34 protein-coding genes and 4 tRNA genes are annotated in these 42,351 nt (G+C 69.5%); 9 read left to right on the forward strand and 29 right to left on the reverse strand.

Features of this window, described 5'->3' with window-relative positions; translation table 11 throughout:
• The coding region (locus ALA01S_RS19045) for a type II toxin-antitoxin system HipA family toxin (RefSeq protein WP_066339608.1) at nucleotides 1-1,251 on the reverse strand (1,251 nt) is incomplete at its 3' end.
• Nucleotides 1,241-1,522 (reverse strand): helix-turn-helix domain-containing protein, encoded by a 282-nt coding sequence (locus ALA01S_RS19050; protein WP_066339610.1) that lies wholly within the window; start codon nucleotides 1,520-1,522, stop codon nucleotides 1,241-1,243. The genes ALA01S_RS19045 and ALA01S_RS19050, both read right to left, overlap by 11 nt.
• A gap of 238 nt (nucleotides 1,523-1,760) precedes the next feature.
• On the opposite strand from ALA01S_RS19050, the gene ALA01S_RS19055 reads away from it, so the two are divergent.
• On the forward strand, nucleotides 1,761-2,621 hold the full coding sequence (locus ALA01S_RS19055; RefSeq protein ID WP_218011498.1) for an alpha/beta fold hydrolase: 861 nt from the start codon (nucleotides 1,761-1,763) through the stop codon (nucleotides 2,619-2,621).
• Between the two features lie 30 nt (nucleotides 2,622-2,651).
• On the opposite strand, the gene ALA01S_RS19060 is transcribed toward ALA01S_RS19055, so the two are convergent.
• From ALA01S_RS19060 to hemN, 12 genes are all read right to left on the reverse strand, one after another.
• Nucleotides 2,652-6,434, reverse strand: coding sequence for an Eco57I restriction-modification methylase domain-containing protein (locus ALA01S_RS19060; RefSeq protein WP_066339612.1), 3,783 nt, complete (start codon nucleotides 6,432-6,434; stop codon nucleotides 2,652-2,654).
• A complete protein-coding gene (locus tag ALA01S_RS19065) occupies nucleotides 6,431-9,316 on the reverse strand; it encodes a DUF8741 domain-containing protein (protein WP_066339613.1) in 2,886 nt (961 codons plus the stop codon). The genes ALA01S_RS19060 and ALA01S_RS19065 overlap by 4 nt, the downstream gene beginning before the upstream one ends.
• Nucleotides 9,313-10,560 (reverse strand): hypothetical protein, encoded by a 1,248-nt coding sequence (locus ALA01S_RS19070; RefSeq protein WP_066339615.1) that lies wholly within the window; start codon nucleotides 10,558-10,560, stop codon nucleotides 9,313-9,315. The genes ALA01S_RS19065 and ALA01S_RS19070 overlap by 4 nt, the downstream gene beginning before the upstream one ends.
• The gene (locus tag ALA01S_RS19075) at nucleotides 10,494-12,995 is read right to left on the reverse strand and encodes a hypothetical protein (protein ID WP_066339616.1); all 2,502 of its coding nucleotides are present in this window, start codon (nucleotides 12,993-12,995) and stop codon (nucleotides 10,494-10,496) included. Before ALA01S_RS19075 ends, ALA01S_RS19070 begins: the two co-directional genes overlap by 67 nt.
• Before the next feature lie 158 nt (nucleotides 12,996-13,153).
• Nucleotides 13,154-13,229, reverse strand: a tRNA-His gene (locus ALA01S_RS19080).
• A gap of 51 nt (nucleotides 13,230-13,280) precedes the next feature.
• Nucleotides 13,281-15,206: a SurA N-terminal domain-containing protein gene (locus tag ALA01S_RS19085; protein WP_066339619.1), complete on the reverse strand. Its 1,926-nt coding sequence runs from the start codon at nucleotides 15,204-15,206 to the stop codon at nucleotides 13,281-13,283.
• 122 nt (nucleotides 15,207-15,328) lie between these two features.
• Nucleotides 15,329-15,404: transfer RNA gene (locus ALA01S_RS19090), tRNA-Val, on the reverse strand.
• Between the two features lie 157 nt (nucleotides 15,405-15,561).
• Nucleotides 15,562-15,637, reverse strand: a tRNA-Asn gene (locus ALA01S_RS19095).
• A 65-nt stretch (nucleotides 15,638-15,702) separates the two neighbouring features.
• Nucleotides 15,703-15,778 (reverse strand) — tRNA-Asn (locus ALA01S_RS19100).
• 169 nt (nucleotides 15,779-15,947) lie between these two features.
• Nucleotides 15,948-17,201: an NADP-dependent isocitrate dehydrogenase gene (gene icd, locus ALA01S_RS19105; protein ID WP_066339622.1), complete on the reverse strand. Its 1,254-nt coding sequence runs from the start codon at nucleotides 17,199-17,201 to the stop codon at nucleotides 15,948-15,950.
• 188 nt (nucleotides 17,202-17,389) lie between these two features.
• Nucleotides 17,390-18,097 carry a sulfite exporter TauE/SafE family protein gene (locus ALA01S_RS19110; RefSeq protein WP_307189682.1) on the reverse strand — a complete coding sequence of 236 codons (708 nt, stop codon included), beginning with the start codon at nucleotides 18,095-18,097 and terminating at the stop codon, nucleotides 17,390-17,392.
• 68 nt (nucleotides 18,098-18,165) lie between these two features.
• Complete coding sequence (gene hemN / locus ALA01S_RS19115; RefSeq protein WP_066339628.1) at nucleotides 18,166-19,575, reverse strand: oxygen-independent coproporphyrinogen III oxidase; 1,410 nt, start codon at nucleotides 19,573-19,575, stop codon at nucleotides 18,166-18,168.
• Between the two features lie 176 nt (nucleotides 19,576-19,751).
• Between hemN and fnr the strand changes: the two genes are divergently transcribed.
• Nucleotides 19,752-20,489, forward strand: a complete 738-nt coding sequence (gene fnr, locus ALA01S_RS19120) for a fumarate/nitrate reduction transcriptional regulator Fnr (RefSeq protein ID WP_066339630.1) — start codon at nucleotides 19,752-19,754, stop codon at nucleotides 20,487-20,489.
• 81 nt (nucleotides 20,490-20,570) lie between these two features.
• Here fnr and ALA01S_RS19125 read toward each other — a convergent pair whose 3' ends face one another.
• From ALA01S_RS19125 to ALA01S_RS19160, 8 genes are all read right to left on the reverse strand, one after another.
• Complete coding sequence (locus ALA01S_RS19125; RefSeq protein WP_066339631.1) at nucleotides 20,571-20,849, reverse strand: hypothetical protein; 279 nt, start codon at nucleotides 20,847-20,849, stop codon at nucleotides 20,571-20,573.
• 67 nt (nucleotides 20,850-20,916) lie between these two features.
• The gene (locus ALA01S_RS19130) at nucleotides 20,917-21,204 is read right to left on the reverse strand and encodes a hypothetical protein (protein ID WP_157119120.1); all 288 of its coding nucleotides are present in this window, start codon (nucleotides 21,202-21,204) and stop codon (nucleotides 20,917-20,919) included.
• A gap of 251 nt (nucleotides 21,205-21,455) precedes the next feature.
• A complete protein-coding gene (gene ccoP / locus ALA01S_RS19135; RefSeq protein ID WP_066339633.1) occupies nucleotides 21,456-22,379 on the reverse strand; it encodes a cytochrome-c oxidase, cbb3-type subunit III in 924 nt (307 codons plus the stop codon).
• Nucleotides 22,379-22,570, reverse strand: coding sequence for a cbb3-type cytochrome oxidase subunit 3 (locus ALA01S_RS19140; RefSeq protein ID WP_066339636.1), 192 nt, complete (start codon nucleotides 22,568-22,570; stop codon nucleotides 22,379-22,381). Before ALA01S_RS19140 ends, ccoP begins: the two co-directional genes overlap by 1 nt.
• A gap of 22 nt (nucleotides 22,571-22,592) precedes the next feature.
• Complete coding sequence (ccoO, locus tag ALA01S_RS19145; protein ID WP_066339643.1) at nucleotides 22,593-23,210, reverse strand: cytochrome-c oxidase, cbb3-type subunit II; 618 nt, start codon at nucleotides 23,208-23,210, stop codon at nucleotides 22,593-22,595.
• Between the two features lie 21 nt (nucleotides 23,211-23,231).
• Nucleotides 23,232-24,674 carry a cytochrome-c oxidase, cbb3-type subunit I gene (gene ccoN / locus ALA01S_RS19150; RefSeq protein ID WP_066339645.1) on the reverse strand — a complete coding sequence of 481 codons (1,443 nt, stop codon included), beginning with the start codon at nucleotides 24,672-24,674 and terminating at the stop codon, nucleotides 23,232-23,234.
• A gap of 14 nt (nucleotides 24,675-24,688) precedes the next feature.
• Nucleotides 24,689-24,898, reverse strand: coding sequence for a cbb3-type cytochrome oxidase assembly protein CcoS (gene ccoS, locus ALA01S_RS19155; RefSeq protein ID WP_066339647.1), 210 nt, complete (start codon nucleotides 24,896-24,898; stop codon nucleotides 24,689-24,691).
• A 6-nt stretch (nucleotides 24,899-24,904) separates the two neighbouring features.
• Complete coding sequence (locus ALA01S_RS19160) at nucleotides 24,905-27,199, reverse strand: heavy metal translocating P-type ATPase (protein WP_066339700.1); 2,295 nt, start codon at nucleotides 27,197-27,199, stop codon at nucleotides 24,905-24,907.
• A 70-nt stretch (nucleotides 27,200-27,269) separates the two neighbouring features.
• On the opposite strand from ALA01S_RS19160, the gene ALA01S_RS19165 reads away from it, so the two are divergent.
• On the forward strand, nucleotides 27,270-27,737 hold the full coding sequence (locus ALA01S_RS19165) for a DUF192 domain-containing protein (protein ID WP_066339650.1): 468 nt from the start codon (nucleotides 27,270-27,272) through the stop codon (nucleotides 27,735-27,737).
• A 93-nt stretch (nucleotides 27,738-27,830) separates the two neighbouring features.
• On the opposite strand, the gene ALA01S_RS34855 is transcribed toward ALA01S_RS19165, so the two are convergent.
• Both ALA01S_RS34855 and xseA read right to left on the reverse strand, forming a co-directional pair.
• On the reverse strand, nucleotides 27,831-28,415 hold the full coding sequence (locus ALA01S_RS34855) for a superoxide dismutase (protein WP_066339654.1): 585 nt from the start codon (nucleotides 28,413-28,415) through the stop codon (nucleotides 27,831-27,833).
• Nucleotides 28,416-28,535: 120 nt separating this feature from the next.
• Complete coding sequence (gene xseA, locus ALA01S_RS19175; RefSeq protein WP_066339656.1) at nucleotides 28,536-29,897, reverse strand: exodeoxyribonuclease VII large subunit; 1,362 nt, start codon at nucleotides 29,895-29,897, stop codon at nucleotides 28,536-28,538.
• Nucleotides 29,898-30,150: 253 nt separating this feature from the next.
• Between xseA and ALA01S_RS19180 the strand changes: the two genes are divergently transcribed.
• From ALA01S_RS19180 to adk, 6 genes are all read left to right on the forward strand, one after another.
• The gene (locus tag ALA01S_RS19180) at nucleotides 30,151-30,777 is read left to right on the forward strand and encodes a MotA/TolQ/ExbB proton channel family protein (RefSeq protein WP_066339659.1); all 627 of its coding nucleotides are present in this window, start codon (nucleotides 30,151-30,153) and stop codon (nucleotides 30,775-30,777) included.
• A gap of 25 nt (nucleotides 30,778-30,802) precedes the next feature.
• Nucleotides 30,803-31,222: an ExbD/TolR family protein gene (locus ALA01S_RS19185; protein WP_066339661.1), complete on the forward strand. Its 420-nt coding sequence runs from the start codon at nucleotides 30,803-30,805 to the stop codon at nucleotides 31,220-31,222.
• On the forward strand, nucleotides 31,209-32,255 hold the full coding sequence (gene lpxK, locus ALA01S_RS19190) for a tetraacyldisaccharide 4'-kinase (RefSeq protein WP_066339707.1): 1,047 nt from the start codon (nucleotides 31,209-31,211) through the stop codon (nucleotides 32,253-32,255). Before ALA01S_RS19185 ends, lpxK begins: the two co-directional genes overlap by 14 nt.
• A gap of 3 nt (nucleotides 32,256-32,258) precedes the next feature.
• Nucleotides 32,259-32,489: a Trm112 family protein gene (locus ALA01S_RS19195; RefSeq protein ID WP_066339663.1), complete on the forward strand. Its 231-nt coding sequence runs from the start codon at nucleotides 32,259-32,261 to the stop codon at nucleotides 32,487-32,489.
• Entirely contained in the window at nucleotides 32,486-33,274 is a 789-nt protein-coding gene (gene kdsB / locus ALA01S_RS19200) for a 3-deoxy-manno-octulosonate cytidylyltransferase (RefSeq protein WP_066339670.1), read from the forward strand. Before ALA01S_RS19195 ends, kdsB begins: the two co-directional genes overlap by 4 nt.
• A 236-nt stretch (nucleotides 33,275-33,510) precedes the next feature.
• Nucleotides 33,511-34,167 (forward strand): adenylate kinase, encoded by a 657-nt coding sequence (gene adk / locus ALA01S_RS19205; protein ID WP_066339673.1) that lies wholly within the window; start codon nucleotides 33,511-33,513, stop codon nucleotides 34,165-34,167.
• Nucleotides 34,168-34,293: 126 nt separating this feature from the next.
• On the opposite strand, the gene ALA01S_RS19210 is transcribed toward adk, so the two are convergent.
• From ALA01S_RS19210 to ALA01S_RS19230, 5 genes are all read right to left on the reverse strand, one after another.
• A complete protein-coding gene (locus tag ALA01S_RS19210; protein WP_066339675.1) occupies nucleotides 34,294-36,171 on the reverse strand; it encodes an ABC transporter ATP-binding protein in 1,878 nt (625 codons plus the stop codon).
• A gap of 260 nt (nucleotides 36,172-36,431) precedes the next feature.
• Nucleotides 36,432-37,850, reverse strand: a complete 1,419-nt coding sequence (locus ALA01S_RS19215; protein WP_066339682.1) for an ABC transporter permease — start codon at nucleotides 37,848-37,850, stop codon at nucleotides 36,432-36,434.
• A gap of 7 nt (nucleotides 37,851-37,857) precedes the next feature.
• Nucleotides 37,858-38,841 carry an ABC transporter permease gene (locus tag ALA01S_RS19220; protein ID WP_066339685.1) on the reverse strand — a complete coding sequence of 328 codons (984 nt, stop codon included), beginning with the start codon at nucleotides 38,839-38,841 and terminating at the stop codon, nucleotides 37,858-37,860.
• Nucleotides 38,838-41,087: an ABC transporter substrate-binding protein gene (locus ALA01S_RS19225; protein WP_066339688.1), complete on the reverse strand. Its 2,250-nt coding sequence runs from the start codon at nucleotides 41,085-41,087 to the stop codon at nucleotides 38,838-38,840. The genes ALA01S_RS19220 and ALA01S_RS19225 overlap by 4 nt, the downstream gene beginning before the upstream one ends.
• A 29-nt stretch (nucleotides 41,088-41,116) precedes the next feature.
• Nucleotides 41,117-42,088 (reverse strand): LD-carboxypeptidase, encoded by a 972-nt coding sequence (locus tag ALA01S_RS19230; protein ID WP_066339692.1) that lies wholly within the window; start codon nucleotides 42,086-42,088, stop codon nucleotides 41,117-41,119.
• Nucleotides 42,089-42,351: the final 263 nt, after the last annotated feature.

A 42,351-nucleotide genomic window follows, 5' to 3' on the forward strand; every position in this document is an offset into this window, starting at 1 on the left:
GTCGCCGAAGAAGGCCGCGCCCGGCATGGCTGCCGGGACGGGCTGGGCCAAGGCTTCATCACAGCCATGGGCCGCGAGTTGGCCCGCGACGCTGGCTCGGATGCACGCCCACTGCTGCCGCACCATGTCGGCGGCCTCGGCGGGCGCCCAATCGAAAGCCTGCGGCTCGGACAGCAGGTTTTGCAGCGTCACGGCGGTGCCCTCGCTGCCGAAACCCATCGCCAGGAACATGCGCGGCGTGCGCGGCCGGCAAGTCAGGTCGAAGGCGGGCGCCAGCGCGAAGAACCCGTCCCCACTCGACAGGAAGCCGGTGTTGAGGTCGTGATCGTCCGTGTTGCCCACCAGGCAGTTGAAAGCGATGCGCCTGTAGAGCTCACGGATGTCCTCCCGAGGCAGCCGTTCCCATTCCCGCATGCGGTGCGCAAGGTTGTTGTACGAACCCATGTAGGCGTACTGCTGCACTTCCGGGCGCGACCACAGCAGCGTGCGGGCGCTGGCATAAGCCATGCGGCCTTGCCGTCCGTCGGCCAGCCGCTGGCGGTCGAAGCGCTCCACCAGCAGCACCGGGGCGCGACCTACGTGCACGACGCGGTGCCTGGGCACTCTCAACCCGCACGACGCCGCCACGCTCAGCAGCGCCGCTTCCAGGACGGGGACGGGGGGCTGGTCCGCCGGGTCCAGCGCGCTGGGGAACTTGGCCAGCCACAGGCTGCCCTCGTGTTCCACCGTGGTCTTGGGCCGCGCGCCGCCCGCGGAGGTGCCCTGCAGCAGCAGCTCATGGTCCTGCGCCGCCACGGGTTCGCCAGCCTCCACGGCGCGATGCAAATCCAGCAAGCGCTCCAGCGTGTCCAGCCCTGGCGTCTGCGGCGCCCCTGGGGGCTGCTCAGCGGACGGGCTGAAGCTCAGCGCGCCCACCGGCTGCCCGCGCGCGTGCAGCAGATAGCCCAGCGTGTCCTGCAGGCCATGGAGCCGGTCTATAAGGCGCTTGCCCCAGGCGTCCGGCCCGCCATCCAGCAGCACGGAAAACCAGCCGGACAAGAAGGACGTGGTGAACGGCTGCACGCGCAGCGGCAGGGCTACCGGGTCTATGGCCAGCGCGTCCGGCCGCGCCAGATAGGAGCGGCCATAGACGAACTCTCCCACCGCGACACCCGCGGGCGTGCCCCGGTGGGCAAAGCGCCCGCACACCACGGGCTCGGCTTGCCCGGGCAGATGGACCCAGACGAAGGCCTCGGCCGCCTCAGAAGTCATTGCTCAACCCCTTGCGCGGCAGCCGCACCCGCTTGTCGGCCACGGACAGCTCCAGCGCCAGTCCGTCGCGGTCCAGACCCGGATCAGCCAGCAAGTCCAGCTCGCGGGCCAAGCCCAGCACGGTGAGCACGCTGAGGTAGGCGCCGAAAGCCGTGGTAAGCGCGCCGCGCTCCACGGCCTCCACGGTGGAGCGCGACAGCCCCGTCTTCTGCGCCACGTCCTCCAGCCGCAGCCGCCGCCGCTGGCGCGCCACGCGGATGCGGCTGCCCAAATCGGCTGCCTGGCGGACAGAAAACGGATCCAGCTTTAGAGACGGTGCGCGTGCCATAACAAGCATTATGAATTTCAACGCCTGTTATTCCACACATGTTGGTGCTGAGTGACTGAAGCTTTGGCCCACCTCGCCCCCCACCCGCCAGCGCCGCGCCGGACCTGCCCCGCCATACTCCAGCGCCCTTGCCACTCCGCTGACCATGCGCCATACCCAACCCCGCACGCCTGCCGCCGGCTTGAGCATCGACGCCATCCGGGACGTGGTGGCCATCGGCCCAGCGCGGAACGCCATGAACAGACGGCTGCATGGCGCTTTGGCCGTCCTGCTGCTGGCCGCCAATACCGTCCTGGCCGCCCAGGCCGTCCCACCTTCGGCCACGGCCACGACGAGCACCGAAAACGTCAAAGGCCGGCAGGTGGAATACGTCTTGGCCGGCCGGGGCACACCGGCCGTGGTATTTGAAAATGGTTTAGGCGGTGCGCTGGACAACTGGCGTCAGGTCATTTCGGAAATTTCCAAATACACCACCGTCCTGGCCTACAACCGCCCGGGCTACGGCGACAGCGCCATGGCCGACACCCCGCGCGACGGCGAGCACATTGCCAGCGAGCTGCGCGACTTGCTGGCCGCCGCGCATTTGAAACCGCCTTATGTCCTCGTCGGCCACTCGGCCGGCGGCTTGTACATGCAGTACTTTGCGCGGCGCTATCCGCGTGAGGTGGCAGGTTTGATATTGGTGGATTCCACCCACCCGCAGCAATTCCAGGGCAAGGGCGCGCTGGACGGCAATATGCGGCCCAGGCGCCAGGTGGCGGCCCAAAAGGAGCTGGATTTGCTCAATGCCACGGGCGAAGCCGTGCTGGCCTTGCCCACGTTCACCGGCAAACCCGTCATCGTCCTGAGTGCCTTGAAACCCCTGTCCGTCCACGGCGAGTATGCAGACGACGCCAACGAAAAACGCCGCGGCGTCGCGCGGCTTTATCCAGGCGCGAAACAGGTGTGGGTGGACAGCGGACACAAAATCCCGACCGAAAAACCGGAGAACGTGACGGAGGCGGTGCAGGAAATGCTTGCCGCGGTGAAGCACACCAAGTAAGGAGGAAAGAGGATTCGTTCCCCCGGCTTTTCAACGCGACAGATTCAATTCCAGCAGGCGCCGCAGCACCTCATGCCGCGCAGCGTCGCCCAGCGTGAAGCGCAGACGGTCGTGCTCCGGCCGGCTCTCCACATCAACGAATCCGTGATTCAAATCCAGGTCGCGCCAGCCGTAGGCATGGCTCACGGCAATATCCAAAGAGACCTGGAGGCGGCGCAGCACCCTCAAATCTTCGAGCGCAGCGCGCGCCGCATGCATTTTCAAATTGCGAGCCGCCGTCAATTTTTCCGCACTCAATGACGGGTCGTGGAAAAAATTATAAATCCCCGTCAGACCGACATTCAAACACAGCATCAGGCGCCGGCGGTGCTCGTGGTAATGCTCACCCAGGGCGGCCAATTCAGCATCCGGCACCTGCCACAAATTCCCTGGCAACACAAAAGTCTCAAATGCCTGGGTGGACGAATAACGCAGCTCTTGTGCAAACGTGCCGCTGTATTTTCGGGCCCACACCTCGTGCAGCGTGGACTGCAGCACGGCATAGATATCCCAGCGGTCCGTCGCCAAGACCTTGAGCGTGTGCGCAAATACCATGGCGGCCGGCACGGCGGAGAAATTCAGATATTTGGTCGTGGCCGTCGACACGAAACACCGCGACAATCCCGCCAGCCGCGCATACAACTCCACCGTGGGCCGCTTGAATTGCCACCATTTCTCACGCAACGGCGCCTCGGCATGGGCATCCCGATAAGGTTTCACATGGGTTATCAGCCATTCCAGCGCGGCTGGATATTGCCGGACCTCGCTCAAGGGTTCGTCCGCCATGTAAATCACATGGCGCCCGGGGCGCTGCGCCGGAGATTGATTCACTTCCTCGCCGTGCAGCAGCGGCAACAGGACCCGCCTGCAGCTCGGGCCCCGCCGAAGCAAATCCGCAGCCTGGGATTCATTCAACAAAAAACCGTCGCCCACCCATTTGGAACCCTCGAACATCCACTTCCTGTTTTCCGGCAGCGGCTTGGGCAATGACGCTTCCGACTCACCTTCCTCCAAAAATGCGTTGATGCGCGAAACGGGTTTGCCGTCCAAAATGGCTTTTTCAAGCGCCACACCCTTGCGCAAGGCCAGCAGTGACACCCTGACGTTGGCGCTCCCCGGCCATTTCACGCTGCGCACGGCAAAGGCAATTTGCGCGCCCTTGCTCAGCAAAAACTCTAAACCATCGCGGCGGATGTTGCCCTCCCGGATGGAATTGGTGGCAACCAGCGCCAGGCTGCCGCCGGATTTTAAAAGGGCGTACATGCGGCGCATGAAAAACACCACCATTTCGCTCAAGCCCGTGGGCGCATATTCCCAAGCCGCATAGTTGCAAAATTCCCGGCCATGCACGCCGCTGATGAAGGTGCCGCCCAAGTAGGGCGGATTGGCCAGCACGCAATCAAAGCCGCCCTGGGCCAGAACTTCCGGAAATTCCAGGAACCAGTGGAAAATGCTTTGCTCCCTGACCACGGCGGAAGCACGCTCAAATGCCGCCACCGGCAATACCGGGTCTCCGCGCCAGCACCTGTCAAATTCGCATGCCGTCACGAGCTGATGGGCCGTATCCGACCGTTTTGGCACGTAGAATTGTGCGACAGGGATATCGGCCAATTGCCGCAGTGCCTGCACGGCCGGAGATTGGGACAATTCCAGAAATTTGTCTTGCTTGGCCTTTAAATCTTGCGGCGTGTGCTCCGGCATGGTCTCAAATGCGCGCCAGTCGCGCAGTGCGCTTTGCAGCCCGCGTTCCACAGGCGCGTTGAAACCCAGGCTGCCCTGCCCCGCCCGCCCGGCCTGGTTGCGCCGGCGCAGCGCGGCGGCCACCGCCTTGTCGTCGCCCGCCTGCGCCGTGAACGCTTCGCTGGGAATGGAGCGGCGCGCAATGTCCTCCAGCCGGGCCGTGCCCACGATGGCGTTGCCCTGCTTGATGTGATGGTCCAGAAAGCTCAGCGGCTCGCCCGGCACGTGCGCCTCCAGCCACAGCGCCACCTTGCACAGCTCCACGGCGAGCGGATTGAGGTCCACGCCGTGGATGCAGTGCCGGATCACGTCGCGCAGCGCGGTGCGCCAGGCCGTGGGCGACGGCTGCGCCTCGCCGCTGCGCGCCGTGGCCAGCGCTTGGGCGATGCGCCGCGCCGCCGCCAGCAGCAGGTGGCCGGAGCCGCAGGCCACGTCCACCACGCGCAGCGCCAGCAGCGCGGCGCACGGGTCCGGCGCGCGCTCGCAGGTGGCCAGCAGCGGCGCCAGCGCGTGCTGCAGCAGCGGCTGCACCAGGGACTGCGGCGTGTAGTGCGCGCCGCTGCGGGCGCGCGCCTGCCCTCGGCGCAGCTCGAAGGCGGGCTCGGCCCCTTGCCACAGCAAGGCGGGGCGGTAGTCGAGCAGGCCCTCGTACACGGAGCCCAGTTCTTCCACGTTCAGCGCCGCGTAGTTCACCCGGCGCGGCCGGCCGCCCTCCGGCGGCGTGTATTGGCCCAGCGCGCACAGGGCGGCCAGCAGCGTGGCGTTGTCCAGGCGGCAGCCCGCCAAGTCGCCCAGCGCCTGCGGCGCGAACAGGCCGCCGGCCAGCGGCGTCAGGCCCAGCGCGGCGCCGGGCCCACCGGCCTCGAACAGGGAAAAGGTGAACAGCAGCGCGGGCCACAGGTCGCCATGGCGCTCGCTGCCCGGCGGCGGCCGCTCGGCCAGCCGGCGCAGCCGCTGCAGGCCGTAGCAGCACTCGTACAGCGCCCGCCCTTGGGCCGGCGCGCCCGCGGGAAAGACCAGGCCGCGCTCCTCCACCACCAGCAGGAACAGCAGCCGGTAGATCAGCCGCAGCAGCGCGCCGAAATAGGCGTCGGCGCGAACGTCGGCATCGGCGTCGGTGGCGGCCTCTGAGGCTTGGTTGGTGTCCCCGCCTTCCAGCACCCGCTGCAGTGCGCCGTTGGCCGGGTGGCGAATGAAACCGTTGGCCAGGGCCAGCAAAGCCTGCTCCACGGCGCGGGCCAGGCCGGCGCGTATGCGGGAGTCGGCCTCCAGCGAGTCCTGGTGCCAGCGCTCCAGCCAGCACGCCGCGGCGGCGTCGGAGCGCGCCGGGAAGCGGCTCACGTGCAGCAGCCGCACCAGCAGTGCGAAGTCGGCGAAAAGCGCCTCGCCGAAGAGGCGCTCCAGGTCGAACTCCACGCAGCAGAGCTGCGCCAGCCGGGTACTGTCGCGCAGCAGCCGCAGCACGCGGCCGTTGCTGACCAGGGCGTACAGGGTGTCGCTCTGGTGAAGGTAGTCCTGCACCAGGGCATGGGCCGAGAGGCGCGGGGTGGCGGTGTCCGATCCAGCCGCCGGGCGTGCGGACCGACCACCGGACAGGCTGCCGGAGGCGTTGACGGACGCCGTGCCGGCCTTGCCGGGGCGGCGGTCCAGCCCCGCCGCCTCGTGCCAGCCCAGCACGTGCACCACGACCCCGGTGGCGGCGTCTCGGTGCGACAGCGCAAAGTGCCGCCCGTCCAGCGCCACGCCCTGCGCCTGGAATTCCAGCCGCCAGCCCAGCAGCCCAAGCAGCGGCAGCACCCAGTGCTGGCGCGTCTCGCGGGTGGCCGCCGCACCGGCGGGCAACGCGGCCAGGCGGCGCTGGAAGCCGCGCCACAGGGCCTGGGCCTGGACCCAGGCGCGGGCGATCTCGTCCTTCACGCTCACGTGGGCCGGCAGGCCGAAATCGGCCGGACGCTGGCCGGGCAGCGCTTCCAACCGGTCCAGCAACTCGGCCGACAGCAGGCCGCCTTCGATGCGCAGGCTGGCGAAGCTCATGTCGGCCCCTGCGGCAGCAGCACGTACACGCCCAGCACGTCCATGGGCAGCAGCGGGCGCAGCACGCGGCAGCGCTGCGCCTGCACCAGGGCACCGAAGCGCTCGTGGGCCGACACCAGGTGGCCGGCGCGGGCCTCGCCCAACGCGGCCAGGGCCTCCGCCTGGCGCGGGAGCTGGCACAGCTCGTGGTCCAGGAAAGCGGCGCGTGCCTGGGGCGAGAGGTCCGACGCCGCGCCCGCGCTCTCCAGCAGCACCCGCGCCTGGGCCGTGTTCAGCAGTTCCCCGCGCGACGCGGCGCCGCGCCAGCCCCACAGCAGCATCTCCTCGGCCACGAGTTGCTGGCCGCCCTGCTCCACGGCCAGCACGGTGCGGCAACGCAGCAGCAGCAAGGTGGTTTTCACCGCCACGGCCGGCGTGCGCATGACGGCTGCGCGCGCGGCGCGCGGGCCCTGGTGGGCCAGGGTGTTGTGCAGCACGAGGCGGCACAGCCGCTCGACGAAGGCATGATTTCGACCAAGGTAGGCAAAGCCGGCCGGCGTGGGCGAATGGAAGCTCACGGACACGGCCTCGGCGCTGTCGGCACCCGGCAGCGCTTCGCGCAGCGTCGGCGGCAGGTGCGCCGTGCCCACGCGCCAGCCTGCGCCCTGGGCCGCCACGGGCACGCCCAGCAGGTCCGCGAGCGCGCGCAGGATGAAACGCTGCACGGCGGGCGGGTCGCCCAAGGCTTCGTCCACCTCGCGCAAGTCCGCCTCGATGTCGGCGGGCCGCAGGGCGTGGGCGGCCAGGGCGTCGCGCGCGGCCTGGCCCTGGACCACGGCCTCATCCAGCTCCCGGTCCACGGCGCGCAGCGCCGCGGCACCGGCCGCGTCGTCGCTGAAGTCGAACAGCAGGCCCTGCGCGCCCTGGCGCGTGCTCAGGCCCCGCTGCGGGTCCAGCAGCAGCGCGCGGGCGATGGTGTCGGCCACGGCGCCGGAGTCCTCGGGGAACGGCACGTGCAGCCCGGTGGCGCGGTGGATCTCGCGCACCTTGCGCAGCAGCACGTCCAGGACGACGCCGTCCATGGGGTTGTCCGCCCCGTAGAGCAGGCAGGTGGACACGGTGGCCGCGGGCTGGCCGAAGCGGTCCACGCGGCCCTCGCGCTGCTCCAGCCGGTTGGGGTTCCACGGCAGGTCGTAGTGCAGCACGGCCGAGAAGTGCTCCTGCAGGTTGACGCCTTCGCTCAGGCAGTCGGTGGCCACCAGCACGCGGCGCCGCGCGCGGCCCAGGGTGGCGATGCGCTGGCGGCGCTGCTCGTCGGCCAGCTCGCCGGTGACGACTTCCAGCGCCAGCCGCGGGAGGTCGGCCTGCAGCAGCAGCGCTAGGTGCTCGCCCAAGTAGCGGGCCGTCTCCAGGTAGCGACAGAACACCACCACGCCGCGCGGCGCCGGCCCGCGCAGCCAGGCCAGCAGTTGAGCGGCCGTGGCGGCCAGCTTGTGGTCGGCCTGCACGCCGGCCAGGGGCTGCAGCGCTTGGGCCAGCTCGCGCAGGTGGCGGCGCTGGGTGTGCGTCCACGGCGCGCACTGCAGGCTGGAGGAGCCGGCGACCTCGCGCTCGGGGCCCTGGCCGGCGTCGGCCACGGTGGCGAAGAAGAGGTCGTCCTCGGGGATGGCGTGGGCCACGGCGGCGGCTCGCGACGGCGCTTCGTCCAGCCTGGACAGGCGTTTGCGAAGCATGGCCAGGCCCGCGGCCGGGCTGGACATGGCGCCGCGCAGCAGGCCCAGCGCCGCCCAGAAGCGTGCGCGGCCGCTGGCCTGCCCGCAGGCGCCCGGCGCCACCAGGCCGCGCGTGAAGGCCAGCAGCCGGTGGAACAAGGCGAGATACGCCGGCGACAGCGCGTAGCGCAGCTCGCACGCCTCGCGCGCGGGGAAAGGCGTGTCCTCGCCGAGCCAGTGGCGCACGTCGGCGCGGCGGCGCTGCACGAGGTGGCCGGCCAGCTCGGCGCGCTGCGCCGCGGTGGCGGTGGGCAGGTCCAGCCGCTCCCACCCGGGGCGCAGCAGCCCAAGCAGCGAGCCGAATTCCTCGGCCTTGCCGCTGTGCGGCGTGGCGCTGAGCAGCAGCAGGTGCTCACCCCGCGCCGCGAGGCGGGCCACGAGGTGGTGGCGCTGCTGCTGCGCGGGCGCGGCACCGGCGGGGCGGGCGCAGGCGTGGGCCTCGTCCACGATGACCAGCTCAGGCGCTTGGGCGGCAAACACCTCGCGCCGCGCGTCGGACTTGATGAAGTCCAGGCTCACGACCTGAAAGGGAAAGTGCTCGTAGACGCTGGTGTCGCCGCTGACCTGGCGGTCCAGCCGCGCCTGCGTGCCGCTGCGCAGGACGACGGCCTCGATGTCCAGCTTGGCGCGCAGCTCGGCCTGCCACTGCTCGCACAGGTGCGGCAGGCACAGCACGGCAAAGCGCCGGATGAGGCGGCGCTCCAGCAGCTCGCGGGCGATCAGCAAGGCTTCGACGGTCTTGCCCACGCCCACGTCGTCGGCGATGAGCAGCCGCGCCCTGGGTTGGCGCAGCGCCAGGGCCAGCGGGACGAGTTGGTAGGCGCGCGGTCGGAAGGACAGTTTCCCCAGGCAGCGGAAAGGCCCGGCGGCGTGGCGCAGCGCCAGCCGCGCGGCGTCGTGCAGCAGCCGCGCGGTGGCGAAGTCGCCCAAGTCGGCGGCCGAGGGCGGCTCGAAGCGAACGGCGCGCGGCGGCGTCTCGCCCAACGGCAGCCAGACGCCGGTGATCTCGTCCTCGCCGCCGTCCAAGGGCTGCAGGAGCAGCAGTTCGGGGTCGCTGCTGGGCAGGACGACCCAGTCGCGCCCGCGGTGCGTGACCAGGCTGCCCGCCGGCCAAGCGGTGGCCGTGCTCACCGCTCGCGCCGGAACAGGTCGGGACGCCGGGCGACGCAGGCGGACAAATCCTCGTCGGCGGCCCAGGTCCAGACCTCGTCGCCGCGGTCCAGCAGCGCTTCGCGGCCGGCTTCGCCCTCGCTCAATGACAGCGGGTCGATGCAGAACACCCAGCAGCGCGGCTCGAAGTAGAAGTCCGGCTGGACGTACAGGCCCTGCACGGTGCGGCGCACGGCATCCGGCAGGCGCAGGCCCTGGGCGTGCAGGAAGCTCAACAGGCGCCGCGCGGCGGTGGCCTGCGGCGGCAGTTGGCGCAGCAGTTGGGCATGGCGGGCGTCGTAGTCGTCGCGCGGCGTGGACAGGAACAACTCCAGCGAGGCGGCGGCCAGGCGTAACAGCGCGGTTTGAAGCGCGGTGTGCAGCGCGGGCGCGGCCTCGTGATGGCGCAGGCGGCGGGCCTGCGCCATCACGCCGGGCAAGGCCCGCGGCGACGCCAGCAGCACGCGCAGCACGTCCAGGCCGCCCTCGCCCGCTTCGTGCAGCAGCAGCGCGGGCGTTGGACCTTCCCCCAAGAGCACGCCGTCCAGCTCGCCGGGGTGCAGGCCGAAATGCTGCTCGGCGGCACGGGGCAGCAGCCGCGCCATCGCCGCCAGGGCGTCACGGTCCAGCCCAAGCGCTTGGGCGGGCGTGAGCAGCAAGGCGTCGGCGGGATGGGCCGTCCAGGGCATCACACGGCGGCGCGGGTGGCGGCGCAGGCCGGCGGCCTGGGCCTGCGGCGGCGATGAGGACGGTGCCGGCAGCTCGGCCAGCCACTGGCCGCCGGCGAGATCCAGCGGGAAGCCCGCTTCCGGCGCGCCGTGCCAGTGGCGTGCGAACTGGACGATGCGGGCCGACTGCAGGTGGCGCAGGTGCAGCAGCGCTTGCCCATCGGCGCTGAGGGTGGCGCGCGGGTCTCGCGCCGCGGCGGCGGCGTCCGGCAGGGCCAGGGCGGTGCTGATGCGCAGGCCGCGCGCGGCTTGGGCCTGCGCAAGCGATACGGCGTCCGCCATCTCGGCCACGCCGTCGCCCAGGGCCAGCAGGTCCCCCAGGCGCTCCCAGTCGGCCTGCGGCAGTGCCGCGCCGGTGAGCGGGCACAGTTCGTCCAGCGCCTGTTCGCTGGCCAGCCAGCCGCCGCTTGGGCGTGCCAGCCGCGCCCGCGTCAGCGCCGCGGCGGTGTGGGCCGCCAGGGTGCGGCGTACGCGGTAGTCGACACCCTGGTGGCGCAAGCGCTGCAGCGGGCCGAAGTCGCGCAGCGCCTGTGCGCGCGGGGCACGCAGCAGGCTGCCCTGCCCGTCCGGCGTGGGGACGAACAGGCGCAGCGGCCGGCGCGGGTGGTGGTGGGCCGGTATGAAGCCTTGTTCAGCGAGCAGGCGCAGGGCGTCCAGGCCGCGTCGCCCTCGCCGCGCAGCAGACCCAACAGGCGCTGGGCCTGGCCGCGGTGGCGTTCGTGGCGACGCCAGGCGGCGCCGTCGCGGCGCAGCAGGCCGCCTTGCAGTGCCTGGGTGGCACGCTCCAGGTCGGCGCGGGCGGCACGGTAGAGGGTGCGCCAGGCGTTGAGCGCTTCGTCCAGGCGGTCGGCCAGGGCGTCCAGGTCGTCGCCGGGCGCGGGCGGCAGTGCCGGCAGGGCGCGGTGGGCCGCGGCGTGCACGCTGGCGCGGGTGGCGGCGTCCAGGCGCAGGCCGGCACGCACCGCGTCGCGCAAGGGCAGCTCGCGCCGGGATTCGTTCACCAGCGCGGTGACGGGACCGGCAATCCAGGGGATATCCAGCGCGGACAGGGCCAGGGCGCGCAGGTGCGCATGCAGGCCGTCCGGGGCGAGCAGGTCCATGCGGGGCGCACGCACGGGCTCGGCGCCCGGCACGTCGCCGGTTGGGCCGCCGCCGCATTCGCCGAGCACGAGAGCGCCGCACGCGGCCGTGGCCGCAGGCCGCGGCGCTGGAGGGAGACCGGCGAGCAGCTTGTCGTCCTCCGGCATGGCGGGGTTGAAGGCGGTGCGGGCGGCCGGATCGAACAGCAGCGGCGCGGCCATGAACCAGCCCTGCCACGGCAGCGCGGTGGTGTCGCCGCAGCGGCCCAGGGCGTCGAAGGACAGCCGCTGAGGGAACCAGCGCTGCACCTGGGGATGAGGCCCGCTGCGGTCGCGCTGCAGCCAGCCGGCGGGCAGGAAAGCCGCCGCCGCGCCCGCAGGCCAGGCGTGTTCGCCGGGCAGGAGGTAGCCGTCCTCGCCCTCGCCCACGGCGTTGAAGGCGCGGGGCAGCAGCCGCTCGCCGACACGGCTGACGCAGTAGAAGCCGTGGCCGGCGCCGGTGCGGCTGAAGGCCATGGGAAACAGCGGCCGGCCGTCGTCCGTGGCCTGCGCGGGCTGCAGGGTGGCGACGCGGCGGCCGTCCTGGTCCAGCGTGGCGTGGACGGGGCCGGGGTACGGCAGCGCCTGGTGCAGCCGGAAAGGCAGCGCAGGCAGCGGCGACGGGCCGGCCGGCGCCGCGTTGTTGACGCGGCCCAGCCACTGCAGCAGGCCGCGCAGGGCACGGGTGGCGGTGGCGGCGTCCACTTGCGCATCAGCGGCGAGTTGACGCACCACGTCGGCCCACGGGCGGGCCGGGCCGCGCTCCAGGCGGTTGCCGGCGCAACGCAGCGCGAGGTGCCGCTCCAGCCATTGGGCCAGGGGCGACGAGAGCAGCTCGTCGCGGTGACCTCCGCCGGGGACGCCGGCGGCGACGGTAGTGGCGGCTTCGTGCAAGGCCGCGGCTGCAGGCGCGTGGCCCATGGGCGCCGTCACGCGGGCGAACGATTCCAGCACCACCTGCGCCGCCGTGAAGGGGCGGCCCAACAGCGTGGCGGCGGCTTGGGCGAGGTCGGCCTGGCGCTGCCCGGCGGGCGCGTCCGGCGCCCAGGGCGCGCAGGTGGCGATGCAGGTGAGCCTGCGCGCGCACTGCGCCTGCAGGCGGCGCAGCAGCAGCGCCGCATCGGCGCCGGCCCGCCCGCGCCAGCCGTGCAGCGCCGGAACCAGCAGGCAGTGGAGCTGTGCCAGGAGACGCTCGCGCAAGGCGGAGCCGCCTTCGCCCAGCAGCAGGCGGTCCAGCGCCACGGGCGTGGCCAGCAGCAGGTCGGCATCGCCCTCGATGCGGGCCTGGCCGTCCAGGCAGGCAAGCTCCAGGGGGAAACGCCCTCCCCGCGCCGCCTGGTGGTTGCGGGCGCAGCGGTAGAGCGCATCGGCATGGGCCTGCAGGCTGCGGGATGTGGCGCAAACGATGAGGGCGCGCGGCGCGCGCGGCGCGCGCGGGCCGGGGTCGCCAAGCAGCGCGTTGAGGACAGCGGCCAGGCCGGGCTCGGCGGGGGCGAGGCTGGGTTCGACGGCGCAGACGACGTCCTGGCCGGCGGCGACGCGGCGGGCGGCTTCCAGCTCGTGGCGGTGCATGGGCCGGCCTTGCAGCAGCGCGTCCAGGTCCGCATGGAGGACACCCTGCGCCGCGAGAGAGGCCGCCGTGCCGGCGGGCTCGAACGATGGTTCCACGCGCAACCAGGGCGGGGGCGCGAGGCGGTCCGGCGCGAGCTGGGGCTCAAGCGCGGCCAGGAACTGGGGATCGAGGGTCTGAAAGGAACTGCGGATGTACTTCGAGTGCGCCTCGACCGCCCGCTGGTGTGCCAGCAGGACGTCCATCTTCCGCTCCCCTCCCCGTCTCTTTCCTCGATATGTGGTGTTGTATTGCAAACGTCACCAAATGTGACATTCGGGCATGTCCGTAGAGGAAGGACGCGCCCAGAAACGACAAAGCCTCCGCGAGGGAGGCTTTGCGTTCGGCATGGCTGCCTAGGTTTTGGGGTGGCTGATGGGACTCGAACCCACGACGACCAGAATCACAATCTGGGACTCTACCAACTGAGCTACAGCCACCGTCGTTGGAGAACGTGATTGTAATACGCTTTTTTGAAGGTGTGCAAGCCCTCAGCGCGAATTTGTTGAAGCCGCACCTTCGGCCGGCACCGCGGCCACAGCCGGTGCCTTGATCTTGACGTCGAAACGCTTCTTCAGCGCCTCGTAATAGGCACGGCCTTCGGCAGCGGCCCAGGCCTGCGCGTACTGGCCTTGCAGGGCGGCAAGCTGCGGCGACTCCTTGGGCGGCTCGACCTTGAGCAAACGCGCGACCACGTAGCCCTGCGGCGTCTCGGCACCCAGCAGCGCGGGCAGTTTGCTCGCATCGGCACGCAGCACGGCCTCCAGGGCCGCGGGCGAGAGGTCGCCACGCTCCAGGCGCGACACGGTGACCGCCGCGGGCAGCGACGCGGCAGCGGCATCGCCACTCTCCTTCAGCTGCGCCAGGCGCTTTTCGCCGTCCTTGCGCGCCAGCGCCAGCGCCTGCTCGGCCACCACACGCTCGCGCACCTGCAACTGCACTTCCTCGAAGGGACGCGTGCGCTCCGGCTGGTACTGCACCACGCGCGCCGAGGCGAGCTGGTTGGCGCCGATTTCAACCGCCTCGGTGTTGCGCTTGTTGCGCAGCACGTCGTTGGAGAAGATGGCTTCCAGCAGCTTGGGCGATGCCAGCGCGCCCGTGGCCGCCGGGGCGGGCGTGCGCTGCACGGTGGCGGCCTGCTTCTTGAGCTTGAGCTTGTCGACGACGGGCTGCAGCGAGTCCGACTGTTCGTACACCGTGTTGGTGAACTGCTCGGCCGCCTCGGTATAGCGGCGCTGGGCCAGCTGCTTCTTGACCTCGGCTTCGATCTCGGGGCGCACGGCGTCAAACGGCTTCTTCTCGCCGCCGCGCACGGCATCCAGGCGGATGATGTGGTAACCGAAATCGCTCTCGACCACGTTGCTGATCTCGCCGGGCTTCATGGCGAAGGCCGCATCCTCGAAGGGCTTGACCATGGCGCCGCGGGCGAAGAAGTCCAGGTCGCCGCCCTTTTGGGCGGAACCGGGGTCCTGCGACTCCTTCTTGGCCACGTCGGCAAAGCTCGCCGGGTTCTTGCGCAGCTCGGCCAGCAGCGCCTCGGCCTTGGCCTTGGCCTTGGCGCGCTCGGCGGCGGGCTGGTCCTTGTCGGAGGCGATGAGGATGTGGCTGGCGCGGCGCTCCTCGGCGCTGGTGTAGCGCGCGGCGTTCTCGTCGTAATACTTGCGCAGGTCGTCTTCGCTCACGCTCACGTCCTGCTGCAGCGCGGCCACGTCCAGCACCACGTATTCGATGCTGGCCTGCTCCGGCGCCGTGAACAGCGCCTGGTGGCCGTCGTAGTACGCCTTGAGCTCGGCATCCGTCGGGCTCACGCGCGAGGCGTAGTCGGCGGCGGTGAACCGTTGCACCTGCACCTGTCGCTGCTGCAACAAGGCGTCCAGCGCCACCTTCTGCGCCGCCGGCATGGCGGGGCCGGTGGCCATCACGCCGTCGAGCACCTGGCGCAGCGTGAGGTCGCGGCGCAGCCGCTCGGCGAACTCCGCCGACGACATGCCCTGGGCGGCAAGCATGTCGGTGTTGATGGAGTTGTCCGGCTTGCGCAGGAAGGCGTACTGCGGGTCGTTGATGAACAGGCGCTTGAGCCGCTCGTCACTGACCGCCAGGTGCTGCTTCTCGGCCGCGGCCAGCAGCACGCGTTCGCGAACGAGCTGGTCCAGCGTCTCGCGCTTGAACTGCGGCGAGTCCAGCAGCTTGGCGTCCACGCCCGGCATCTGGCGGCGCATGCGCTCGGCCTGCTGCTGGTGCGCCGCGTCCCACTGCTGCTGCGTGATGGCATGGCCATCCACTTCCGCCACCGTGGCATTGGCGCCCTCGGTGAAACGGCTGTAACCCTGCACGCCGAAGAAGACGAAGGACGGAAAGACCAGCAGCACCAGCAGAAACTGCAGCAGCCGGGTGTGGGTGCGAACGAAATCGAACATGGGTTCCTCGACCTGGGTCCTGGGATCGCGGCACAGCAAAAACGCATCCCCGGATACGACAAAGGCGAACCACGGTTCGCCTTTGTGCCATCTGCTGTGCCGGCCCTTGAGCCGCCGCGGGGTGGTGGGTGCTGAGGGGTTCGAACCCCCGACCTACGCCTTGTAAGGGCGCCGCTCTACCAACTGAGCTAAGCACCCGCGTCGGACCGAAACCGCTAGTGTAACCGCGCCGCGGGCGCCTTTTGGACACCCCTGTCGGCACCGACACTTCGTCGGCTCACCCGGCACGGCACGAGAAGGCCGCCGCCGGGTCATCCAGAAAAAATGCCCGCTGGCGCGGGCATTTTTTCGAATCTGGCTCCCCGACCTGGGCTCGAACCAGGGACCTGCGGATTAACAGTCCGTCGCTCTACCGACTGAGCTATCGGGGAATTGAAACACCACTGGCCTTTGCAGGCTCGCAGCACTTCTTCGGTACTACTTCTGAAACTCTGTTTGGCTCCCCGACCTGGGCTCGAACCAGGGACCTGCGGATTAACAGTCCGTCGCTCTACCAACTGAGCTATCGGGGAACAGAGACAAAGATTCTAGCAAGGATTTCAGACTTGGCAAGCGTTTTAATCACTTTTTTTGTCTGACGGCTCTTTGCGGGCCGCGTGGACTCTTGTGGATGGTTGAGTCCGCAAGAACCGAGGGCGGGAGTGTACCCGACGCTCCTGGGCATCGGGCACACGGCGCGCCTTACATGTTCTCGATCATCACCTGGCCGAAGCCGGAGCACGACACCTGCATGGCGCCTTCCATCAGGCGGGCGAAGTCATACGTGACCTTCTTGGACTGAATGGACTTCTCCATGGAGCTGATGATGAGGTCGGCCGCCTCGGTCCAGCCCATGTGGCGCAGCATCATCTCGGCGGAGAGGATTTCGGAACCGGGGTTCACGTAGTCCTTGCCGGCGTACTTGGGCGCCGTGCCGTGCGTGGCTTCGAAGCAGGCCACGGAGTCGGAGAGGTTGGCGCCCGGGGCGATGCCGATGCCGCCGACCTGCGCGGCCAGCGCGTCGGAGATGTAGTCGCCGTTGAGGTTGAGCGTGGCAATCACGCTGTACTCGGCCGGGCGCAGCAGGATCTGCTGCAGGAAGGCGTCGGCGATGGAGTCCTTGATGGTGATGTCGCGGCCCGTCTTGGGGCTCTTGAACTTGCACCACGGGCCGCCGTCGATTTCCACGGCGCCGAACTCGCGCTTGGCCAGCGCGTAGGCCCAGTCACGGAAGCCGCCTTCCGTGAACTTCATGATGTTGCCCTTGTGGACGATGGTCACGCTGGGCTTGTCGTTGTCGATGGCGTACTGGATGGCCTTGCGCACCAGGCGCTCCGTGCCCTCGATGGACACGGGCTTGACGCCGATGCCGGAGGTCTCGGGGAAGCGGATCTTCTTGACGCCCAACTCGTCGATCAGGAACTTGATAAGCTTCTGAGCCTTGTCGCTCTTGGCCTCGTATTCGATGCCGGCATAGATGTCCTCCGAGTTCTCGCGGAAGATCACCATGTTGGTCTTCTCAGGCTCCTTGAGCGGGCTGGGCACGCCCTTGAAGTACTGCACGGGACGCAGGCAGACGTAGAGGTCCAGCTCCTGGCGCAGCGCCACGTTGAGCGAGCGGATGCCGCCGCCCACCGGCGTGGTCAGCGGGCCCTTGATGGAGACCACGTACTCGCGCAGCACGTCCAGCGTCTCGGCAGGCAGCCACACGTCGGGGCCGTACACCTTGGTCGACTTCTCGCCGGCGTAGACCTCCATCCAGTGAATCTTGCGCTCGCCGCCGTAGGCCTTCTGCACCGCGGCGTCCACCACTTTCAGCATCACGGGGGTGATGTCCAGCCCGGTGCCGTCACCCTCGATGTAAGGAACGATGGGGTTGTTCGGGACGTTGAGCGAGAAGTCCGCGTTCACGGTGATCTTCTGGCCGCCCTCGGGCACCTTGATGTGCTGGTACATGAAAACTCGCTCCTGTGTGGGGGTTATGGAAGCAGACCGCCATTCTATTCACGGCGGTTTCAAGTCCTGTGTCTTACATAAGACCAGGCGACACAGCCAACTTAGTCACAAAGCATCGCAGTGCAGCTTGACGCGAACTTGACGCCCTTCCTAGGGACTGTCCCCAGGTGACGACGCCCCCCGGCGCGTCAGCTCACGCACCAGGCGGCGATACGCATCCACAGCCCGTGGCCCAGCGCCCAAGCGGATGCGCACGCCAGCCCCAGACCGGCCAGGCGCACCGCCCAACCACCTGAGGCCAGCCAGCGCGAGCCCGGTGCGCCCAGGCGCCACCACAGCGCCGGCCCAAGCCACAGGCCCAGCGAGGAGCCCACTGCGAAGGCCGCCATGATGGACGCCCCGGAAGCCGCATGCTGTCCAAGCGCAGCCACCACCAGCGCCGACTGCAGCAGCCCACAGGGCCAAGCCACCCAGGCCGTGCCGGCCAGGCCGGCCTTGACCGGACCCAGCATGGGCTGCCAGCCGCCGGAGGACGTGCCGCCCTGCCCGGCTGCCACCGCGGGCGCCAGCCGCGTGCCGCGGCCCAAGTTCTCCAGCCACTGCGGTTGCCGCCCCTTGATCAGCAGCCACAGGCCCAGGCCCAGTGCGGCCACGTGCACCAGCGTCCACAGCGGACGCAACGCCGGCGTGAGCTGTGAAAACCGTGCCAGCAGCGTGACGCTGCCCGCCGCCACCGCACCCGCGGCCGCGTAGCCCAGCAAACGGCCCAGGTGAAAACCCAGCAGCGCCTGCTGCGGCCGCGCACCGCCACAGCGGCCGGCCAGCGCGGTGCAGGCCGCGCCGCACATGGCCACGCAGTGGGGCGATCCGGCCAGGCCCATCAACAGGGCGCTCAAGACGAGGGCTGCATCCATGACCGGAGAAAAAACAGGCGCGGGTACTGCGGGGAGCTCGAAGCGAAGCCTTAAATGATCCGGGAAAAGCGCTCGCGCGTCTTATCGGCACGCAAATGCCGGTCGAACACCATGGCCACGCCGCGGACGAAGTACCAGCCGCGCGGCGTCACCTGGATGGCGTCGGACTCCAGCTCCGCCAGGCCCATCTCCACCAGCGGCTTGAGCGACTCCAGCTCCGCGGCGAAGTACTCGCGCATGTTCACCAGGTGCGCCAGCTCGATGGACTCGAACTCCACGCGGCCCTGGCACATCAGCGCCATGATGACCGCCCGGCGCACGAGGTCATCGCGCGTGAGCGCCAGGCCACGGACGATGGGGAAATGCCCCTGGCGCACGGCGTCGTAATACTCCGGCAGCGTCTTGGCGTTCTGGCTGTACGTGGCGCCCATACGGCCAATGGAGGACACGCCCAGGCCTATGAGGTCACAGTCCGGCTGCGTGCTGTAGCCCTGGAAGTTGCGGTGCAGCCGTCCCTGGCGCTTGGCCGCAGCCAGGGTGTCGCCGGGCAGCGCGAAGTGGTCCATGCCGATGTAGGTATAGCCAAAACCCAGGAAGCCCTGGATGGCGCCACCGAGCATCTGCACGCGGTCGCCCGGCGGCGGCAGTTGCTCGGGGTCTATGCGGCGCTGCGGCTTGAAGCGCTGGGGCAGGTGCGCGTAGGCATACAGCGCGATGCGGTCCGGCCGCAGCTCGCCCACCAGCTCCACCGTGCGGGCGAAGGACGCGGGCGTTTGCTTGGGCAGTCCGTAGATCAGGTCCACGTTCAGCGACTCGAAGCCCAGTGCGCGGGCGCTGACCACCAGCTCGTGCACGCTCTCGAAAGACTGCACCCGGTGCACGGCCTTCTGCACCTCGGGATCGAAGTCCTGCACGCCGAAGCTCAGGCGGTTGAAGCCCATGCGGGCCAGGTTCTGCAGCCGCTCGGTGGTGACCGTGCGCGGATCCACCTCGATGGAGATCTCCGCACCCGGCGCAATGCGGAAGGCCGAACGCATGGCCGCCATCAGGCGCTCGATCTCGGCGTCGGACAGGAAGGTCGGCGAGCCGCCGCCGAAATGCAGCTGCGACACCGACTGGCCCTTGCCCAGCACCGCCACGTGCAGGCCGATCTCGGCCTCCAGAGCCTGGATGTACTCCTCGGCCCGCTCGTGATGCTTGGTAATGACCTTGTTGCAGGCGCAGTAGTAGCAGACCGACTCGCAGAACGGGATATGGACGTAAAGGGACAGCGGGGGCGTGCCGCCCACCGTGGCGCCTTGTGCGCGTTGCTCCAGGGCCTGTGCGTACTCCACCGGTCCAAACGCCTCGACGAAGCGGTCCGCGGTTGGATAGGAGGTGTAGCGAGGCCCCGGCACGTCCAGTCGCTGGAGCAAGCTTTCGGTCAGGATGGGCCCGGGGGCGGATGTATCGCGTAGCATGGCGACACTTTGCCAAACCCGGGACACAAGAGCTTGATGTGCCTCAAGTCGGCAAGTTGAGGCGCCGCCAAGAATGGCGCCAGTGATTGAGGCATATCATGTTGAAGACCGCTGACTCTCCTGAAGAAACCTGCGCCCAGGCGGCCGGATGTGCCGCCACGGCATCGCGATGCAACATGAACAGCACTCTGCCGCCCATTCGCTCTGAACCTTTCAAGGTCGCCTGCTCCAGTTGCAACCTGCGTGAGCTGTGCCTGCCGGTGGGCCTGTCGCGCACGGACCTGGAGCAGCTGGACACCATGGTGGCCACGCGGCGCTCGGTGGTGCGCGGCGACACGCTGTTCCGCGCCGGCGACGTCTTCCAGTCGCTCTACGCGGTGCGCACGGGCTTCTTCAAGACCTGCGTCTCGGCTGAGGATGGCCGCGATCAGGTCACGGGCTTCCAAATGGCCGGCGAGTTGCTGGGCCTGGATGGCATCGGCAGCGACCGCCACACGGTGGACGCCGTGGCGCTGGAAGATTCCCAGGTCTGCGTCATCCACTACGGCCAGCTCGAAGAGCTCTCGCGCGAGTTCTCCGACCTGCAGCGCCAGCTTCACAAGATCATGAGCCGTGAAATAGTTCGCGATCATGGCGTCATGCTGCTGTTGGGCAGCATGCGCGCCGAAGAGCGCCTGGCGGCCTTTCTGCTGAACCTCACGCAGCGCCTTCAGGCACGCGGTTTCTCGGCCTCCTCGCTCATCCTGCGCATGACGCGCGAGGAAATCGGCAGCTACCTGGGCCTGAAGCTGGAAACGGTGAGCCGCACCTTCTCCAAGTTCCAGGAAGAAGGCCTGCTCGAAGTGAAGCAGCGCCAGATTCGCATCGTGAACCAGGATGGCCTGCAAAAGCTGGTCAACGGCGCCGCCTGCTGACGGCCCGCCCTACGGCTTCAAATAAAAATGGCGCCCGCGGGCGCCATTTTTGTTGCCGTCTTCGGCCGTGGAAACGGTCTTTCAGTGGCCGTGGGCGCCGTGCATATGGCCGGCGTCGACCGCGTTGGGCGGGGTACCCAGCCAGTGGCCCAGGGCGCCGGCCGCGGCGATCACGGCCCAGAACAGGAAGAAGGCCAGCGAGTACACGCCGGTAGGCGTGAGCTCGGCCGGTATGGCACCAGCACCGAGCAGGTCGTGCGGATCCACCAGCGCGAACACCAGCATCTCCAGCACCGCGGCCATCAGGAACGAAGGCCAGGCCACCAGCATCACCGCTTGGGCACGAGGGGTTGTCGTCATGTCGATCACCTCCTGGCGGCCATTCTTGCGCGCGGCCGCCCTGCCCCGTCCTAGCGTTGACCCGGGGCTAGCGTTGAGCCGAAGAGGCTCCGACTGCGGCGGCTTCGGCGGCTGCCTTGTTGCGCGCCTCTATGGCGGGGCGCATGTCGCCTGAGGAATCTTCCGCGGGCTGCTGCGACTGCGGCGCCGCGCCGGAGCCTATGACCACGTCCGCCCCACGGATGGCGATGACGGCGGTGACGAGGGCCGCCACCACCACGGCCAGCGGGCCACCCACCACCAGCCACATCATGCGCACGCGCCACCACGGCACGCGCTGGCCATTGCCGGCCTGTTTGTCGGTCTTGCGGTCCATCAGGGATACTGCCTCGGTTCACGGGCACCGCGCCGGCCGGAGGGCCGACACGGCACGACGAACGTGGAAATGAAAACAGAGGGAGCACGGCGCGGGCCCGAGCCGTCAAGCCGCCCCAGGCCCATGCCGCCGCCCCCAAAAGACATCGCGCGCCAGAGCCGAAACCGGCTTGGCGCGCGCTTTTTTCTTTGGTTTGGCGGGGTGGCCCCGCTCATGCGGACATGAGCCCCCCCGCCAAACACCGCTGGCGATTACTGCGCCGGCGTGGCGGCGCCGCCCTTGTTGGACAGGCTCCACACATAGGCAGCCAGCACGTGGATCTGCTCGGGGTTCAGGCGCGAAGCATGGGCCGGCATGACGTTGGTCTTGCCGTTGTTGACCATGTTCATGATCGCCTGCTCGCCCCAGCCGTGCAGCCAGACCTTGTCGGTCAGGTTGGGAGCGCCCATGGCCTGGTTGCCCTTGCCGTCGGCGCCGTGGCAGGCCGCGCACACGGTGGTGAACTTCTCCTTGCCCAGTTGGGCGTAGACCGCGTTATGCGGGCTGCCGGAGAGGCTCAGCACGTAGTTGGCAACGTTGCGCACGTTCTCGCCACCGCCGATGGCTTCGGCCATCGGGGGCATCATGCCCTGGCGGCCACCGGTGATGGTCTGCTTGATGGTGTCGTGCGAGCCGCCATACAGCCAGTCGGTGTCGGTCAGGTTGGGGAAGCCCTTGCCGCCGCGGGCATCCGAGCCGTGGCAACCGGCGCAGGTGTTGACGAACAGGCGCTCGCCGATGCCCATGGCCGCCGGGTCCTGAGCAAGCTGCTCGGCCGTCATGGTCACGTACTTGGCGTAGACCGGCGCCATGGCGGCGCGGGCCTTCTCCTGCTCGGCCTCGTACTGGCCACGGCTGGACCAGTTGAAGGCGCCCTGGCTGGAACCCAGGCCCGGATACAGGGCCAGGTACACCGCGGCGAAGATCACCGTGATGATGAACAGCCACAGCCACCAGCGCGGCAGCGGGTTGTTCAGTTCGCGCAGGTCCTCGTCCCAGATATGGCCGGTCGTGTTGTCGGCAGCCATGGGCTTGGTTTTGCTGGCCACCATCAGGACGAACAGGCAGAACGCCAGGCCGCCCACCACAATGGCGATCACGTACCAGGACCAGCCACTGTTGAAGAAATCACTCATTACTTACTCCCTTGGAAGCGGGCCGCGGCCGCAGCGACGGGCTCGTCATCCTCATCAATGAAGGGCAGTTGTGCCGCCGCGTCATGTTGGGAAAGCTGACGCTTGCTCCAGGTCCACAGCGCGAGGCCGATGAACAGCACGAAGCTGAACAAGGTCACGACGCTGCGCAGGACGTTGATGTCGAAGTCCATCGCTTTGGCTCCGGGGTCTGGTTTACTTCAGCGCGGTGCCCAGCACCTGGAGGTAGGACACGACCGCATCGAGCTCGGTCTTGCCCTTGACCTCGTCGGCCGCCTTGGCGATCTCGTCGTCGCTGTAGGGCACGCCCACCTTGCGAAGCGCCGACATCTTGGGTGCCAGGTCCGCCGGGTTGAGCGCGGCCTTTTCCAGCCACGGGTAAGCCGGCATGTTGGACTCCGGCACCACGTCACGCGGGTTGTTCAGGTGAATGCGGTGCCAGTCGTCGCTGTACTTGCCGCCCACGCGGTGCAGGTCAGGACCGGTGCGCTTGGAGCCCCACTGGAAGGGATGGTCGTAAACGAACTCGCCGGCCGTGGAGTAGTGGCCGTAGCGCAGCGTCTCGGCGCGGAAGGGACGCACCATCTGCGAGTGGCAGTTGTAGCAGCCTTCGCGGATGTAGACGTCCCGGCCTGCGAGCTGCAGCGCCGTGTACGGCTTGAGGTTTTCCACCGGCTTGGTCGTGCTGTGCTGGAAGAACAGCGGAACGATCTCAACCAGGCCGCCGAAGGCGACCGTGATCAGGATCAGCACGATCATCAGGAAGTTGCTGGTCTCAATCTTCTCGTGACCAGTCGGATTTGCGTGTGCCATGTCGGTCTTTCCTCAATCCAATCAGGCGTGGGCAGCCGCAACCATGGGCACCGGCGTCTCGACGACCTTGCCGCTGCGCACGGTCATGATCGTGTTCCACAGCATGATCACCATGCCGCTCAGGTACAGCAGGCCGCCGACCATACGGATGATGTAGAACGGGTACGTGGCCTTCACGCTCTCGACGAAGCTGTAGACCAGCGTGCCGTCGGGGTTCACGGCGCGCCACATCAGGCCCTGCATCACGCCGGCAATCCACATGGCGGCGATGTAGAGCACGATGCCGATGGTGGCCACCCAGAAGTGCAGCTCGATGGCGCGGGTGCTGTACATCGTCTTGCGGCCGAACATGCGCGGGATCAGGAAGTACAGCGAGCCGATCGAGATCATGCCCACCCAGCCCAGGGCGCCGGAGTGCACGTGGCCCACGGTCCAGTCGGTGAAGTGCGACAGGGCGTTGACGGTCTTGATGGACATCATCGGACCTTCGAAGGTCGACATGCCGTAGAACGACAGCGCAACGATCAGGAACTTCAGGATCGCGTCGTCGCGCAGCTTATGCCAGGCGCCCGACAGGGTCATGATGCCGTTGATCATGCCGCCCCAGCTCGGAGCCAGCAGCACCAGCGAGAAGATCATGCCCACGCTCTGCGTCCAGTCCGGCAGAGCCGTGTAGTGCAGGTGGTGGGGGCCCGCCCACATGTACGTGAAGATCAGGGCCCAGAAGTGCACGATCGACAGGCGATACGAGTACACCGGGCGCTCGGCCTGCTTGGGGATGTAGTAATACATCATGCCCAGGAAGCCCGCGGTCAGGAAGAAGCCCACTGCGTTATGGCCGTACCACCACTGCACCATGGCATCTTGAACACCGGCGTAGGCCGAGTAGCTCTTGAACAGGCTCACGGGGATGGCGGCGCTGTTGACGATGTGCAGCAGGGCCACGGCGATGATGAAGGCGCCGAAGAACCAGTTGGCCACGTAGATGTGGCGCACCTTGCGGGTGCCGACCGTGCCGAAGAACACGATCGCGTAGGAAACCCAGGTGACGGCGATCAGGATGTCGATGGGCCACTCCAGCTCGGCGTATTCCTTGCCGGAGGTGTAGCCCAGGGGCAGCGTCACGGCCGCCGCGACGATGATCAGTTGCCAGGCCCAGAACGTGAACATGGCCAGGCCAGGCGCGAACAGGCGCGTCTGGCAGGTACGCTGCACCACGTGGTAGGACGTGGCAAACAGCGCGCAGCCGCCGAAGGCGAAGATGACCGCATTGGTGTGCAGCGGACGCAAACGTCCGTAGCTCAACCAGGGAATGCCGAATGTAAGATCAGGGAAAGCAAGCTGGGTGGCGACGAAAACGCCCACCAACATGCCCACCACACCCCAAAGCACCGCCGCCACTGCGAACATTCGCACGGGGGCGTCGCTGTAAACCGGTCTTCCCGGTTGCGCCGCTTGAGCCATCACTGGCCTCCTTCTTAGTGAGAATCCACCCGGGGCGCATTGTTCGGCGCCGAGCTTTCGCCAAGCTTGATTACCGTCAACGCTTCCCCATCCGTGTTCAGAATGCGCTCGCCTTCTCGTTCGAGATCGTCGAACTGCCCGCCGTGCAGGGCCCAGCCGAAGACACCGATGATGATCAACACCAGCAGCGCCGACAGCGGAATGAGCAGGTACAGGATTTCCATCGTTCCTCAGCGCGCCAGGCGCAGCGAGTTGCCCACCACGAGCAGTGAGCTCGCTGCCATGCCCAGGCCGGCAGCCCACGGCGGGAGCCAGCCGGCCAGCGCCAGCGGAATGCAGGCCAGGTTGTAGAGCGCGGCCCAGGCAATATTTTGCCGCACCACACTCATGGCCTTGGCGGCAATACTGCGCGCATCGGCCAATGCTTGAAGCCTTTGTGAGGGCAGGATGGCATCGGCATGCGCCCGCGCCACCAGCGCGCCCTCGCCCATCGCGAAAGACACGTCGGCCTGCGCCAGCACTGGCGCGTCGTTGACGCCGTCACCCACCATGGCCACCACTTCGCCACGCGCCTGCGCTTCGCGCACGGCCTGCAGCTTGGCCTCCGGCGTGGCGCCGGCGGCGGCCACGGGCAGGCTCAGGCGCTGAGCCACGCGCTGCACACGCGAGGGCGCGTCGCCCGACAGCAGCGCCGGCTCCATGCCGGCCGCACGCAGCGCGGCCATGGCGGCGGCGGCATCCTCGCGCAGCCGCTCTTCAAAACAGAAGGTCAGCAGCACCTGCCCGCGCGGGCCAAAGGCGGCCTGCAGCGCGTCGCTGCCATCCTCCACGGGCGCATCAGCCACCCAGGAGGCACGGCCCAAGCGCCACTCCACGCCCTGGGCGTCCAGCGCGCTCAGGCCCTGGCCTGGTTGCTCACGCACCTGCGTCCAGCCGTCTGCAGAGGGCACCATGGCCGCATCCGCCCCGCCCTGCTCCACGGCCTGGACGAGCGCCCGCGACAGCGGGTGCGTGGACCAGCGCGCCATCGCCGCAGCGCGCGGCCGCAGCGCCGCAGCTTCGTGCGCGCTCAACGATTGAGCGTGAACGATTTCACGCAGCGCGAGGCTGTCCTCGGTCAGCGTGCCGGTCTTGTCTATGAAGAGATGGCGCACGCGCGCCAGTGCTTCCAGCGCATCCAGCCGCTGCAGCAGCACGCCGCGGCGGGCCAGGCCGCCGGCGGCGGCCACCATCACCGAGGGCGCGGCCAGTGACAGCGCGCAGGGACAGGTGACGATGAGCACCGACACCGCCACCCACACCGCGCGCGACGGGTCAATAAAGCTCCACGCCAGCGAGGCGCCCGCGGCCAGTGCGAGCACCACCCACAGGAAAGGCCGCGCCCAACGGTCGGCCGCGCGCGCCAGCGCGGGCCGCTCGGTGAGCGCCTGCTGCATCAAGGCCACGATGTGCTCGTAGCGCGTGTCCGCGCCCACGCGGTGCACGCGCATGCGCACCGGGGCGCCCACGTTGACCGAGCCGCCCACCAGCGCGTCGCCCGCGCCGCGCGGCACAGGGCGCGACTCGCCGCTGAGCAGCGACTCGTCGGCCTGGGTCCGGCCCTCCACCAGTTCGCCGTCGGCCGGGAAGCTCTCGCCCAGCGCCACCTGCACCAGGTCGCCCGGGCGCAGCGCGTACACGCTCACGGTTTCCAGGCTGCCGTCCTCGCGCACGCGGCTGGCGCTTTGCGGCATGCGCGCCAGTGCTTCTTCCAGCGTGGCGGCCACGCGGTGGCGCGCGCGCATCTCCAGGTAGCGCCCGGCCAGCAGGAAGCTCACGAACATGGACAGCGAGTCGAAATAGACCTCGTGACCGAAGATGCCGCCCGGATCAAAAGTCGCGCCGCTGCTGGCGATGAAGGTCACCAGCACGCCCAGCGCCACGGGCACGTCCATGCCTATGCGGCGGGTGCGAAGGCTGCGCCAGGCGCCCTTGAGGAAAGGCGCGGCCGACCACCACACCAACGGAATGCTCAGCACCCACGAGCCCCAGTTGAGGAGCTGGCGCAGGTCCGGCGCCATCTCGCCAGGGCGGGCGACGTAGATGGGCGTGGCCATCATCATCACCTGCATCATGCAAAACCAGGCCACGAAGAGCCGCCAGATGGCCTGCCGGTTCTCCGTCACGCGCAGCGCCCGCGCGGGCTCCGCGGCGTCGGGCACGGCGTCGTAACCGGCGCGGCGAATGGCCTGCACCATGTCGGCCACGCGCACGCGCTGCGGATCCCACTCGATGCGCGCCCGCTCGGCCGAGGCGCTCACGCGGGCCGACTCGACGCCCGGCACCGCGGCCAGCGCCTGCTCGATGGTGTCGGCACAGGCGGCACACCACATGCCGGAGAGGCGCAGCACCGATTCGCCCATGCGCCGCCCCTGGCGGTCCACGCGCCAGCGCGTGAAGCGCTGCTGCTCTTGCGGATCGTCCAGTACGGCGAGGTCGTGCTGTTCGGGGGTGCTGGGGGCGAAGGTGGCGGTGGAAGCGTTCATCGGCGACAGGCGCGCGCCGGCCACAGGCCCGACGACGCCGGATAATCTAGGGTCATCCCCTGGTGACGGCATGATCAAGATCAAGACACGCGCATCCCTTGCGGGGCTGTTGGCCCTGGTGATCACCACCTCGCCTGCCATCGCGCAGCAAGGCCAGCCCCAGCAGCTCGAAACCATCACGCTCAACGCGGGCATGCACAACATCCGCGCCGAAGTGGCGCTCAGCCCGGAGCAGCGCGCCACCGGCCTGATGTACAGGCGCGAGATGGCGGCTCACGAAGGCATGCTGTTCGTGTTCGAGCAGCCGGCGCCGCAGTGCTTCTGGATGAAGAACACGCTGCTGCCGCTGTCCATCGCCTTCCTGGCCGATGACGGGACGGTGGTGAACATCGCCGACATGAAGCCGCAGACGCTGGACTCCCACTGCTCGGACAAGCCGGTGCGCTATGCGCTGGAGATGAACCAGGGCTGGTTTGCCAAGCGAGGCATCCAGGCCGGCGCGAAGCTTAAAGGCCCCGTCTTCAATTCGGTGCGCTGAAAGACAAAGGCCGATCGCGAGATCGGCCTTTTGACACTGATCAAGCCGTCATGCGGCACCCGCCCCGGAGCGCCGCCGGGCTTTGAGCCGCTCTTAGGCGGCGAAGTTGCCTTCCGCGAACTCCCAGTTCACCAGCTTGTCGAGGAAGGTCTCGACAAACTTGGGACGCAGGTTGCGGTAGTCGATGTAGTAGGCGTGTTCCCACACGTCCACGGTCAGCAGCGGCTTGTCGCCGGTGGTCAGCGGGGTGCCGGCGGCGCCCATGTTGACGATGTCCACGCTGCCGTCGGCCTTCTTCACCAGCCAGGTCCAGCCCGAGCCGAAGTTGCCCACGGCGCTCTTGACGAAGGCTTCGCGGAAGGCGGCGTAGGAGCCGAACTTGGCGGTGATGGCCTGGGCCAGTGCGCCGCTGGGCTCGCCGCCGCCATTGGGCTTCATGCAGCTCCAGAAGAAGGTGTGGTTCCAGATCTGCGCGGCGTTGTTGTAGATGCCGCCGGAGGACTTCTTGATGATGTCCTCGAGGGCCATGCTCTCGAACTCAGTGCCCTTCTGGAGGTTGTTCAGGTTCACGACATAGGCGTTGTGGTGCTTGTCGTGGTGGTACTCCAGCGTTTCGCGGCTGTAGTGGGGGGCGAGGTCGTCGTAGCCGTAGGGCAGCGGGGGCAGCACGTGTTCCATCTTTTCTCCTGTGTTCATTGATGCACGTCAAAAGACGCGCAGAGGGCAAAGCCGGGGTGATTGTAGGAGTGCACGAAGGCCCTCGCCGGGTGTGCAAGGGCCTTGGGCTTTGAAGGCCTTTCAGCGCTCCCCGTCGAGTTTCACCTGTTGAACCTGGGCCAGGGCTCGGCCGTCGCTCCACACGGCCTGCACCTGCTGTCCAGGCACCAGGCCGCGCGCGCAGACGATGGGGCTGCCCGCCTCGTCCGTGACCCAGGCGTAGCCGCGCGAGAGCACGCGGTGCGGGTCCAGCGCCGACAGCCGCGCCTCCACGCCTTGCAGCTCCAAGCCCAGGCGCTGGCGGCGCACGCCCTGGGCCCGCTGCAGCCGTTGCGCCAGGGCCTGCAACCGCACGGCGGCGCGCTCGCGCTGCACGCCCTGCGCGCGCTCCAGGCGCGCGGCCAGCCGCTGCGGTGCCTCGGCCGCGCGCTGCAGCGCGTGGCGCAGCGCGTGGCGGGCGCGCTCCTCCAGCCGGTCGAGCTGCTGCGCGTGGCGGGCCAGCACGGCGCCGGGGCGGGCGAGCTGCAGCGCGCGTTGGTCCAGGTCCTGGGCCTGGCGCTCCAGTTGGCGCTGCACCTGGCGGCGCATGCGCCGCGCCAGCGCCGCAAGCTGCTCCACGCACTCGGCCTGCGATGGCGCCGCCAGCTCCGCCGCGGCGGTGGGCGTGGGTGCGCGCAGGTCGGCGGCGAAGTCGGCCAGGCTCACGTCGGTCTCGTGGCCCACGCCGCACACCAGCGGGATGTCGCTGGCCGCCACCGCGTGCACCACGCGCTCGTCGTTGAAGGCCCACAGGTCTTCCAGCGAGCCGCCGCCGCGGCAGAGGATGAGCACGTCCACCTCGGCGCGCTCGTTGGCCTGCTGCAGCGCGGCCACCAGCGCCGCCGGCGCCTCGGCGCCCTGCACGGGGCTGGGATAGATCACCACCTCCACCTGCGGCGCGCGCCGCGCCAGCGTGGTGAGCACGTCGCGCAGCGCCGCCGCGGCCAGCGACGTGACCACGCCCACGCGACGCGGAAAGCGCGGCAGCGGCCGCTTGCGCTCGGCGTCGAACAGCCCCTGCGCCTGCAACCGCTCCTTCAGGCGCAGGAACTGCTCATAGAGCGAGCCTGAGCCCACGAGCTGCATGCCCTCCACCACGAACTGCAGCTCGCCGCGCGGCTCGTACACCGCCACGCGCCCGCGCAGCTCCACCTGCAGCCCGTCACGCGGATTGAAGTCCACCAGCGACGCGGCGCGGCGGAACATGGCGCAGCGCAGCGCGGCGGCCTGGCCCTCGGCGTCCTTGAGCGTGAAGTAGCAGTGGCCGCTGGCCGCGCGGGTGAAGCCGGAGAGCTCGCCGCGCACGGTGCACGCACCAAAGCGCGCCGCCAGCGCGTCGCCCATGGCCAGCAGCAGGCCGGCCACGCCCCAGACCTGGCGCGCCATCGTGCTCGGCTCGGCCATGCGGTTCTCCTGAAAAAAACAGTGCTTAAAAAAGATGCAGCCCAGCGCCCGCGCCCGGCTGACAAGCAGTTCCGAACGCTGTCCCTGCGCAAATCACAAACTTGTCCACAGCAACGGTGGACAGGTGGGGGTGCACGGACCTGCACGCGCCAAGCGCGCGGGGGCCCTTGGGCATAATTGACGGTTTGTCCGGGCCAGCGTTTGCAGCGTCTTTGAAGTCCCGGTTCCTAGTCATACACGTTCCGGGGACGCCTTGTTTTCGATCATACAAGCCGCCGGCTGGCCCATTTGGCCGCTGCTGCTGTGCTCGGTGCTGGCCTTGGCGCTGATCATCGAGCGGCTCTTGAGCCTGCGCGGCGCGCGCATCGTGCCGCCCAAGCTGCTCGACGAAGTCTTGGCCCTCGTGCGCGGCGGCCTGCCCGCGCCGGACGTGGCCGAGAAGCTCGAACAGCATTCCGTGTTGGGCCAGGTGCTGGCGGCGGGGCTGCGCAGCGCGCAGCGGGAGCCGCGCATCAGCGAGGAGCGGCTGCGCCAGTCGTTGGAGAGCGCCGGGCGCGCGGCCGTGCACGGGCTGGAGCGCTACCTGAGCGCGCTGGGCAGCATCGCCTCGGCCGCGCCGCTGCTGGGCCTTTTCGGCACCGTGGTGGGCATGATCGAGATCTTCGGCTCGCAGACGCCCGGCGGCGGCAACCCGCAGGCGCTGGCGCACGGCATTTCGGTGGCGCTCTACAACACGGCCTTCGGCCTCGTGATCGCCATTCCCACGCTGCTGTTCTACCGCCACTTCCGCGCCCGCGTGGACGACTACGCCCTGTCGCTGGAACTGGCCGCCGAGCAGCTCATGCCGCTGCTGCTGCGCCACACGGCACGCCCCGCTTGACGGCAGCCACAGCGAGCCCAGCGCCATGAATTTCCGCAAGCCGCGCCGCGACGAGCCGGAGATCAACCTGATCCCCTTCATCGACGTGCTGCTGGTGGTGCTCATCTTCCTGATGCTGTCCACCACCTACAGCCGCTACACGGCGCTGGACGTGACGCTGCCCACCGCCAGCACCAAGCCCGTGGATCAAAAGCCCCAGGAGATCGTGGTGGCCGTGGCCGCCGACGGCCGTTACGCCATCAACAACCGCGCCGTCGAGGGCCGCAGCGTGGAAGTGCTCGCGGCCGAGCTGCGCGCCAGCGCCCAGGGGCTGCAGCAGCCGCTGCTCATCGTCAGCGCCGACGCCACCGCCGCGCACCAGTCCGTGGTCAACGTGCTGGACGCCGCGCGCCGCGTGGGCCTGTCGCGGCTGACCTTTGCCGCGCAGTCCGGTGGCCAGCACTGAGGCTGCGGCCTCGCGCGGCACGGGCTCGCGCCTGGCCGGCTGGCTGCAGCGCCAGTGGTGGCAAGCGGCGCCCTCCATCGTGGCGCGGCTGCTGTGGCCGCTGTCCGCCCTCTACGAAGCCCTGGCCGAGCGCCAGCGGCGCAAGACAGCACCTGAAGCCACCGGCTTGCCCCTGGTCGTGGTGGGCAACCTCATCGTCGGCGGCGCCGGCAAGACGCCCACCGTCATCGCGCTGGTGCAGGCGCTGCGCGCGCTGGGCTGGACGCCGGGCGTGATCTCGCGCGGCCATGGCCGCCAGGGCGAGGCCGTGGTGCAAGTCCAACGCGACAGCGCCGCGCGCGACGTGGGCGACGAGCCGCTGCTCATACACCTGCGCAGCGCCGCCCCCGTGGTGGTGGGCCGCGACCGCATCGCCGCCGCGCGCGCGCTGCGCCAGGCCCACCCCGAAGTGAACCTGCTGCTGGCCGATGACGGCCTGCAGCACTGGCGGCTGGCGCGCGACGCGCAGGTCATCGTCTTCGACGATCGTGGCGCCGGCAACGGGTTCACCTTGCCCGCCGGCCCGCTGCGCCAGCGGCTGCCGCACGCCGTGCCGCCGCGCAGCCTGGTGCTCTACAACGCCGCCGCGCCCAGCACGCCGCTGGCGGGCTGGTGCGCGCAGCGCCGCCTGGCCGGCGCGGTGGAGCTGGCCGACTGGTGGGCCGGCCGGCCGTGCAGCCTGGCCGCGCTGCAGGCCCTGAAAGGCAAGCCGCTGCTGGCCGCGGCCGGCATAGGCGCGCCGCAGCGCTTCTTCGACATGCTGCAGGCCCAGGGACTGAGCTTCACGCCCTGCCCCGTGCCGGACCACCACGACTACGCCACGCTGCCCTGGCCCGCCGGCACGGCCGATGTGGTGCTGACGGAGAAGGACGCCATCAAGCTTGCTCCCGCCCGCTGCGCCGGGACGCACATCTGGGTCGTGGCGCTAGACTTCGCCCTCCCCGACGCCTTCGTGGCCGCGCTGGCCCGGCTGCTTCCCGCTTCTTCCTTGTGAACCATGAGCCTTGACCACCGACTGATTGAACTGCTGGTATGCCCGGTGTGCAAAGGCCCGCTGGAGCTGCTGCGCGACACGCAACTGCAGCCGCGCGAGCTGCTGTGCCCGGCCGACCGGCTGGCCTTCCCCATACGCGACGGCCTGCCCGTGATGCTGGAAAGCGAAGCCCGCGCCGTGGACGCGCCGGCCGCGCCGCTGGCGCCGGCCGCCGGCGACGCCGCCGCGGTATGAGCCTGGTGCCGGCCAGCGCGGCCGCCACGGCCGCCGCCTTCACCGTGCTCATCCCCGCGCGGCTGGCCTCGACGCGGCTGGCCGACAAGCCGCTGGCCGACATTGCGGGCCTGCCTATGGTCGTGCGCGTGGCGCAGCGTGCCGCGCAATCGGCCGCGCAGCGCGTGGTGGTGGCGGCGGACGACGAGCGCATCGTGCAGGCCTGCGCCGCGCATGGCGTTGAGGCCGTGCTCACCGACAAGGGCCACGCCAACGGCAGCGACCGCCTGGCCCAGGCCTGCACGCTGCTGGGCCTGGACGGCGAGGACATCGTGGTCAACGTGCAGGGCGACGAGCCGCTGATCGACCCCGCGCTCATCGACGCCTGCGCCGAGCTGCTGGTGCAGCGCGAAGACTGCGTGATGGGCACCGCCGCCCACGCCATCGAGAGCGAGGCCGACTGGCGCAACCCCAACGTGGTGAAGGTGGTGCTGGACGCCGCCGGCCGCGCCCTCTACTTCACCCGCGCCAACGTGCCCTTCTGGCGCGACGCCGTGCCGCCTGACGCGCTGCCCAGCCCCGCGCCGCTGCGTCACATCGGCCTGTACGCCTACCGCGCGGGCTTTCTGCGCCGCTACCCGACGCTGGAGCCCTCGCCGCTGGAGCGCATCGAGTCGCTGGAGCAGTTGCGCGTGCTGTGGCATGGCGAGCGCATCGCCGTGCACGTCGCGGCGCAGGCCCCCGGCCCCGGTGTGGACACGCCCGCGGACCTGGAGCGCGTGCGCGCGCTGCTCGCGCAAACCTGACGCAAGGGGCTCATGGCATGAGCCCATCAAGCTGACTTCACGCTGACACCCGCATCGAGAGTGGGCCGATAACGTGAGGAGGATCACGCGGCATGGGGGGTTTTCCAGCCCTGCCGCCTTGCTTCGCGTCAGCTTGGTGCAAAGGCACGCGTGTTATTCTCATTCGAGACAATACCGGCCGCCCTGGCCGGTCGAAAGCCCTTCCCAGGGGCGCATTCCATCATTCAAGGAACCCAATGAGACTGATTCTTCTGGGCGCACCGGGCGCCGGCAAAGGGACGCAAGCCGCCTTCATCTGCCAGAAGTATGGAATCCCGCAGATTTCCACTGGCGACATGCTGCGCGCGGCCGTCAAGGCTGGCACCCCGCTGGGCCTGGAAGCCAAGAAGGTCATGGACGCGGGCGGCCTGGTGAGCGACGACATCATCATCGGCCTGGTGAAGGACCGCATCGCGCAGCCGGACTGCGCGCAAGGCTTCCTGTTCGATGGTTTCCCCCGCACCATTCCGCAGGCCCAGGCCATGCGTGAAGCCGGCGTGAAGCTGGATGTCGTGCTCGAAATCGACGTGCCCGACGAGAACATCATCGAGCGCATGGCTGGCCGCCGCGTGCACGTGGCGTCGGGCCGCACCTACCACGTCAAGTTCAACCCGCCCAAGACCGCAGGCGTGGACGACGAGACCGGCGAAGCCCTGATCCAGCGCGACGACGACAAGGAAGAGACCGTGCGCAAGCGCCTGGAGGTCTACCAGAGCCAGACCCGCCCGCTGGTGGACTACTACGCCACTTGGGCCGCCACCGGCGACGCCGTGGCCCCGCGCTACGCCCGCATCAGCGGCCTGGGCACGGTGGACGAGATCACCGCCCGCGCCATGGAAGCCCTGGGCGCCTGAGGCAGCCCCGCTCCTGCAAAACAGCCGCCTGCGGGCGGCTTTTTTGCGCCCCTGGCCAGCCAAGCTCCCCGCTCTTACCCCAGAGCAAGGAAAGTGATGTAGGCCTCCTACAAGCTTGCGATTGATTTATCCCGCCGGCACCACCAGCCGCGGCACCGCCGCCAGCAGGCTCCTGGTGTACTCGTGCCGCGGCTCATGCAGCACCTGCTCGGCGCTGCCCAGCTCCACGATGCGCCCGCCCTGCATCACCGCCACCTCGTGCGCGAGGTAGCCCACCACGCCGATGTTGTGCGTGATGAAAAGGTAGGCCAGCCCCAGGCGCTGCTGCAGCTCGCGCAGCAGGTTCAGGATCTGCGCCTGCACCGACACGTCCAGCGCCGACGTGGGCTCGTCGCACACCAGCAGCCGCGGCTGCACGGCCAGCGCCCGCGCGATGGCAATGCGCTGCCGCTGGCCGCCCGAGAACTCGTGCGGCCAGCGCTGCAGCGCGTCCGCGGGCAGGCCGACCTGACGCGCCAGCGCCTCCACGCGCGCGCGGCGCTCGCCGGCCGGGAGTTGCGGCAGCAACGCCTGTAAACCCTCCTCCAGCAGCTCGGCCACGCGCAGGCGCGGGTTGAGCGAGCCGAACGGGTCCTGGAACACGATCTGGGCCTGCGCCCGCGCCTCGCGCAGCGCATCGCCCTCCAGGCGGAACAAGTCCACGCCCTGCAGCAGCGCCTGCCCCGTCACCCGCGCCTGCCGGCGCAGCAACTGCACGATGGCTTTGCCGGTGGTCGTCTTGCCGCTGCCGCTTTCGCCCACCAGCGCCAGCGTGCGGCCGGCACGCATGGTGAAGCTCACGCCTTGCACGGCGTCCACGTGGCCCACCACGCGGCGCAACAGGCCCTTGCGGATGGGAAAGCCCACGGACAGGTTCGAGACTTCCAGTAGCGGCGCGCCGTCGGCCTTGGGTGCGCCATCGGCCGTGGCGGATGCCGGCGCCGCAGCCTGCAGCGCCTGGGCCGTTTCGCGTGGCGTGGGCGGCACGGCGCCAGGGGCATAGAGGACGCAGCGCACTTCCCGGCCCGCGCCCGGCAGGAACAGCGGCACGGGCTCGCCGCACGCCGGCATGGCGTGCGGGCAGCGCTGCTTGAAGCGGCAGCCGCCCAAGCGCTCCGACAGGCCCGGCACGCTGCCGGCGATGGCGGCCAGCGGCTCGTCGCGCCGCTGCGCGTCCGGCAGCGCGCGCAGCAGCGCCTGCGCATAGGGGTGGGCCGGTGCGCGGAAGAAGTCGCCCGCCGGCGCCAGTTCCACCATCTGGCCCGCGTACATCAGCGCCACCTGGTCGGCGAAGCCGGAGACCAGCGCCAGGTCGTGCGTGATCAGCAACAGGCCCAAGCGCTGCTCGCGCTGCAGCTCGCGCAGCAGCGCCATCACCTGGGCCTGCACGGTCACGTCCAGCGCCGTGGTGGGCTCGTCGGCCAGCAGGTAGTCCGGCTCGGTGGACAGCACCATGGCGATCATCACGCGCTGCTTTTGCCCGCCGCTGAGCGTGAACGGGTAGCTCTCGAACGCGCGCTCCGGCAGCCCAACGCGCTGCAGCCACTGGCGCGCCCGCTCGCGCGCCTCGCGGCCGCGCAGGGGCAGGTGGCGCTCAATGGCCTCGACGACCTGGTAGCCCACCGTCATCACCGGGTCCAGGCTGGTGGCGGGCTCCTGGAAGATCATCCCGATGCGCTTGCCGCGCAGCGCCCGCATGCCGGACTCGGGCAGCGCCAGCACGTCTTCGCCTTCCAGCAGCACCTGCCCGCCGGTGATGCGCCCGGCCTCCGGCAGCAGCCGCATCAGCGCCAGCGCCGTGATGCTCTTGCCGCAGCCGCTCTCGCCCACCAGCGCCACGGTGCGGCCCTGCTGCAACGAAACGGAGAGCGCATCCACCACGGCCAGGCTGCCGGCGTCGGTGTCAATGTGGACGTCGAGGTCGCGGGCCTGGAGGGCGTTGGAGGTGAGGGATGCCTGTGTCATTGCGCTCCGTTCAGCACATCGGCAGGAATGCGTTTCTCGGCAGGCCGATGGCAAGGGCGCCACGCCCTCCAATCCGTCATGCCCGCGAAAGCGGGCATCCACGCCTGCCGGGCTGAAGGCACGCCGACGCCGGCTCCGCGCGGTGCAGTTCGAGGCGACACCTCGGCGCTCGTGGATGCCCGCTTTCGCGGGCATGACGAAGCAGAAGGCGAGGTGGCTTGGCTAACGGCATGCGCAGCGCTGTCAAGGCTCATCGCTCCTCACCCCCGTTGCACCCGCAACGCCCGCGCCCGCGGGTCGAACGCGTCGCGCACCCCGTCCGCCAGCAGATTCGCCGACAGCACCAGCGCCAGCATGAAGAAGAAGGCGGACGTGAAGCTCCACCACACCAGCGGGTCGCGGCTCATCTCGCTGCGGGCCAGGTTGATCATGCCGCCGAAGCTGTTGAGCGACGGGTCCACGCCCACGCCCACGTAGCTCAGCACCGCCTCGTAGAGCACCAGCGAGGAGAAATCCAGCACCGTCGTGATCAGCACCAGGTGCAGCGTGTTGGGCAGGATGTGGCGCAGCATGATGCGCCCGGCCGGCAGGCCGAAGGCCGTGGCCGCCTGCACGTACTCCATCTCGCGCAGCTTCAGCGTCTCCGCCCGCAGCAGCCGGCACAGCGTGGCCCAGCCCGTGAGGCCCAGGATGATGCACAGCAGGAACAGCCGCACGTCGCTGCGCTCGGCGCCCGTGGTGAACAGCTCCGGGTGCTGGTCCATGAACACCTGCACCATCAGCACGCAGGCCGCGATCAGCAGCACGTTGGGCACGGCCGACAGCACGGTGTAGAGGTACTGGATGAGCGCATCGGCCCAGCCGCGCAAGTAGCCCGCCACGATGCCCAACACCAGCGCCAGCGGCAGCGTGGCGATGGTGGCGAGGCTGCCGATGACGAAGGCCGTGCGCACGCTCTTGAGCGCCTGCACCAGCACGTCGTTGCCCGTGCGGTCCGTGCCCAGCACGTGGTAGTGGCCCATGAGCGCGATCACCGGCCCGGCCAGCAGGCACAGCGCCGTGGCACACAGCAGCGCCGCACGCAGCGGCACGCGGGTGCGGTCGCGCACCACGTCCTTGAGCGCCCAGCGCCAGGGAATGCCCCGGCGGCGCGAGCGCCACCGCGCCGCCAGCGCGAACAGCCCCGCGGCCACGACCAGCCCCCCCGCGGCACCCAGCAGCGCCCGCGCCGCGATGTCGCCCGCGCGCTGCGCGTCCGGGTCCGCCAGGTGCGCGCCACCGTGCAACAGCCGCGGGAAGGTGCGCACCACGTCGCCGCCCTGCTCCACGCTCTGGCGGTTGAAAGCCACTGCCGCCAGCGGCGCCGAGTAGCTGGACTCGCGCATGGCGATGGGCCGCGCCAGCAGCACATCCAGCAGGCTCTCGGTGCGCGTGGCGTAGAAGGTTTCGCCCGCGGCGGTCGGCGGCAGCGCCCGGCGGAAGTGGATGCTGTCCAGCATCGCCACCAGCGCGAAGGCGGCAAAGACGATGAGCGCGCACAGCGCCGGCGCGTCGTTGAGCATGCGCCGCCACGGCGCGCGCAGCGGCGGCACGCGGCGCAGGCGCCAGCCATAAAAAACCAGCGCCGCCACCAGCGCCCACAGCACCACGTCGGTCCACAGCAAGACAAAGCGCGGCATGGTGGCCCTACTCCAGCCGCACCCGGGGATCGACCCAGGTGTAGGCGACGTCTATGAGCAGGAAGGCCGCCACGTAGAGCAGCGAACCCAGGAAGACCATGGCCCGCACCACGGCGAAGTCCTGCGCCGAGATGGCGTCCACCACGTAGGCACCCAGGCCCGGAATGCCGAAGAAGCTCTCGAACAGCAGGCTGCCCAGGAACACGTAAGGCAGATAAGAGCCGGCGCTGGTGAGGATGGGAATCATCGCGTTGGGCAGCACGTGGCGGATGAGCACGGCGGGCTCGGTGAGGCCCTTGGCGCGCGCCGTGCGCACGTGGTCCTTGTTGACCTCCTCCAGCAGCATGGCGCGGTAGAGGCGCGCCTCGCCGCCCAGGCGGGCGATGAGGCTCAGGGCGACGGGCAGCACGAGGAACTTCACCGCATCCAGCCCCGGCGCGAAGCCGGAGATGGGCACCAGCTTCAGCACGCGCGAGAACAGGAGCTGGCCGACGATGATGTAGAACAGGCTGCTGATGGAAAGCATCAGCACGCACAGCACCACGCCCCAGAAGTCGATGCGCGAGTGCCTGAAGAACACCAGCACCAGCGCAAAGCCCACCGAGGCGATGAGCTGGAGGATGAAGATGGGCACCGCCAGTTGCAGGCTCACCAGCATGCGCGTGCGTATCTCCTGGCCGATGTCCACGGCGTTCTGGGAGTCGGAGCGTCCGAAGTCCAGCCACAGCAGCGATACCGAGCGCTGCCAGAACACCGTGCGCGTGAGCTTGTCCGGCCCTTGGGCCTGCTCGTTCCACAGCAGCGGCTGGTCGTAGCCGCGCTCGGCCTTCCACTTCTCCACCTGCTCGGCGCTGACGCGGCGCCCGCCGATGTTCAGCCGCGCCATGTCGTCCGGCGTGTTGAGCGTGAAGAAGAGCAGGAAGGTCATGAGGTTCACGCCCACCAGCACCAGCAGCGCATAGGCCGCGCGGCGCAGCACCGCGTTGATCATGCGGACCCTTTCCCGACGTTCACCGCGCCCGCCGTGGGCACGGCGGTGCTGCGCCCGGCGGCCGATTCCCGCTCGCGCCACTGCCGCCGCAGCCGCCACAGCAGCGCCAGCGCCCCCAGCGGCAACAGCAGCAGCGGCCACCACACCGGCCGGTTCCACTCGGCCCAGCGCTGGGCGCGCTCGGCGGTGTCGAGCCGGTAGTACTTGGCCATGTCACGCACCAGCAGGCTGGGCTTGCCGTTGTGCACCCAGGGCTGGAAGGCGGCGGCGGCGTAGGGGAAGACGCCCCAGGCCCAGGGCGCGTCCTGCCGGACGATGTCCACCATCTTGTCGATCACGGCCTGGCGCTCGGGGCCGTCGTCCAGCGCCTGCATGCGCTTGTAGAGCCGGTCGTACTCGGCGTTCTCGTAGTTGGCGGCGTTCTCGCCGTCGTGCCCCGCCTTGGCGTTGGGGCCGTAGAGCAGGAACAGGAAGTTCTCGGGGTCGGGATAGTCCGCCAGCCAGCCCCAGCTGAAGATCTGCGCGCGGCCGTTGCGCATCTTTTCCTGGAACTGGTTGTAGTCCGTGGCGCGGATTTCGAGCTGCACGCCCAGCTTGCCGAACTGCCGCGTGAGCCAGTCCAGCTCCGCGCGGATCTCGGGCGTGGGCGCGCGCTGGAAGTCGTAGTAGAGGGTGAGCGGCTGGCCGGTCCTGGCGTCGCGCCCGTCGGGGTAGCCGGCCTCCACCATCAAGCGCCGGGCGTCCTCGATGGGGCGGCGCACCACCTTGCCGTCCACCACCTTGTGCGTCACCGGGTTGTGGCCTTGCACCGTGCCGTGGCGCGAGCCGAACAGCCCGGCGGGCAGCGGCCCCTGGGCGGCCTCACCGGCCTTGTTCACGAAGATGCGCTGGTAACCCTCTTCGTAGTCGATGGCGATGGAGAGGGCCTGGCGCAGCTTGCGGTTGCGCTCCTGCTGCTGCGGCGTGTCGCCGCGGCCGACGACGGGGTCGCGCCAGTTGAAGCCCAGGTAGTTGATGCTGATGTCCACCGATTTCGGGAAGTTGAAGCCGCGTTCCTCGTAGAGCTTGCGGGTGTCGGCCGAGTCGCGCATGTCGCTCAGGAACTCGATGCCCCACTCCGGCCGCTCGATCTCCGGCACGTCCAGGTAGCCCTGTATGAACTTGGCCTTGTGCGGCAGCTTCTCGCGCTCGTTGGTCGAGACGATGCGGTCCACGAAGGGCATGGTCTTGCCGCAGTCGTCCAGCAGCCCGGCTTCCCTGTCGCCGGGCATGCCTTCGCAGGGATAGGGCTCGCCGCGGAAGTTGGGATTGCGCTGCATGACGTGGCGGCGATCCGTGACGCGCTCCACCAGCATGAACGGCCCCGTGCCCACCGGCCAGGTCGCCAGGCTCATGCCCGCGCCGGCCATGCCGGGCTGGGCGTAGAAGGCATCCGCCTCCCACGGCACGGGCGCCATGAAGGTCATGGCCAGCCAGTATTTCCACTGCGGATATTTCCCACTCAGCGTGATGCGCAGCAGGTGCTTGTCCACCGCCTGCACGCCCTCCAGCGACCACTGGCGCAGGTCCAGGAAGGGCTTGTCCAGGGAAGACGGCGGGATGCCCTTTCGCAGCTTCGCGTCCTCGGCACGCACGCGCTCGGCGAACGCCTTCATGCCCAGCACGTGCTCGGCCAGCACGCCGAAGATGGGCGCCTCCACGCGCGGGCTGGCGTGGCGCTTGATGGCGTAGACGAAGTCCTCCGCCGTCAGCTCGCGCGTGCCCTGGTGCTCGAACTGCGGCGGCGCGCGGCGCGTGCCCAGCTCGCCGGGCTTCATCGCGTGGTAGCGGTAGTGGCCGGCGTCGTCCGTGGCGAAGGCCGGGTGCGGCGCGTACAGCACGCCGGGCCGGATGGGAATGTCGTAGACGCTGAAGGCGATGCGCGCCGGGTCCGCGTCGTGCGGCAGCGGCTGGCGCTGCGCATCCAGATACCGGGGCTCCACGACGGCGGCGGCCGCCTTGGGCGTCAGCTCATACGGCCGCTTGAGGTAGTGGTAGCCGTAGAGCGGCTCGTAGACCTGGTAGGTGTAGGGCGTCTCGTTGTTGCTGTAGGAGGCGGTCGGGTCCAGCGTGCGCGGGCTGCGCTCCTGGAAGGCGTTGAGCAGCGTGTTGCTCTCGGCCGTGCCGCGCGGGTACGGGCTGTTGTCGCAGCCGCCCAGGCCCAGCGACGCCGCCAGCGCCAGCGCGCCCCACGCCGCCCGCGACATGCGCCGCGGGGCCCGGGCGGCAACGTGGCCTAGTGCCCGTGGGCGTGCTCGCATCCGCATTCGGGATGGTGCGCGTGCGCTGGCTCGTGAGGGTGCGAATGCTCCCACCCGACGAACACGTCGCGCCTGTCCACCACGAGCTGCACCTTGCGGCCCACCGGCAGGCACAGCTTGGTGGGCACGTGGCCGAAGGGCAGCCCGGTGAGGATGGGCGTGGAGCACACGGCGCGCACCGCCTCCACCATCTGCTTGAGCCCGTAGCCGCGGTCCAGCGGCGACTTCTTCCAGTCGCTGAAGTGGCCCAGCAGGATGGCCTTTTGCGCCTGCAGCACCCCGGCCTGCTGGAGCTGCAGCAGCAGCCGCTCGACGCGGTAGGGATGCTCGTTGACGTCTTCCAGGAACAGGATGCCGCCCCGGACCTTGGGCCAGTGCGGCGTGCCCAGCAGGGCCGACAGCACGGTCAGGTTGCCGCCCCACAGCACGCCCTTGGCCTCCAGCCCGTCGAAGCCGGCCTCGGTGCGGAAGCCCACCGCTTCCAGCTCGCCGGACATGGCCTCGCGGAAGACCTCGGGGGTGATCTCGTCGAGCTGGTCGTCGGTTTCCTTGCCGAAGTCGTCGATGGCCAGCGGCCCGGCCCAGGACTCGGCCTTGGTGTGGGCCAGCAGGCCGAGCTGCAGCGCCGTCACGTCGCTGTAGCCCACCCAGCGGGTGCCGCGCTCGACGCTGCGGGCCAGCAGCGGCCAGTCGATGCGGTCCAGCAGCCGCGTGAGGCCGTAGCCGCCACGCGTGGCCAGCGCCACGGAGGGCGCGGCCTCGGCGACGCGGTGCAAGGCCGCCAGGCGGGCATCGTCGTCACCCGCGAAGCGCTGGAAGCGCGCCAGGGCCGACTCGTCCAGGCTGACCTCGAAGCCGAGTTTTTGAAGCCGCTTGGCGGCCCGGCGCACCGGCGCCGCCTTCAAGACCACCCCGGAGGGGGAGAACAGGGTGAGGGAATTCGTCATTGAGGGGGATTGTGGCGCAGGGGGATGGGGGTTTTGGGAGCGGCGGTGAGGTGGTGTTGCGGCAGGGATGCGATGTGCTTCACTTCGCCGAACCCCGCAGGTGCTGCGCTGCCCCGGAAAGCAGTTCTCAAGCGCATGCCGTGTGGCAAAGGCGCCTCGCCCCCGATCCGTGATATCCGCGAAGGCGCACTGCTGTCCGGGGGAAAACGTAACGGTGACCGGCACCCTGCTCAATCAAGCGCCACGAGTGCTACGGGTGCAGG

Origin of the sequence: Azohydromonas lata NBRC 102462, from assembly GCF_001571085.1 — a bacterium.
GTDB lineage: Bacteria > Pseudomonadota > Gammaproteobacteria > Burkholderiales > Burkholderiaceae_C > Azohydromonas > Azohydromonas lata.

Bases quoted from the DNA above. Each gene is read 5' to 3' on its own strand.
- ccoO (WP_066339643.1), bottom strand. From the start codon at position 23,210: ATGGCACACGCAAATCCGACTGGTCACGAGAAGATTGAGACCAGCAAC.
- ALA01S_RS34855 (WP_066339654.1), bottom strand. From the start codon at position 28,415: ATGGAACACGTGCTGCCCCCGCTGCCCTACGGCTACGACGACCTCGCC.
- icd (WP_066339622.1), bottom strand. From the start codon at position 17,201: ATGTACCAGCACATCAAGGTGCCCGAGGGCGGCCAGAAGATCACCGTG.
- ALA01S_RS19195 (WP_066339663.1), top strand. From the start codon at position 32,259: ATGAGCCTTGACCACCGACTGATTGAACTGCTGGTATGCCCGGTGTGC.
- ALA01S_RS19075 (WP_066339616.1), bottom strand. From the start codon at position 12,995: ATGGACGTCCTGCTGGCACACCAGCGGGCGGTCGAGGCGCACTCGAAG.
- ALA01S_RS19185 (WP_066339661.1), top strand. From the start codon at position 30,803: ATGAATTTCCGCAAGCCGCGCCGCGACGAGCCGGAGATCAACCTGATC.
- ccoS (WP_066339647.1), bottom strand. From the start codon at position 24,898: ATGGAAATCCTGTACCTGCTCATTCCGCTGTCGGCGCTGCTGGTGTTG.
- fnr (WP_066339630.1), top strand. From the start codon at position 19,752: ATGAACAGCACTCTGCCGCCCATTCGCTCTGAACCTTTCAAGGTCGCC.
- ALA01S_RS19225 (WP_066339688.1), bottom strand. From the start codon at position 41,087: ATGTCGCGGGCGGCGTGGGGCGCGCTGGCGCTGGCGGCGTCGCTGGGC.
- ccoP (WP_066339633.1), bottom strand. From the start codon at position 22,379: ATGAGTGATTTCTTCAACAGTGGCTGGTCCTGGTACGTGATCGCCATT.
- ALA01S_RS19210 (WP_066339675.1), bottom strand. From the start codon at position 36,171: ATGACACAGGCATCCCTCACCTCCAACGCCCTCCAGGCCCGCGACCTC.
- ALA01S_RS19140 (WP_066339636.1), bottom strand. From the start codon at position 22,570: ATGGACTTCGACATCAACGTCCTGCGCAGCGTCGTGACCTTGTTCAGC.
- ALA01S_RS19060 (WP_066339612.1), bottom strand. From the start codon at position 6,434: ATGAGCTTCGCCAGCCTGCGCATCGAAGGCGGCCTGCTGTCGGCCGAG.
- hemN (WP_066339628.1), bottom strand. From the start codon at position 19,575: ATGCTACGCGATACATCCGCCCCCGGGCCCATCCTGACCGAAAGCTTG.
- xseA (WP_066339656.1), bottom strand. From the start codon at position 29,897: ATGGCCGAGCCGAGCACGATGGCGCGCCAGGTCTGGGGCGTGGCCGGC.
- ALA01S_RS19130 (WP_157119120.1), bottom strand. From the start codon at position 21,204: ATGGACCGCAAGACCGACAAACAGGCCGGCAATGGCCAGCGCGTGCCG.
- ALA01S_RS19230 (WP_066339692.1), bottom strand. From the start codon at position 42,088: ATGACGAATTCCCTCACCCTGTTCTCCCCCTCCGGGGTGGTCTTGAAG.
- ccoN (WP_066339645.1), bottom strand. From the start codon at position 24,674: ATGGCTCAAGCGGCGCAACCGGGAAGACCGGTTTACAGCGACGCCCCC.
- ALA01S_RS19160 (WP_066339700.1), bottom strand. From the start codon at position 27,199: ATGAACGCTTCCACCGCCACCTTCGCCCCCAGCACCCCCGAACAGCAC.
- ALA01S_RS19215 (WP_066339682.1), bottom strand. From the start codon at position 37,850: ATGCCGCGCTTTGTCTTGCTGTGGACCGACGTGGTGCTGTGGGCGCTG.
- ALA01S_RS19125 (WP_066339631.1), bottom strand. From the start codon at position 20,849: ATGACGACAACCCCTCGTGCCCAAGCGGTGATGCTGGTGGCCTGGCCT.
- ALA01S_RS19165 (WP_066339650.1), top strand. From the start codon at position 27,270: ATGATCAAGATCAAGACACGCGCATCCCTTGCGGGGCTGTTGGCCCTG.
- ALA01S_RS19220 (WP_066339685.1), bottom strand. From the start codon at position 38,841: ATGATCAACGCGGTGCTGCGCCGCGCGGCCTATGCGCTGCTGGTGCTG.
- kdsB (WP_066339670.1), top strand. From the start codon at position 32,486: ATGAGCCTGGTGCCGGCCAGCGCGGCCGCCACGGCCGCCGCCTTCACC.
- adk (WP_066339673.1), top strand. From the start codon at position 33,511: ATGAGACTGATTCTTCTGGGCGCACCGGGCGCCGGCAAAGGGACGCAA.
- ALA01S_RS19085 (WP_066339619.1), bottom strand. From the start codon at position 15,206: ATGTTCGATTTCGTTCGCACCCACACCCGGCTGCTGCAGTTTCTGCTG.